39 protein-coding genes are annotated in these 42332 nt (G+C 72.3%); 17 read left to right on the top strand and 22 right to left on the bottom strand.

Annotated features, from left to right (window positions below; genetic code table 11):
• A partial coding sequence (locus ACLF3M_RS25655) for a M10 family metallopeptidase C-terminal domain-containing protein (protein WP_430659834.1) occupies positions 1-316 on the top strand: 316 nt, incomplete at its 5' end.
• A 182-nt stretch (positions 317-498) separates the two neighbouring features.
• On the opposite strand, the gene ACLF3M_RS25650 is transcribed toward ACLF3M_RS25655, so the two are convergent.
• On the bottom strand, positions 499-1437 hold the full coding sequence (locus ACLF3M_RS25650; RefSeq protein ID WP_430659833.1) for a Gfo/Idh/MocA family protein: 939 nt from the start codon (positions 1435-1437) through the stop codon (positions 499-501).
• Between the two features lie 141 nt (positions 1438-1578).
• Between ACLF3M_RS25650 and secD the strand changes: the two genes are divergently transcribed.
• From secD to ACLF3M_RS25635, 3 genes are all read left to right on the top strand, one after another.
• Complete coding sequence (secD, locus tag ACLF3M_RS25645; protein ID WP_430659832.1) at positions 1579-4149, top strand: protein translocase subunit SecD; 2571 nt, start codon at positions 1579-1581, stop codon at positions 4147-4149.
• Positions 4146-5090: a tripartite tricarboxylate transporter substrate-binding protein gene (locus tag ACLF3M_RS25640; protein WP_430659831.1), complete on the top strand. Its 945-nt coding sequence runs from the start codon at positions 4146-4148 to the stop codon at positions 5088-5090. Before secD ends, ACLF3M_RS25640 begins: the two co-directional genes overlap by 4 nt.
• A 189-nt stretch (positions 5091-5279) precedes the next feature.
• On the top strand, positions 5280-6362 hold the full coding sequence (locus ACLF3M_RS25635; RefSeq protein WP_430659830.1) for an EAL domain-containing protein: 1083 nt from the start codon (positions 5280-5282) through the stop codon (positions 6360-6362).
• On the opposite strand, the gene ACLF3M_RS25630 is transcribed toward ACLF3M_RS25635, so the two are convergent.
• The 11 genes from ACLF3M_RS25630 to ACLF3M_RS25580 form a co-directional block, all read right to left on the bottom strand.
• A complete protein-coding gene (locus tag ACLF3M_RS25630; RefSeq protein WP_430659829.1) occupies positions 6359-7528 on the bottom strand; it encodes an iron-containing alcohol dehydrogenase in 1170 nt (389 codons plus the stop codon). The genes ACLF3M_RS25635 and ACLF3M_RS25630 overlap by 4 nt on opposite strands.
• A gap of 31 nt (positions 7529-7559) precedes the next feature.
• Complete coding sequence (locus ACLF3M_RS25625; protein ID WP_430659828.1) at positions 7560-8228, bottom strand: glutathione S-transferase family protein; 669 nt, start codon at positions 8226-8228, stop codon at positions 7560-7562.
• A gap of 107 nt (positions 8229-8335) precedes the next feature.
• Entirely contained in the window at positions 8336-8734 is a 399-nt protein-coding gene (locus ACLF3M_RS25620; protein ID WP_430659827.1) for an META domain-containing protein, read from the bottom strand.
• Entirely contained in the window at positions 8731-9801 is a 1071-nt protein-coding gene (locus ACLF3M_RS25615) for an ABC transporter ATP-binding protein (protein ID WP_430659826.1), read from the bottom strand. Before ACLF3M_RS25615 ends, ACLF3M_RS25620 begins: the two co-directional genes overlap by 4 nt.
• Positions 9798-10739: an ABC transporter ATP-binding protein gene (locus tag ACLF3M_RS25610; protein ID WP_430659837.1), complete on the bottom strand. Its 942-nt coding sequence runs from the start codon at positions 10737-10739 to the stop codon at positions 9798-9800. The genes ACLF3M_RS25615 and ACLF3M_RS25610 overlap by 4 nt, the downstream gene beginning before the upstream one ends.
• Before the next feature lie 229 nt (positions 10740-10968).
• Positions 10969-12399, bottom strand: a complete 1431-nt coding sequence (locus ACLF3M_RS25605; RefSeq protein WP_430659825.1) for an amidohydrolase family protein — start codon at positions 12397-12399, stop codon at positions 10969-10971.
• Positions 12396-12788, bottom strand: coding sequence for a VOC family protein (locus tag ACLF3M_RS25600; protein ID WP_430659824.1), 393 nt, complete (start codon positions 12786-12788; stop codon positions 12396-12398). Before ACLF3M_RS25600 ends, ACLF3M_RS25605 begins: the two co-directional genes overlap by 4 nt.
• Before the next feature lie 3 nt (positions 12789-12791).
• A complete protein-coding gene (locus ACLF3M_RS25595; RefSeq protein ID WP_430659823.1) occupies positions 12792-14396 on the bottom strand; it encodes an ABC transporter substrate-binding protein in 1605 nt (534 codons plus the stop codon).
• Positions 14397-14416: 20 nt separating this feature from the next.
• Positions 14417-15283, bottom strand: a complete 867-nt coding sequence (locus ACLF3M_RS25590) for an ABC transporter permease (RefSeq protein WP_430659822.1) — start codon at positions 15281-15283, stop codon at positions 14417-14419.
• Positions 15280-16221 (bottom strand): ABC transporter permease, encoded by a 942-nt coding sequence (locus ACLF3M_RS25585; RefSeq protein WP_430659821.1) that lies wholly within the window; start codon positions 16219-16221, stop codon positions 15280-15282. The genes ACLF3M_RS25590 and ACLF3M_RS25585 overlap by 4 nt, the downstream gene beginning before the upstream one ends.
• Positions 16221-17837: an amidohydrolase gene (locus tag ACLF3M_RS25580; RefSeq protein WP_430659820.1), complete on the bottom strand. Its 1617-nt coding sequence runs from the start codon at positions 17835-17837 to the stop codon at positions 16221-16223. Before ACLF3M_RS25580 ends, ACLF3M_RS25585 begins: the two co-directional genes overlap by 1 nt.
• A 146-nt stretch (positions 17838-17983) precedes the next feature.
• On the opposite strand from ACLF3M_RS25580, the gene ACLF3M_RS25575 reads away from it, so the two are divergent.
• The gene (locus ACLF3M_RS25575; RefSeq protein WP_430659819.1) at positions 17984-19573 is read left to right on the top strand and encodes an ABC transporter substrate-binding protein; all 1590 of its coding nucleotides are present in this window, start codon (positions 17984-17986) and stop codon (positions 19571-19573) included.
• Positions 19574-19605: 32 nt separating this feature from the next.
• On the opposite strand, the gene ACLF3M_RS25570 is transcribed toward ACLF3M_RS25575, so the two are convergent.
• Positions 19606-20616 carry a dimethylarginine dimethylaminohydrolase family protein gene (locus ACLF3M_RS25570; protein ID WP_430659818.1) on the bottom strand — a complete coding sequence of 337 codons (1011 nt, stop codon included), beginning with the start codon at positions 20614-20616 and terminating at the stop codon, positions 19606-19608.
• Between the two features lie 83 nt (positions 20617-20699).
• On the opposite strand from ACLF3M_RS25570, the gene ACLF3M_RS25565 reads away from it, so the two are divergent.
• A complete protein-coding gene (locus ACLF3M_RS25565; RefSeq protein WP_430659817.1) occupies positions 20700-21290 on the top strand; it encodes a GNAT family N-acetyltransferase in 591 nt (196 codons plus the stop codon).
• Here ACLF3M_RS25565 and ACLF3M_RS25560 read toward each other — a convergent pair.
• Genes ACLF3M_RS25560 through ACLF3M_RS25535 form a run of 6 tightly spaced genes read right to left on the bottom strand, consistent with a single transcriptional unit; the run spans position 21235 to position 26786 of the window.
• Positions 21235-22023, bottom strand: coding sequence for an ABC transporter permease (locus ACLF3M_RS25560; protein WP_430659816.1), 789 nt, complete (start codon positions 22021-22023; stop codon positions 21235-21237). The genes ACLF3M_RS25565 and ACLF3M_RS25560 overlap by 56 nt on opposite strands.
• Complete coding sequence (locus tag ACLF3M_RS25555; protein ID WP_430659815.1) at positions 22023-22856, bottom strand: ABC transporter permease; 834 nt, start codon at positions 22854-22856, stop codon at positions 22023-22025. Before ACLF3M_RS25555 ends, ACLF3M_RS25560 begins: the two co-directional genes overlap by 1 nt.
• Positions 22856-23956, bottom strand: a complete 1101-nt coding sequence (locus ACLF3M_RS25550; RefSeq protein ID WP_430659814.1) for an ABC transporter ATP-binding protein — start codon at positions 23954-23956, stop codon at positions 22856-22858. Before ACLF3M_RS25550 ends, ACLF3M_RS25555 begins: the two co-directional genes overlap by 1 nt.
• The gene (locus ACLF3M_RS25545) at positions 23953-24723 is read right to left on the bottom strand and encodes a class II aldolase/adducin family protein (RefSeq protein ID WP_430659813.1); all 771 of its coding nucleotides are present in this window, start codon (positions 24721-24723) and stop codon (positions 23953-23955) included. The genes ACLF3M_RS25550 and ACLF3M_RS25545 overlap by 4 nt, the downstream gene beginning before the upstream one ends.
• Positions 24724-25671, bottom strand: a complete 948-nt coding sequence (locus ACLF3M_RS25540) for a 2-hydroxyacid dehydrogenase (protein ID WP_430659812.1) — start codon at positions 25669-25671, stop codon at positions 24724-24726.
• A gap of 5 nt (positions 25672-25676) precedes the next feature.
• Positions 25677-26786 carry an extracellular solute-binding protein gene (locus ACLF3M_RS25535; protein ID WP_430659811.1) on the bottom strand — a complete coding sequence of 370 codons (1110 nt, stop codon included), beginning with the start codon at positions 26784-26786 and terminating at the stop codon, positions 25677-25679.
• A gap of 87 nt (positions 26787-26873) precedes the next feature.
• On the opposite strand from ACLF3M_RS25535, the gene ACLF3M_RS25530 reads away from it, so the two are divergent.
• From ACLF3M_RS25530 to ACLF3M_RS25515, 4 genes are read left to right on the top strand one after another with little or no spacing between them, the layout of a single operon-like run.
• Positions 26874-28190, top strand: coding sequence for an NAD(P)/FAD-dependent oxidoreductase (locus ACLF3M_RS25530; protein WP_430659810.1), 1317 nt, complete (start codon positions 26874-26876; stop codon positions 28188-28190).
• Positions 28187-29800: an amidohydrolase gene (locus ACLF3M_RS25525; protein ID WP_430659809.1), complete on the top strand. Its 1614-nt coding sequence runs from the start codon at positions 28187-28189 to the stop codon at positions 29798-29800. Before ACLF3M_RS25530 ends, ACLF3M_RS25525 begins: the two co-directional genes overlap by 4 nt.
• Before the next feature lie 34 nt (positions 29801-29834).
• Positions 29835-30326, top strand: coding sequence for a GlcG/HbpS family heme-binding protein (locus tag ACLF3M_RS25520; RefSeq protein WP_430659808.1), 492 nt, complete (start codon positions 29835-29837; stop codon positions 30324-30326).
• A 25-nt stretch (positions 30327-30351) separates the two neighbouring features.
• Positions 30352-31227 carry a DMT family transporter gene (locus ACLF3M_RS25515; protein ID WP_430659807.1) on the top strand — a complete coding sequence of 292 codons (876 nt, stop codon included), beginning with the start codon at positions 30352-30354 and terminating at the stop codon, positions 31225-31227.
• Here ACLF3M_RS25515 and ACLF3M_RS25510 read toward each other — a convergent pair.
• Genes ACLF3M_RS25510 through ACLF3M_RS25500 form a run of 3 tightly spaced genes read right to left on the bottom strand, consistent with a single transcriptional unit; the run spans position 31224 to position 32768 of the window.
• Positions 31224-31664, bottom strand: coding sequence for an acyl-CoA thioesterase (locus ACLF3M_RS25510; RefSeq protein WP_430659806.1), 441 nt, complete (start codon positions 31662-31664; stop codon positions 31224-31226). The two genes, ACLF3M_RS25515 and ACLF3M_RS25510, sit on opposite strands and share 4 nt — an antisense overlap.
• A 7-nt stretch (positions 31665-31671) precedes the next feature.
• Entirely contained in the window at positions 31672-32064 is a 393-nt protein-coding gene (locus ACLF3M_RS25505) for a hypothetical protein (protein ID WP_430659805.1), read from the bottom strand.
• Entirely contained in the window at positions 32061-32768 is a 708-nt protein-coding gene (locus tag ACLF3M_RS25500; RefSeq protein WP_430659804.1) for an RraA family protein, read from the bottom strand. Before ACLF3M_RS25500 ends, ACLF3M_RS25505 begins: the two co-directional genes overlap by 4 nt.
• A 183-nt stretch (positions 32769-32951) precedes the next feature.
• Here ACLF3M_RS25500 and ACLF3M_RS25495 point away from each other — a divergent pair, with 183 nt between their 5' ends.
• The 7 genes from ACLF3M_RS25495 to ACLF3M_RS25465 all read left to right on the top strand — a co-directional run bounded on the left by ACLF3M_RS25495 (position 32952) and on the right by ACLF3M_RS25465 (position 42264).
• A complete protein-coding gene (locus ACLF3M_RS25495) occupies positions 32952-34580 on the top strand; it encodes a methyl-accepting chemotaxis protein (protein ID WP_430659803.1) in 1629 nt (542 codons plus the stop codon).
• Complete coding sequence (locus tag ACLF3M_RS25490; RefSeq protein ID WP_430659802.1) at positions 34577-35755, top strand: PP2C family protein-serine/threonine phosphatase; 1179 nt, start codon at positions 34577-34579, stop codon at positions 35753-35755. The genes ACLF3M_RS25495 and ACLF3M_RS25490 overlap by 4 nt, the downstream gene beginning before the upstream one ends.
• Before the next feature lie 76 nt (positions 35756-35831).
• Positions 35832-36641 carry a CheR family methyltransferase gene (locus tag ACLF3M_RS25485; RefSeq protein ID WP_430659836.1) on the top strand — a complete coding sequence of 270 codons (810 nt, stop codon included), beginning with the start codon at positions 35832-35834 and terminating at the stop codon, positions 36639-36641.
• A complete protein-coding gene (locus tag ACLF3M_RS25480; protein ID WP_430659801.1) occupies positions 36638-37822 on the top strand; it encodes a chemotaxis protein CheW in 1185 nt (394 codons plus the stop codon). Before ACLF3M_RS25485 ends, ACLF3M_RS25480 begins: the two co-directional genes overlap by 4 nt.
• Complete coding sequence (gene cheB, locus ACLF3M_RS25475) at positions 37819-38853, top strand: chemotaxis-specific protein-glutamate methyltransferase CheB (RefSeq protein WP_430659800.1); 1035 nt, start codon at positions 37819-37821, stop codon at positions 38851-38853. The genes ACLF3M_RS25480 and cheB overlap by 4 nt, the downstream gene beginning before the upstream one ends.
• Before the next feature lie 73 nt (positions 38854-38926).
• Entirely contained in the window at positions 38927-39694 is a 768-nt protein-coding gene (locus ACLF3M_RS25470; protein ID WP_430659799.1) for a response regulator, read from the top strand.
• On the top strand, positions 39691-42264 hold the full coding sequence (locus ACLF3M_RS25465; RefSeq protein WP_430659798.1) for an ATP-binding protein: 2574 nt from the start codon (positions 39691-39693) through the stop codon (positions 42262-42264). The genes ACLF3M_RS25470 and ACLF3M_RS25465 overlap by 4 nt, the downstream gene beginning before the upstream one ends.
• Positions 42265-42332 lie beyond the last annotated feature (68 nt).

Below are 42332 nucleotides of genomic sequence, written 5' to 3'. Positions count from 1 at the left end.
GTCGGGTGCGGACCGGTTCGTCTATCTCTCGGTCGGCGACAGCCCGGTCACGGGCTACGACGTCATCAACGATTTCGAGACCGGGCTCGACATGATCAACTTGGCCGGCATCGACGCCGACCCGGCGCTGGCGGGCGACCAGGCTTTCGCGCTGAGCGGGATGAAGCCCTTTTCGCCGAAGCCAGGCGATCTGTGGCTCGACAAGATCGCGGCGGGAACGCTGGTCTTCGGCGACATCCAGGGCGACGGCGTCGCGGATTTCGTGATCCTGGTGAAGGGCGTGTTCGGCCTGGGTGCGGCGGATTTCGCGCTGTGATCGCGCTGGACTTCACGGGCCAGTAGCGGCACTGTAGGAATACTTGCCGTTCTTTGAACCCGTGAACCCGCTGGCATTACGTGGCCCCCTCCCCCGTGCTACGAGGGCGGGGGCGGCGGCCCGGGTCAGGGACGGCGATTTGTCCGAACGCCGCAGATCCCAAAGCTTAAAAGCCCAAAACCCTAAAGCGCCGCGATGGCCCGCTCCACCGCGAGCGCCGCCTTCAGCGCCCGGATGCCCCCCGCGGCATCCACCACCGGCGTCACCCCGTCCAGGCAGGACGCGGCAAACCCCGCCTGCTCCGCCTCCAGGCTGTCATGATCCGTCCAGCCCGCGCGGTCCACGCCGAAGCCCGGCATGGTCGCCACGGACTCCGCACCCCCCTTCCGCAGCACGCCGAGGCCGCGGGCGAGGAAATCCACCGCCATCTCGCCCTCCCGCCCCAACACCCGAAGCCGGCGCTCCATCGCCAGCGACACGCGGGACGCCGTGATCACCGCCGCCCGGCCGGAGGGGAAGCGGAAGCGGGCTACCGCGAAATCCGGGTGGTCGGAGACCACCCGCGACCCCACCGCTTCGACCTCCTCCGGCTCCTCCCCCGCGAGCGTCAGGACCAGGTCGATGTCGTGGATCATGAGGTCCAGCACCACCGAGACGTCCAGGCTGCGCGGCCGGAAGGGCGCTGCCCGGACCGCGTCCCAGGAGAGCGCGAGGTCCCGCCCGGGCGCCTCCACCACCGCACGGAAGGCCGCGGAGAAGCGCTCGATGTGGCCGACCTGGAGCACCCTGCCCTTCGCCGCCGCCAGCGCGGCCAGCGCCTCGGCCTGGTCGAGCGTCGCCGCGATCGGCTTCTCCATGAGCAGATGCCGCCCGGCCTCCAGCACCGCCCTGCCAAGGTCGAAATGGAAGCGGGTCGGGGCCGCGACGATCACCGCATCCGCGGCCGCGATCGCCTCTGCCAGGCCGAGCGCCGGGACGCCGACCTCCCTGGCGACGGCCGCGGCCCGCCCGGCATCGGCGTCGTGCAGCCCGACCAGTTCGGTCCGCGGCCCCCTGGCGGCCTTCAGCGCGTGGAACCGGCCGAAATGGCCCGCCCCCACGACGGCAACCCGCAGTCGCATCCCGTAACCCTTCCTGAAGCCCGCCTGTCCTAGCCTGGGCTTGCATCGGGGGGCACCCCCGCGCATGTTCCGGCCCCAAATGACACCCCCGCCCCGGGCGGGGCTCAGTGGCAACCCCGTGACCCAGGCTCGGCCGTCCCGATGATGTATTTCGCGCGCTGGAAGGCCCTCGCCATCGTCGGCGTCTGCCTCTTCGGCGTCCTGCTCTCCGTGCCGAACCTGCTGCCGCGCGACAGCCTGCCGAGCTGGGCCCGCCAGATCAGCCTCGGGCTCGACCTCCGCGGCGGCTCCTACCTCCTGCTCGAGGTGGACACCTCCGCCATGGTGCGGGAACGGCTCGAGGCGCTGGTGGACACGGTCCGCCGGGGCACCGCGCAGGCCAATCCGCGCATCCTCTATACCGGCCTCAGCGCCAACCCGGCCGCGCGGAGCGTGTCGCTGCGCGTCTCCGACCCCGCGCGGGCCAACGACGTCGCCCGCATCCTGCGCGACGCCGCCGTCTCGCTGAACCCCGGCACGCGGACCGGCGTCCCGGACATCGAGGTCACCGCCGGGCCCGACGGCCTGGTCACCGCGACGCTGACCGAGGTTGCGCTGCGCGACAAGGCGACGGCGGCGGTCGAGCAATCCATCGAGATCGTGCGCCGCCGCGTGGACGAGACGGGCGTCGCCGAGGCGCTGGTCGCGCGCCAGGGCAGCAACCGCATCCTGGTCCAGCTGCCCGGCGTCGAGGATCCCGCCCGCATCAAGGCCCTTCTCGGCCGCACCGCGCGGATGACCTTCCACCTGCTGGACGAGGGCGCGAACCTCCAGGCGCCGACGCCGCCGCCCGGCACCATGTTCCTGCAGGGCGACCGCGGCCAGGAACGCTACGCCGTGCGCCGCCGCGTGGAGGTGGACGGCGCCAACCTGTCGGACGCCCGCGCCGCGCAGGACGGGCGGACCGGCGAGTGGGTGGTGAACTTCACCTTCGATTCCGTCGGCACGCGCCGCTTCGCCGACGTCACGCGGCAGAACGTCGGCAAGCCCTTCGCCATCGTGCTCGACGAGAAGGTCATCACCGCGCCGGTGATCCGGGAGCCCATCACCGGCGGCCGCGGCCAGATCAGCGGCAATTTCGACGCCCGCGGCGCCACCGACCTCGCGGTCCTACTGCGCGCCGGCGCCCTGCCTGCGCCGCTGACGGTGGTGGAGGAACGCACCGTCGGGCCCGAGCTCGGCGCCGACGCGATCCGGGCCGGCCTGATCAGCCTGGCCGCCGGCACGCTCTTCGTCTTCCTCTACATGGGGCTCGCCTACGGCTTTTTCGGCTGGGTCGCGAACCTCGCGCTGATCGCGAACATCATCATCATGATCGGCATCCTCAGCGTGATGGGCGCCACGCTGACCCTGCCCGGCATCGCCGGCATCGTGCTGACGCTCGGCACCGCGCTGGATGCCAACATCCTCATCAACGAGCGCATCCGCGAGGAAGTGAAGCTCGGGCGAAGCCCGATCAACGCGCTTGAGGCCGGCTTCACCAAGGCCTCCGGGACGATCATGGATTCGAACCTGACGAACCTGATCGCGATGGCGTGCCTCTATGGCTTCGGCAGCGGGCCGATCAAGGGCTTCGCCGTCACGGTGGCCGTCGGCACGGTCGTGCAGATGTGGACGGCGACCGTCGTGACGCGCCTGGTGATCTCGATCTGGTACCGCACGCGCCGGCCGAAGGAGCTGCCGGTAATCGAGAAGCCGGGCGTCGGGCTGTTAGGCCGGCTGTATCGCCCGCTCTTCCGCCTGGTGCCCGACGTAACCCGGATCCGCTTCATGCGCGGGGCGCGGATCGGCCTGATGACCTCGGCCATCCTGTCCACGCTGTCGGTGATCGGCGCCTTCTACCCCGGCCTCGAGAAGGGCATCGACTTCAAGGGCGGCATCGTAATGGAGGTCCGCACGCAGGGCCCCGCCAACCTCGCCCAGCTCCGCTCCACCGTCTCGGGCCTCGGCCTCGGCGATGTCGGCCTGCAGGAATTCGGCGCGCCCGACACCGTGCTGATCAGGCTGCCCGCCCAGGGCGAGGAACAGGCGACCCAGCGCGCGGTGAACCAAGTGCGCAGCGCGCTTGAGCATGTCGCCCCCGGCACGCGCATCCTGCGCACCGAGGCCGTGGGCAACCGCATCTCCGAGGAGCTGTTCCGGGGCGGGCTGATCGCGCTCGCGCTCTCCTTCGGGGCGATGCTGCTCTACATCTGGTTCCGCTTCGAATGGCAGTTCGCGGTCGCCGGCGTGACCACGCTGATGCTCGACACCACCAAGGTCGTCGGCATCATGGTCGTAACCGGAATCGAGTTCAATTTGACGACCGTCGCGGCAATCCTCACCATCATCGGCTTCAACGCCAACGACAAGGTGGTGGTGTTCGACCGGATGCGAGAGAATCTGCGGAAATACAAGCAGATGCCGCTGCGCGACCTCGTGGACCTCTCGATCAACGAGACGCTGAACCGCTCGCTCGGCACCTCGATGACGCTGCTGCTCTCGGCCCTGCCGCTGGCGCTCTTCGGCGGCGACACGCTGTCGGGCTTCGCCTGGCTGATGGTCGCCGGCATCGTGATCGGCGCCTCCTCCTCCACCTTCATTGCGGCGCCGATCGTTCTCTTCACCGGGGCGAAGTCGCTGCGTAAGGGCATGGAGGCCGCGCAGCCCGCGGCACCGCAGCCCGCGGGATGAGCCTCGCCCGCCGCGCGCTGCCGGGCCTTGCTGCAGGGCTTCTCCTGCCGGCGGTCGCGCGCGCGGACCGGCGGGTCGCGGTGGAGCTGCTGATCGCCGCCCCGGTCGGCTCGCTCGCCGATCGCTGGGCGCGCGGCATGGCGCCCTTCCTGGAACGCGCCTGGCCGCGGGTGGCGCTGCTGGTGCGCAACCGCCCCGGCCGCGGCGGGCTGGAGGCGCTGAACGAGTTGGCGCTCGCCGGGCCGGAGCGGAAGATGATCGCCGCCCTGACCACGCCCGTGCTGCTCGCCCGCGCGATCGAGTCGGACGAGGCCTCCCCCCTCACCCGCCTTTCGCCGTTGGCGGCGCTGGTGGAGGAACCCGCCGTGCTGGTCGCCGTGCCGGGCGGCGCGACGGACCTCGATTCGCTGCGTAACGGCACGCGCACCGCCCCGATCGGCACGCCGCCCCCCGGCACCGGCGCGCATGTCACCGCGATGCGGCTGGCCGAGCGTGTGGGGCTGCCTCTGCTGGCCTTCCCCTCGGCCGCGGCGGCCCGGCAGGCGGCGGCGGCGGGCCATGTCACGGCCGCGGTGCTGACCCTGCCCGACACCGCCGCGGCGATCCGCGACGGGCGGCTCGTCGCGCTCGGCGTTGCCTCCTCGCAGCGCTCCCCGCTGCTGCCGGACGCCCCGACGCTGCGCGAAGCCGGGATCGAGCTGCTTGGCGCTACCAGGCGCGGCTTCGCATTGGGCCCCGACGCGCCGGCGGAATGGCGGGCGCGACTCGCGGGCGGGCTGCAGACCCTCGCCGCCGACCCTGACCTCGCGAGCTTCTGCGCGGAGAACGGCCAGGTGCCCCGCTTCCTCGGCCCCGAGGCCTGGACCAGCCTCCTGCAGCGGCAGGAGGAGGAACTGCGCCGCCGCTGGCGGGACGATCCCTGGCTTTCACGCCGAGCGTGACGCGACCGCAGTATTGCGACGGGCAGGGAGGCGCCCTAGGCTTTTTGAGACAGCTGAAAGTTTTCCTGGCCGATGTCCTCCAATGGTGCGACCGTCGCTGACGCACCCGCAGCCCGGCCGACCGGGAGCGAGCAGGACATGGCCCGGCGGAAATGGCGCGGCCCGGCGCCGCAAGCGAGCTTTGTATTGGTGGCCACCGACCCCGCGGTGATTGCGGCGGCGCGCGACGCCGCGCGTCGGCTTGATCCTGCGCATCCCATCCACATCGCCTCCTCGCTGGAGGCGCTGACCCGCCTGGTCGGCCCCGGGGAGCCGCCGCGCCACATGGTCATCCACCACGCCATCGCGCATGGCGCGCTGCTCAGTGCGGCGCGCGACCGCTTCCTCTCGACCGAGATCGTCGTCGTCGCCGCGCCAGGCGAAAGCGTCCCGCAGGGCCTGCGCAGCGTCCCCGCCGAGGGCGCGCGCCTGGCCGAGGCGCTGGCCGGGCCCGCAAGGGGGGTGCCGCTTCCCGCGGTGGACGCCGCCGCGCTGGCCGAAAGCCTCGACCGGGACGAGATCACCGTCCGCTTCCAGCCCGTGGTGCGCCTGGCCGACCGCCGGCCCGTCGGCGTGGAGGCGCTGGCGCGCTGGGAACGGCCCGGCCTTGCGCTCGGCGCCGGCGCCTTCGTCGCCCTGGCGGAGCGCGAGGGCCTGGCGCGCGCGCTGACGCTCGCCGTCGCGCGCCGCGCCATCGCCGATTTCGCCGCCGCGCGCGGGCGCAGCGGCCTGCGGCTCGCCTTCAACGTGCCGCTCGAGGTGATGCTGATGCCGGGGCTGCCGGTCGCGCTGCTGGCGGCGACGCGACGCGCGGGACTGCGGCCGGGCGACCTGCTGCTGGAACTGACGGAGAGCACGGAGGTGCGCGATGCCGGCCTGCTGCGCCGCGCCCTGACGCGGCTGCGCGACGCCGGCTTTGGCGTGCTGCTGGACGACCTCGGCATCGACGATGCGCGGGATGCGCTGCTGAACCTGCCCTTCGCCGGCGTGAAGCTGGACCGCAGCCTGGTGGATGCGCTGCCGCAGGAGCGCCGCGCCCGCGCGCGGGTGGAGCGCCTGGCGCGCCACGCGCGTCGCACGGGCAGCGTGCTGATCGCGGAGGGGGTGTCGGATCCGAGGCTCTGGCGCGCCGCGGCCTCGTCGGGCTGCGACCTCGCCCAGGGCTTCGCCGTCGGCCGCCCGATCCCGCCCGAGGCCCTGCCGGCCTGGGTCTCGGCCTGGAGCGGGAGCTAGCCCGCGTAGGTTTGGCGGTACAGCGCGACGATCTCGTCAGCCGTTGGCACGCGCGGGTTGTTGCCCGGGCTGCCGGAAGCGAGCGCTTGGCTCGCCATCGCCGGCAGCAGGCCGTTCCACTTGTCGGCGTCGATGCCGTAGCGCGCCGGCGTCGGCACCTCGAGCTCGCGGTTCAGGGCGCGGAGTTCGTCGACGAGCTTCGCGCAGGCGGACTGGTCGCCTTCCTGCTCGGTCGCGAGGCCCATGACGCGCGCGGCCTCGGCATAGCGGGCGCGGCCGGCTTCCAGGCCGAAGGCGGTGACGGCGGGCAGCAGCATCGCGTTCGACATGCCGTGCGGGACGTGGAAATGCGCGCCGATCGGCCGCGACATCCCGTGCACCAGCGCGACCGATGAATTGCTGAAGGCGAGGCCGGCGAGCGTCGCGCCGCGCATCATCGCCTCCCGCGCCACGGCGTCCTGCGGGTCGGCCCAGACGCGGCGGAGGTTCGGCGCGATCAGGCGCATCGCGATGCGGGCATAGTCGTCGGCGACGGGGTTGGCGCGCTTGCTGACGAAGGCCTCCAGCGCATGGGTCAGGCTGTCGATGCCGGTGTCCGCCGTGATGCGCTTCGGCAGGCCGAAGGTCAGCTCATGGTCCACCACGGCTGCCAGCGGCAGCGCGCCGAGGCCCGCGATCAGCATCTTCTCGTCGCGTTCGGTGTCGGTGATCACCGTGAAGCGCGTGGCCTCGCTGCCCGTGCCCGCGGTGGTCGGCACTGAGATCACCGGCAGCGCCGCGACATTGGCCGCGGCCGGCACCTTGAAGGCGCGGATATGCGTCCCCGGCTCCGCCGCGGCGAGGATCGTCATCGCCTTGGCCGTGTCCATCGGGCTGCCGCCGCCGAAGCCGATGAGGCAGTCGAAGTTGCCGCGCTTCATCGCGGCGACGCCGGCATCGATCACCGTGTCGGTGGGGTCGGGCACGGTGTCGGAGAAAACATCCACCGCCACACCCGCCGCGCGAAGCGGAGCCAGCGCGCGATCCAGCAGGCCCGAGGACACCATGAAGGGATCGGTGACCACCAGCGGCCGCGTCAGGCCGAGCTGGGCCAGGACCTCCGCGAGCTTCGCGACGGAACCGCCGCCCATCAGCATCAGGCGCGGTGCCACGAGTTGCGCGATCATGGTGCCCTCCCCAGTGATCAAGGGCGGGAAGCTAGCCCCGTCGTGCCCTCTGCGCCATCACTCCGCCCTGCGCCATGACGAAGGCGTGCAGCCTCTCAGCATAGTCCGGCACGACGGCGCCGCGGACCGAGGGACGCTCGGCCAGCGCCGCGCGCCAGGCCGCGACCTTCGGCATCCCGTCCAGGACGCCGAGCGGGACCATGCGGTCGAAGGTGTCGAAGTAGCGGAAGACCGGGGCGAAGGCGGCGTCGGCCAGGTGGAAGCGGTCGCCATCGAGGAGCGGGCCGAGATGCGGCAGCGCCTCCAGCCGCTCGAACTTCGTGCGCAAGGTCTTCACGCGCGCGTAGAAGGCGGCCTCGTCCTTGCTCGTCTCGATCACCCAGGTGTCGTCGAGCATCGAGGAGGCGAACTCGATCCAGGCGCGGTGCCGCGCCCGGCGCAGCGGGTCGGCGGGATGCAGGCGCGGCTCGGTCGTCTCGTCGAGGTATTCCGCGATGACGGCAGATTCGAACAGCACCTCCTCGCCGACGCGCAGCACGGGCACTCGGCCGAGCGGCGAGATCGCGAGGAACCAGGCGGGCTTGTCGCAGAGGTCGATGTTGACGCGTTCGAAGGGCACGCCCTTCTCCGCCAGCACGATCGCGGCGCGCTGGACATAGGGGCAGAGGTCGAAGGAGATCAGGGTGAGCGGCGGCGCCATGCGGGGTTCCCTCGGGCTGCGTTGCGCCGGATCTTGGCGCAGCGCGGGCGCGGCGCGTCGCCCCGGCTGGCGATGATGATCATGCGCGGCGGTGATGACGCGAAGGCTCAGCCCCCACGCGAGGCGCGGAGGACGGTCGCGCCGGCGCCGTCCGTGAGGTGCAGGAAGCCGCGCTCGATCCGCCATCCCCGCACCGCCGCGAGCGCGGCATGGAAGCGCTGTTCCTGCTCCATCAGCGCCGGCGCGCAGGCCATGCGGGTGCCGGCGAGCGCGCTGAAGGAGAGCGCGGCGCCGGCCAGCGTGTAGCCGCCGGCGAAGCGGTTGCAGCCGTCGCTGCCCGCCGCGCGGCCATCCCCGGCGAAGGCGATCGTCACGCGCGATCGGTCGACGATGCCGCGCCCGCCGATATCCTCCACGACCCATTCGGGGCCGATGGGGTCGGGCGGCTGCGCCGCGGCGGGCGTCGCGAGCAGGCTCGCCGCGAGGAGCGTGCGGCGGGTCGTCATGGCGGCGGTCCTCCCGCACGGCGTGCCTTCGCCGCGGCGTAGAGTGCGAGCCGCTGCGCCGCGAGCGGCGCCATCCCCTCCCCAGCCGCCGCGTCGAAGGGCGGCAAATCCTCCGCGAAGTGACACGCGCTGGCGTGGCCGGGCGCGATCTCGCGCAGCGGCGGCGCTCGGTCTCGGCAGGTCGCCTGCGCGATCGGACAGCGCGTATGGAAGCGGCAGCCCGGCGGCGGGTTAATCGGGCTCGGCACGTCGCCGCCGAGGTGCGCGACGCCGCCGCGTCGCCGCGGATCGGGGCGCGGGATCGCGGCGAGCAGCGCGCGCGTATAGGGATGCCGGGGTGCGGCAAACAGCGTCGCCTTCGGCGCGGTCTCCACGATCTCGCCGAGATACATCACGGCGACGCGGTCGGCCATGTGCCGCACCACGGCCAGGTCATGCGCGATGAAGAGGTAGGACAGGCCGAAGCGCTGCTGCAGGTCCTTCAGCAGGTTCACGACCTGCGCCTGGATCGAGACGTCGAGCGCGCTGACGGGCTCGTCGCAGACCACCAGTTCTGGCTGCACGGCCAGCGCGCGCGCGATGCCGATGCGCTGGCGCTGGCCGCCGCTGAACTCGTGCGGGAAGCGCTGGGCGTGGAAGGGCGCGAGGCCGACCAGGCCGAGCAGCTCCTTCACCCGCGCGGCGCGGCTCGCGGCATCGCCGATGCCATGCACCTCCATCGGCTCGGCGACGGTCTCGCCCACGGAGAGCCGCGGGTTGAGGGACGCGTAGGGATCCTGGAAGACGACCTGCACGCGCCGGCGCAGCGCACGGAGTTCCGCGCTGCCGGAGACCTCGACGCCATCGAAGCGCACGGTGCCGGCGGTCGGCTCGATCAGGCGCAGCACCAGCCGCGCCGTGGTGGACTTGCCGCAGCCGGATTCGCCGACCAGGGCCAGCGTCTCGCCGCGCGCAATGGAGAAGGAGACGCCGTCCACCGCGCGCACCACGCCCTGCGCGCGGCCGAGCAGCCCGCGCTTGACGGGGTAGTGCTTGGCGAGCCCTTCGACCTGCAGCAGCTCCCTCATGCCGCGAGGTCCACAGCGTGCTCCACCGGCGCGCGGATGCAGGCGACGAGATGACCGTCGGCGACGGGCTCCAGCGCGGGCTGCGCGAGCTTGCAGGCCTCGATCGCGAAGGGGCAGCGCGGGTGGAAGCGGCAGCCCCTGGGCAGCGCGAAGGGCGGCGGCACGGCGCCCTCGATCGCGAGCAGCCGGTCGCGGTCCTCATCCAGCCGCGGGACGGAGCCGAGCAGGCCGAGCGTGTACGGATGCTGGGGGCTCGCGAAGATCTCCGTCGCCGCAGCGCGTTCGACGATGCGCCCGGCATACATCACCGCGACCTCGTCGGCCATTTCCGCGACGACGCCGAGGTCGTGGGTGATGAGGATGATGGACATACCGGTCTCGGCCTGGAGCTCGCGCAGCAGGTCCAGGATCTGCGCCTGCACCGTGACGTCGAGCGCGGTGGTGGGCTCGTCCGCGATCAGCAGCGCGGGGCTGCAGGCCAGGGCCATCGCGATCATCACGCGCTGACGCATGCCGCCGGAAAGCTGGTGAGGGTAGTCGTCCAGGCGCTTCTCGGGTGCGGGGATGCGCACGCGCTTCAGCGCCGCGATCGCGCGGTCGCGGAGCTCGGCGGCGGAGGCGCGCCCGTCATGGGTTCGCATCGCCTCGATGACCTGACGGCCAATGGTGTGGACCGGGTTCAGCGAGGTCATGGGCTCCTGGAAGATCATCGCGACGCGGCTGCCGCGGATGTCGCGCATCGCGGCGTTGGGGAGCGTGAGCAAGTCCTGCCCGTCGAAGGTCACGCTGCCAGCGGCGATGCGGCCAGGCGGGGGCACCAGGCGCATGACGGAGAGGCTGAGCATGGACTTGCCGCAACCGGACTCACCCACGATGCCCAGCGTGCGGCCGCGCGGGACGGAGAGGTCCACGCCGTCGACGGCCGCGATCTCGCCCATGGAGGTGCGGAAGACCGTGCGGAGGGCGGCGATCTGCAGGAGGGGCGCGGCCCCGCTCGCCACGCTCACCCCTTCCCCCGCTCGAGAGCCTCCCTCTCCCGGAAGCGGGGGAGGGATGGGGTGGGGGCGCTTCGTCCAGGGCGGCCCGCGTTCTCGCACCCCCTCCCTGACCCTCCCCCGCTTGCGGGGGAGGGAAGCGCAAGAGCGGGCGCGATCACGCCAACCAACGTCACGACCACCGGAACGTCGGCGGCGAACTCACCTCCACCGGCCGATGCGCCCAGTCCTGCGCCGGCGCGTTCTGCACGACCCGCTTCTGCGCCTCGTCCAGCGCCGCGGCCGCGGCGCGGTAGTCCATCGTCACGACCTCGCCGTCGCTGACCACCTTGCGCCCGTCCACGAACACGTCCTTCACCGCGCGGTCGCCCGCGGCATAGACCAGGCTGCGCACGGGATCGCGCGCAGGGCGCATCATGGGATGCGTGACGTCCACCAGCACGAAGTCGGCGCGACATCCCGCGGCGAGCCGCCCGATATCCTCGCGCCCCAGCGCCTTGGCGCCGCCGATCGTGGCGGCGTCGAAGAGCTCCGTCGTCGTCATGCTGCGGGGGTCGTTGGCCTGGGTGCGCGCGAGATAGGCGACGAGCCGCATCTCATCGAGCATGTTGTGGGGATAGGTGTCGGTGCCGAGCCCCATGTTCACGCCGGACCGCTTGTAGCGGCCGAAATGCTTCAGCGTGATGCCGCGCCGCGCGAAGACCGTCGGGCAATGCGCGACGGTCGTGCCGGTCTCCGCCAGGCGCTTCATGTCGGTGTCCGTCCACCACTTCGTGGAGGGATGGTCGTCCAGGAAGATGCCGTGGCCGATGATGGAGCGGTCCGACAGCAGCCCCATGTGATCCAGCCAGCCGATCGGCGTCATGCCGTGGCGCCGCGTGATCTCGTGGAACTCGACGACGGATTGCGCGGCGTGGATCTGCCAGGACACACCGCGCTTGCCGGCTTCCTGGAAGCTCTCCTTGAGCAGGGTGTCCGTGCAGGTGTCGATCTGGGCGGGCACGACCATGCCGAAGAGGCGCCCGCACTCGTGCTGCTCGGCGCGTTCGATCAGCTGCAGCGCCTCGCCCATCGCCTTCTCGCCGGCGGCCTCGTCCCATTCGTACTGCACGACATGGCCGTTCTTCGTGTACCAGCGCGCCGACTTGAACATCGGCGCGATGCAGACGCGAAGCCCGGATTCCGCGAGCAGGTCCAGCCAGCCCGGATGCGCCATCGAGAGGTCGGCCACCGTCGTCACGCCGGAAAGCAGCAGCTCCGACAGGGCGACGCGGACGCAATGCGGCACCGCCTCCGCGTCGGCGCGGAAGATCGGCATGAATTCATAGAGCGAGGAATTGTAAAGACCCGGGCTGCCGATCTCATCGATCAGCCCCTTGTTCATCGGCTCGCTCGAGGGGTGCGAGTGGATGTTGACCAGGCCGGGCATGACCATCAGGCCGCGGCCGATGATCTCCTCCTCAGCCGGGCCCTTGTAGCCGCGGCCGACGAAGGTGAGTGCGCCGCCGTCGAAGGCGACGTCGGCGTCGGGCAGGTAAACATGCTGCTTCGTGCCCGCGTCCCAGGCGACGACGAGCTCGGCGTTTCGGATGACGGTTGTCATGTCTGGTCCCTCGCGGTGCCGGGAGCGTGGCAGACCGCTTCGATGTTGTGGCCGTCGGGATCGATGACGAAGGCGGCGTAGTAGTTCGGATGGTACTGCGGCCGGAGGCCCGGCGCGCCGTTGTCGGTACCGCCGGCCGCGACCGCCGCCGCGTGGAAGGCATTCACCGCCGCGCGGTCGGGCGCGGCGAAAGCAAAGTGGATGTGGCCGGGCGGCGGGCCCGCGATATCAGCCCCGCCGATCCAGAGCTGCGGCGCGCCGGCGCCGCCGAACATCGCCCATCCCGGCCCCTCGGAATGCGCGGCCATCCCGAGCGGCGCGAGGGCCGCCGCGTAGAAGGCGCGGCTTCGCCGGAAATCCGCGACGGAGAAGCCGAGATGGTCGAGCATGCGCTACCGCACCACGCGCATGTCGAGACCCTTGTAGATCGCGACGCCGTAGAGGCCATGCGCGCGGAGCCCCGTGATGCGGTTGGTGTGCGCGAGATAGAGCTGTTCCCGCGCGATGGTCAGCCACGGCGCTTCCTGCGCAAGCTGGCGCTGGACGTTGGCCAGCACCGCCGCGCGGATCGCGGGATCGAGCGCCGCGCGGCCCTCGGCCAGCCAGGCGTCGGTCTGCGGGTTGTTCCAGTTCATCCGGTTCGGCGTCGGGCGGTTGAAGCTGTTCCAGTAGAGGTTCAGCGCGTCGCCGGCGGAGAAGTAGGGATAGCTCATGAAGAAGGCGTCGAATTCCTGCGTCGCCAGCCGCCCCCAGCCGATCGTCGCGTCGAAGAGCTGCACGCGCATCTCGATGCCGATGCGGCGGAGCATCTGCTGGATGATCTCGCTCTGCCGCTGATTTTCGAGCGTGGTCAGGCCATAGACGAGGAAGCTGGCGCGCTGGCCTTCCTTCACGCGGATCCCGTCGGGCCCCATCCGCCAGCCCGCCTCGTCGAGCGTTCGCTGCGCGGCGGTAGGATCGTAGCCCGGCACCATCGCGTCGCTCTGGGCGTCGTAGTCCAGCGCGTTCGGGTTGATCAGGTTGCGAGCGGGGTTCGCCGCCCCGAACCAGACGGCGCGCACCAGCGCATCGCGGTCCACGGCCTGGGTGATGGCCCGGCGGATGGCGGGATCGCTGACCACGGGCTTGTCCACCTTGAAGCCCAGCAGGTAGTCCCAGAAGTAGTTGGGCTGGGTCAGGAGGTTGACCGTCGGAATCCGGCGCATCGCGTCGATCGCGACGGGCGGGACGTATTGCGTCGCGTCGGCCTGGCCGGTCTGCAGCGCGGCGATGCGCGCCGTCGGCTCGGGGATCACGCGCCAGACGATGCGCTCGACATGGGCGGGGCCGCGATTCTCGAAGATCGGCGGACCCCAGCGGTAGTTGGGATGGCGCTGCAGCACGAGGTCGCTGCGCGGCGTCCAGCTCACCCAGCAATAGGGGCCCGTGCCGTTGAAGCCCTGCGTGCCGAAATTGTCGCCGAGCCGCTCGGTCGCCGTGCGGTCGACGATCCCCGCGAAGAACAGTGTGAGCTGGGAAAGGAGTTCGGAGAACGGCGCGTTGAGCTCGTATTCCACGGTGTGGGAATCGCGCGCGCGCACTTCCTTGACCGGGCCGGCGCGCCAGGCGACGGGGCTGCGCGTCGCGGGGTTCACCCAGCGCTGGATGGAGAAGACGACGTCGTCCGCCGTCAGCGGCTTGCCGTCGCAGAAGGTGACGTCGCGGCGGAGATGGAAGGTGTAAGTGCGGCCGTCCGGCGAGATCTCCCACCGCTCGGCCAGGCCCGGGCGGATGGTGCGGCCGTCCCAGTCCATGCTGACGAGCGTGTCGGTCATCAGGCTCACGACCTCGCCGGCGCTGCGCGCAGTGGAGCGATGGAGGTCGTAGCGGTCGGCGTCGATCTCGCGCAGCAGGACCACGGTGTTGCGCGGGATCTGCTGGGACTGCGCGGGCAGCGCAGCCAGGCTCGCCAGCGCGGCGGCGCCCATCAGCGTCCTGCGGAGGAAGGTCCAGGTCATCGAAGTCTCTCCCTTGTCGTTCACACGCGAAGCCGGGGATCGAGCGCGTCGCGCATCGCATCGCCGAGCACATTGAAGGCCAGTACGACCACGAAGATCAGTAGGCAGGGCAGCACCGAGATATGCGGTGCGAAGAACAGGAAGGTCCGCCCCTGCGACGCCATGGCGCCGAGTTCGGCGACCGGCGGCTGCGCGCCCAACCCGAGGAAGGACAGCGCCGAGCCCAGCAGGATCACCTGGCCGAAGCGCAGCGTCGCGAAGACCAGGATCGGCGAGAGGCAGTTCGGCGCGAGGTGCCTTCGGATCAGCCGCGCATCGCCCATGCCCTGGGCCCGCGCGGCCTCGATGTAATCCAGGCCGAGGACCGTCAGCGCCGCGCCGCGCGCGATGCGCGCCATCAGCGGCACGGTGGCGACGGCGAGAGCGATGATGACTGAGGCAAGCCCCGGCCCGGCGATGGCGGCGATCGCCAGGCCGAACAGGATGGCGGGGAAGGACAGCATGATGTCCATCAGCCGCATGAGCAGGTTGTCGAGCCGCCGGTAATAGGCCGCGGCGAAGCCGACCGCGACGCCGATGATCGTCCCGAAGGCCAGCGACACCGCGCCCATCCCCAGCGTGACGCGCAACCCGAAGAGCATGCGCGAGAGCATGTCCCGGCCCTGCCCGTCCGTGCCGAGCAGGTAATCCGCGCCACCTGGCGGCTGCATGATGGCGACGAGGTTCGTCTCGAAGGGGTCGTAGGGCGCGAGCCAGGGCGCTAGGACGGCGGCAAGGATGCACGCCGCCACGATTGCCAGCGACAGCGCGGCCAGCGGATCGCGCAGCAGCAGCTTCAGCGTGGAGGGCCGCTTCGGGACGGTGATCTCCGCGGTCGTGGCGCTCATGCCGCGCGCACCCGGGGATCCAGCACGCCGTAGAGCAGGTCCACCACCAGGTTGATCACGATGAAGCCGAGCGAGAGGACGATGATCGTCCCCTGCGCCATCGGCAGGTCGCTCGACGTGATCGCGCCCACCGCCAGCCGCCCGACGCCGGGCCAGGAGAAGACGGTCTCGGTGACCACCGCCCCGCCCAGCAGGAAGCCGATCTGCAGGCCGATCAGCGTGACGATGGGGATCAGCGCGTTGCGCAGCGCGTGGTGGAACACGACCAGCCGCTCCGGCAGGCCCTTGGCGCGCGCGGTGCGCACATGCTCGGCGCCCAGCACGTCCAGCACCGCCGTCCGGGTCATGCGCGCGACGGGCCCGACGAAGACGCCGCCCAGCGTGATGGCGGGCAGCGCGACGGCGCGCAGGCCGTCGATGCTCCAGAGCGGCCCGCCGCGCCCGGTGAAGGGCAACAACTGCCACTTGAAGCCGACATACCAGATCAGAACGAGGCCGAGGAAAAACACCGGCACCGACACGCCTGCGACGCTGATCGCCATCACCACCCGGTCAAGCACCGAGCCCCGCCAATACGCCGCGACGGTGCCGAGGAAGATGCCGAGCGGGATGGACCACACCAGGCTCGCGGCCATCAACTCCAGCGTCGGCCCGATCGTCGCGCCCAATTCCTGCGTGACCGGCACGTTGTTGATGATGGACACGCCGAGGTCGCCATGCGCCAGGCGCCAGAGATAGATGCCGAACTGCACATACAGAGGCTGGTCCAGGCCGAGGTCGCGGCGGATCGCCTCGATGACGTCGGCCGTCGCCGTGGGGCCCGCCCGCACCACCGCGGGATCGGTCGGCACCACCTGCATCAACAGGAAGCCCACCAGCAGCACGCCGAACATCACCGGCACCGTCATCGCCAGGCGCTCGGCAGCGTGCCGCAGCATCAGGCGAGCGCCCGATGGCGATCGAAGATCGGCTCGCCGCCGCGCAGCGTGAGGTCGCAGCGCGTCTCGCGCAGGATCTCCTCGGGCTCTGCGGCGAAGATGTCGCGCGACAGCACCGCGAGGTCAGCCTGCATGCCGGGCTCCAGCGTGCCGCGCCGGCCTTCCGCGAATTGCGTGTAGGCGCCGCACCAGGTCTGGCAGTGCACGGCCTGCTCAACAGTCAGCGCCTCCTCCGCGCCCATCACCGTGCCGCGGTTGGTCTTGCGCGTGACCATGGTGAAGAGGTTGGCGAAGGGGTCCACCGTGGACACCGGGCAGTCCGAACTCGCGGCGGGGTGGTGCCCCTCCTCCAGCCAGGTGCGCATGGGATAGGCGTGCTCGCTGCGAGCGCGGCCGAGGTTGCGGATGTATAGGTCGCCGAACTCGTACATGAAGACGGGTTGCGGCACCGGCAGGATGCCCCGCTGCTTCATCCGGCGCCGCTGGCCCGGCGTGACGAAGCCGCAGTGCTCGATGCGGTGCCGTCGGCCCGCGAAGGGATGCGCGTTGCTGTCCGCGGCCTCCATGCCCGACAGCACCTGCTCGATCGCGGCGTCGCCGATGGCGTGGATATCGAGCTGCCAGCCCTGCTCGTGATACAGCTTCAGCAGCCCGTGGATCTTGTCGTCAGGGAAGGTGAAGACGCCCGTCCCACCCTGGACATAGGGCTCGAAGAAGGCCGCGGTCAGGCCGCCGGCGCTGCCGTCCGCGAAGACCTTCACCGCTCCCCAGCGCATCATGTCGTCGCCGTCCATCGGGCGAAGTCCCGCTTCCCATGCGGCGCCCGCGATGCCCTCGGGGTTGCCGGCCAGCACCTGCCACATGCGCTGCCGCAGCCGGCCCTCGCGATACGCGACCTGATAGGCCTCGACCTCCGCCATGTCGGCGGTCATGCCGATGTTCATGTCGGTCGCACTAGCGAAGCCGAAGCCAGCCAGCGTGTCGCCCGCGCGCTCGATCGCGGCGACCAGCGAGGCCAGGTCGGGTGCCGGGATCGCGTCGCGCACCAGGCGCATCGCGCGTTCCTGGAACAGACCGGTCAGCGCGCCGCCCCTGCGCTCGATCACGCCGCCCTCCGGGTCCGGCGTGTTGTGGCCGACGCCGGCGACCTTCAGCGCGGCGGTGTTGCCCACACCCATATGGCCGCAGGTGCGGACGATGAAGACCGGGTTGTCCGGCGCCGCCGCATCCAGCTCCGCCGCCGTGGGATGGCGGCCGATGTCGAGCTCGGCATGGTCGTAGCCACGACCCAGCACCCAGGCGCCCTTGGGCGCGGCCTGCGCGGCGGCGCGGATGCGCGACAGCATCTCGTCCAGGCTGCGCACTTCCTCCGCGCGCAAATTCACCTGCGCCAGGCCCAGGCCATAGGGCAGCAGATGCATATGCGCCTCGTTGAAGGCGGGAATGACGACGCGGCCATCGAGGTCCACGCGCCGCGCCTCCGGCGCCGCGGCCGCCACCTCCTCCGCCGCACCGACAGCCAGCACCTGGCCGCCCCGCACCGCGATCGCCTCGGCGAAGCCGCCGGCGAGGCCGCGGAACACACGGCCGCCGGCGAAAATCACATCCTGGCCCATCTGCCCGGCCTTGCCCTCGTCAGGATCGTTTTGCGTTGCGAGACTGTCATGCCCGCCGCCGGGAGCGTCAACCCGCCCGAGACCACCGTTGCGCCCCTGCCGCGCCCGCGCCCATCATCGCGCAGGCAAGGAAGGGGAAGGTTGCCATGAGCTTGGGCAGGCGATGGATGACGCTGGCCGCCGCGGCGGCGCTGGCGATCGGGACGGCGGCGCCGCCGGTTGCGGCGCAGGCGCCGGGCGCACTGCGGATCGTGCTGATCAATGACCTCGCCAGCCTCGATCCCGTGCAGTCCACCGCGGCCTTCGTGCGCAACCACGGCTTCATGGTCTACGACCAGCTCTTCGCGCTGGACAGCCAGGGCGCCGCGCGGCCGCAGATGGTGGACCGGCACGAGGTCAGCGCCGACGGCCTGTCGCACCGCTTCACGCTGCGCGATGGCCTGGCTTTCCACGACGGCCAGCCCGTGCGCGCGGCCGATGCCGTCGCCTCCATCCAGCGCTGGGCGCAGCGCGACGTGGTGGGGCGCGCGCTGGCGGCCTCGACCGCGAGCATGCAGGTGGTGGACGAGAAGACCTTCACCATCCAGCTCTCCCGCCCCTTCGCGCTGGTGACGGAGGCGCTGTCCCGCCCGACCGCGAGCGCGCTGTTCGTGATGCCGGAGCGCATCGCGCGCACGCCGGCCGCGACCGCGATCACCGATGCGACGGGCAGCGGGCCCTTCGTCTTCCAGGCAAGCCAGTGGCGCGCCGGCGAGCGCGCGGTCTACACGCGCAACGCCGCCTATCGCCCGAGACCCGAGCCCGCGGATGGCCTTGCCGGCGGCAAGCAGCCCCTCCTCGAGCGGATCGAGTGGGTCTCGATGCCCGATCCCGCGACGGCCGCGGCCGCGCTGCAGGCCGGCGAGATCGACTTCATCGAACAGCCCTCGCCCGACCTGATCCCGACGCTCGAGCGCAACCGCAACATCCGCACCTTCGCGCTGAACCCCGTCGGCTTCATGGTCTGGCTGCGCCTGAACCAGACGCAGCCGCCCTTCGACAACCCGGCCGCGCGCCAGGCGCTGCTGCACCTCATCAACCAGCAGGACGTGCTGCAGGGCATCGGCATCCGCGCCAGCGAACAGGTGCCCTACTGCCCCGCCTTCTTCTTCTGCGGCACGCCGCTGGAATCCAGCGCCGGCGCGCGCGGCCTGCGCACGGTGGACCTCGACGCCGCGCGTGCCGCTTTGCGCCAGGCGGGCTATGCAAACCAGCGCGTGCTGTTCATGGACGCCGCCGACCAGCCCATCAACCACGCCGCGACGCTGGTGATGGCCGAGAGCTTCCGGCGCGGCGGGCTCAACATGGATGTCCCCAGCATGGACTGGGCGACCGTCACCCAGCGCCGCAACCGGCGCGATCCCGTGGAGGCCGGTGGCTGGAGCCTGTTCGTCACGGTCGCCAACGTGCTGGACGGGCAGAACCCGCTCACCAACCTCTATCTCGCCAGCCCCTGCGAGGGCGGCATCGCGGGCTGGCCCTGCGACCAGCAGCTGGAAGACCTGCGTCGGTCCTGGTGGGAGGAGAATGACGCGGCGAAGCGGCAGGAGATCCTGCAGCGCGTGCACGCCCGCGCCTATGAGGTGCTGCCCTACATCAACGCCGGCCAGTTCCGCACGCTGGCGGCGCACCGGACGAACGTCGAAGGGCTGCGCGCGACCACGATCCCGGTCTTCTGGGGCGTGACCAAGCGGTGACGGCCGCAGGGGGGCAAAGCCCCCTGCAGACGTCACAGCATGTCGCGCACCAGAGGACAGGTGGAGCAGTGGATCCCGCCGCCGCCCAGGCCGACCTTGTCGTAGGCGACCAGGCGCACCGTCACGCCGGCGCGGTCGAGTGCTTCCTGCGTGCGCGGGCTGACCTGGTCGCTCATCAGGATGCGGCCCGGCTCGATGGCCAGGCAGTTGATGGCCCAGGACGGGTCCTCGTGGTTCACCGGGATCAGCCTGATGCCCTCCCGCTTCAGCTCCTCCATGAAGACGAAGGGCAGCGTCGAGGGATTCACGATGGCGGTATCGTGGTGGATCATCACGAAGGCGCCGTCGATGTGAAGGCGGTAGCCCGGGATCTGCACGCGGATCAGGCGCGCGCCCTGGACCTTCAGCACTTCCTCGACCTGGCGCGCGCCTTCCTCGTTCACGCGCGACGAGACGCCGACGACCGCCAGGTCCGGCCGGATCCAGGCGAAGCTGCCGCCTTCCATCAGCCCCGTGCCGTGGATGGTGCGCAGGATCGGCATGCCGATACCGGCGAGCGTCTCCGTCACCGGCGCTTCCTCGCCGCGGCGGATCCTCGGGCCCATGCGGGTAACAATGGCGCCGCCCTTCACGGCGAAGGAGGAATCGCGGGTGTAGAGCGACTTGTGGCGCCCCGGCGCGGCGCGACGGAGGTAGACGACCTCTACGCCTTCCTCGCGCAGCGCATTCGCCAGTGCGTCGTGCTGCGCCTGCTGCTCGGCCAGCGTCGGGCGAATCTCGCCGCGCCAATAGGCGCCGGTCGCGGGATCGCCGTAGGCGCCGAGCTCGGGGATCAGGGGCAGGTCGTCCACCACCCGCATCTCCTCGCCCGGGCGGTGCATCAGCACCACGCGCAGCCGGCCGATGTCGGAATTGCACCCCCATTCGCGTCCCCAGACGCGGGTGAGTTCGTCGGACGCCTCGAAGGGCGGCTCGGGCACCGAGGCGAAGCGCTCGATCAGCATGTTGTAGCGATGGTCGAACTCGCTCATCGCGCGTGACATGGCGGTCCTCCTGAAACACACGAAACACTCGAAACGAAACCCGTGAAACACGGGTGAAATCCGCTTGCGATACGAAGGGGAGCATGGAGCCCCGATTTCCCCCGCCGATCCGCCCCGCCAGGCCCGATGACCTGGAGGAGCTGCTGGCGATGCAGCTGCGCAGCCTGCGGGACCTGGCCGGCCCCTGCTACGACGAGGACCTGCTGGAAGCCGCCCTGGCCGAGATGGGCACGATGGACCCACGGATGATCGCGCAGGGCGCCTATCTCGTCGCGGAGGAGCATGGCCGGATCATCGGCGGCGCCGGCTGGACGATGCGCCAGCCCTCCTACGCCGCGCTGCTGAGGGAGCCCCTGCCCGACCAGGACGGCCGCACCGGCATCATCCGCAGCGTCCATGTGGACCCACCCTGTTACGGCCGTGGCGTCGCGCGCGCGCTGATCCGCGTGGCCGAGGCGATGCTGCGCCATGCCGGCGCGACGCGGGTAGAGACGCTGGTCGCCCTGCCCTGCGTCCCCGCCTATGCCGCCATGGGCTATGGGGCCGTCGCGGATCACGCCCTGCTGCTCGCGGGGCGGATGGAATTCACACTGCGCCGCATGGGGCGGGACCTGCCGGTCATGGCGCCCTCCTTCGCCGCAGCGCCAGATCGGCCAGCAGCAGCGCCAGGGTGAAGCCGACCAGCAGGACCGCGACCGCCGCCATGGCGGGATCCAGGTTCTCGTTGATGCCGTCCCACATGCGCTTGGGCAGGGTGAAGACGTCGCGGCTGGCGATGAAGAGCACGATCACCAACTCGTCCCAGGAATGGATGAAGGCGAAGATCGCCCCCGATGCGATGCCCGGCGCGATGCGCGGCAGGATCACCCAGCGCAGCGTCTGGACCAGGGACGCGCCCATCCCCCGCGCCGCCTGCTCCAGCCGCGGATCGAAGGACGCGAGCGCGGTGGACACGGTGATCACGACATAGGGGATGCCGGTAACGCCGTGCGCCAGCACGACACCGGCAAAACTGTCGAGCAGCCCGAGCTTCGCGAAATACCGGAACAGCCCCACGGCATAGACGATGGTCGGGATGATCAGCGGCAGCAGCATCAGCGCGCGCACCAGTTCTGTCGCGCGGCGGGAGATGCGCCAGCAGCCGATGGCGCAGAGCGTCCCCGCGCCGACGGCAAGGAAGGTGGAGGCGACCGCGATCCAGAAGCTCTGCGCGATGGAGCCGAGCCAGGCCTCGGAGGTCAGCACCGTGCCGTAGTGGCGGAGCGAAAGCGCGTCATGCGGCAGTGATAGGAAGCGCTGATCGGTCAGCGAGACCGGTAGGATGATCGTGATCGGCAGCACCAGATAGATCGCGACCGCGACGGCGGTCGAGGACGCGAACCAGCCAGGGCGATGCACGCCTTCCATCAGGCGCCCGACCCGAAGACGCGGCGCAGATCCAGCACGCGGGAGAAGACGACCAGCGTCAGCAGGATCGCGACGACCAGCATGGTCGCCATCATCGTCCCCAGCCCCCAGCGCACGAGGTTGTGGATCTGCAGCGCGATCCACTCCGCCACCATCAGCGTCTTGCCGCCGCCCAGGATCGCCGGCGTGATGTAGAAGCCGAGCGAGAAGATGAAGACCAGCACGGCGGCAGCGATCAGCCCCGGCCGTGACAGCGGCAGGAAGACCCGCGCGAAGACCGTCAGCCGCGACGCGCCGAGCCCCCGCGCGGCCGCCAGCAAACGCGGGTCGATCTCCCGCATGCTCGCGAGCATCGGCAGCACGGCATACGGCACCATGTAGTGCACCATGCCGACCACGATGCCGAACTCGTTCCAGACGAGCTGCAGCGGTTCCTCGATAACGCCGGCCGCCAGCAGCCCTTCGTTCACCAGGCCCTGGCGGCGCAGCAGCGTGACCCAGGCGAAGGCGCGCACCAGCACGCTGATCCAGAGCGGCACGAGCACCGCCATGAACCACCAGCGCCGCGCGCGCTCCTCGGCCAGCGCGATCCGGTAGGCCAGCACATAGCCCAGTGCGAGGGCGAGCACCGTCGTAATGACGCAGATCCTGAGCGTCGTCGCGATCACGCGCTGGACGGACTCGCTGGTGAACAGCCGTTCGTAATTCTGCAGCCCGGGCTCGGGCTCGGTGAAGGAGATCGCGAGGACCTGGACGATAGGCGCGACGTAGAAGGCCGTCATCAGCAGGAAGGCCGGCAGGATCAGCAGCCACCAGCCACCCTGCCGCCCCATCACGCGTCTTCCTCGACCGCCACGCTGGCCGCGGCGTTCCAGCCGAGGCGGACGGTGAGCCCCTCCGCCGGCGCGATCGGCGCGCCCCAGGCCGGCAGCGTGACGCGCAGCGTGCCGAGGTCGCGCGTCTCCACCGCCAGCGCGAAGCCCGCGCCGAGGTAGGACCAGCTCGCCACCCGGCCCTCCACCGTGTTGTCGGCCTCCTCGCCCTCGTTCAGCAGGGCGATCTTCTCGGGCCGCAGCGACAGCAGCATCGGCATGTTGTGCGCGGGCTGTGGCGCGGCGGGATCGAGCGCCTGCACCAGGCGCGTGCCGCCGGTGGCGAGCACCAGGCGGTTGGACCCCATCTCCCGCACCTCGGTTTGCAGGAAGTTCGACTTGCCCAGGAAGTCCGCGACGAAGCGCGTGCGCGGGCGTTCGTACAGCGCGGCGGGCGGGCCTTCCTGCACGAGCCTGCCGTGGTTCAGGATGGCGACGCGGTCCGACATGGACAGCGCTTCCTCCTGGTCATGCGTGACGTTGACGAAGGTGCGGCCGACGCGGCGATGCAGCGCGCGCAGCTCCTCCTGCAGCTCGGCCCGCAGCTTCTTGTCGAGCGCCGAGAGCGGCTCGTCCAACAGCAGCAGGGCGGGGTCGAAGACCAGCGCGCGGGCGAGTGCGACGCGCTGCTGCTGCCCGCCCGAGAGCTGCGCGGGCTTGCGGTCGGCGAAGCGGTCGAGCTGCACCAGATCCAGCGCGGCGCGTACCTTCGCCTCGCGCTCCGCCGCGCCGAGCTTGCGGACGCGCAGGGGGAAGGCGACGTTCTCCGCGACCGTCATGTGCGGGAACAGCGCATAGCCCTGGAACACCATGCCGAAGTCGCGCTTTTCCGGCGGCAGCGCCGTGATGTCGCGCCCGTCCAGCAGGATCGCGCCGGCCGAAGGCTGAACGAAGCCCGCGACGCACATCAGGATCGTGGTCTTGCCGCTGCCGGAGGGGCCGAGCAGCGTCAGAAATTGGCCCCGCTCCACCCGCAGCGAGACGTCGTCCACCGCGGTGAAGGCGCCGTAGCGCTTGGTCAGGCCCTGCAACGCCAGGGCATGGCCGGCGGCGCTGCTCATTCCCGGTAGTCCGGCTGCTCGCGGTCCAGCTTCCGCTTCAGCGCCTGCCAGGGCAGCCAGCCCTTGGTCGGCCCGGTGCCGAATTGCGACCGCGCGCGATCCACAACGGGCTGCGGCGGGATCGCGACCGGCGCGCCGGCGGACTGCACCGCGAGCTGGATGCGGCAGGACTGCTCAAGGTACCACATCCAGTAGAAGGCCTCGGCCACGGTGTGCCCGACGGTCAGCAGCCCGTGATGCCGCAGGATCATGCAGGGCCGGTCGCCGAGGTCGCGCACCAGCCGCTCGCGCTCCGACAAATTGTCGTCGTCCGCCACCCCTTCGTAGTCGTGCAGCGCTACGCGGCCGTCGAACTCCATCATCAGCTGGTTCAGCGGGAGCAGCCCGCCCTGCTGCGCCGCCACCGCCATCCCCGCCACGGTGTGCGTGTGCATCACGCACTGCGCGTCCGCGCGGCCGAGATGCACGGCGGAATGGATGACGAACCCCGCTGGGTTGACCGGCCAGGCGGTGGGCTGCGCGGGCTCGCCCTCGGCGTCCACGACGACCAGGCTGGACGCCGTGATCTCTTCGAAAAGCAGCCCGTAGGGATTGACGAGAAAGCGATGCCCCTCGCCCGGGATTCGGACAGACAGATGCGTGAAGACCAGGTCGGTCATGCCGTACAGCGCGACCAGACGATAGGCGGCCGCAAGGTCTTCGCGCAGCTCGCGCTCGGTCGGAACATGGTTCGGGTCGGGCCGGACAGGAGGCGGCGGCAATGGCATTCAGTAGCCCCGGGCGTGGTCGTAGGTGTTGGGCAGGGCCTCGCCGCGCTCATGCATCGCGATGAGCTGCGCGACATGGGCAGCGCGCTCGCGGCGCGGCGGCAGGCTCGCGACATGCGGCGTGACGGTCAGGCGCGGATGCGACCAGGCGGGATGGCCGTCGGGCAGCGGCTCCTGCTCGAAGACGTCGAGCACGGCGGCGGACAGCTTCCTGGCATCCAGTGCGGCGATGATGTCGTCCAGCTTCTGCTGGCTGCCGCGGCCGACATTCACCAGCGCCGTGCCGTCGCGCAGCCTGTCGAAGAGCGGCTTCGACAGGATGCCGCGCGTCTCCGGCGTCGCGGGCAGCAGGCAGACCAGCACCTGCGCCGCCGCGAGGAAGGCGTCGCGCTCGGCCTCGCCGGCGAAGCTGCGCACGCCTTCGATCTCCTTGCGCGTGCGCGACCATCCGATGACGCGGAAGCCTAGGGCGCGCAGCATGCGCGCGGCCGTCGCGCCCATGTGGCCGAGGCCCATGATGCCGACGGTCGTGGCCGGCGCTGTCGGCTCGAGCTCGAAGTAGTCCCAAGCCGCGGCGGCCTGGGCGATTGCCATGCGGCGCGCGTTCTTGACCAGCGACAGCACGGCCCAGGTCACGTATTCGCCCATCCGCTGCGCGGCGCCCGGCGTCGCCATGCGGACCAGCGGGATGTGGCGCGGCAGGTCGGGGTCGCGGGTGATGAAGTCCACGCCGGCGCCGCTGCCGAAGATCACGCGCAGCTCGGGCAGGCGGCACAGCCGCCCGGGCTCTGGGTCCCAGACCAGGACATAGCGCACGGACGCCGGGTCCACCGCGGGGTCGTCCCACCAGCGGACCTCGACGGCCGCGCCCGCCTCGGCGAAGTGACGCTGCCATTCCGGCAGCGCGGCCTCGCCGCCGGACTTCACCAGCAGGACCGGTCGCGCCAAGACGTTCAGCCCGTCACCGCGTCGAGATACTGCTCGTTCACGGATTGGTAGTTGTCGCCCCACCAGACGCCGTTCACCACGACCTGCTGGCGCTCGTTCGCGGGGTCGGTCGGGTTCACCTCCTTCAACTCGGCCGGCACCTGCGCCGCGGCGCGCGGATTGGTCGGTCCGTTGCCGAGGAACTGCAGGAGCCCGACCTGAGGCTCCGGCTTCGCCAGCATGGAAGCCAGCAGCCGCTGTGCGAGCTCGCCGCCCTGATTGCCGCGCGGGATGACGAAGATGCCGGGCTGCAGAAGGCCCTGATTCCAGATGAACCTGATGCGGCCGTTGGTCTCGCGCTGCAGGACGGTGGCGCGGGTGTGCCAGATATGGCCCATCACGGCCTCGCCGGTGCGCAGGAATTGCTCGGACTCGCTGCCCGAATTCCAGAGCACCATGTTGCGCCGGATCTCCCGCACCTTCGCCAGGCACGCCCGGACGTCGAGCGGATAGAGATTCGCCGGATCCTTCCCCAGCGCCATCTGCACCGCGTCGAGCGTCGCCACCGCGTCGCGGCGCAGCAGGCGCGTGCCGGGGAAGCGGCGCGTGTCGAAGAAGTCCGCCCAGTTCTGCGGCCCGCCATTCGGGAACTTGCTGCTGTCATAGGCGAGCACGGAGCTGAACGAATAGGGCGCCGCGCCGTGTTCCAGCGCGAAGCCCGGCGCGATCACGTTCTCCCGGTTGACGATGGTGTAGTCGATCCGGCTGACCAGGTTCTGCTTGCCCAGCACGACGGAAGACGAGGCCGAGCTGTCGCAGAGGTCCCAGGTCACGCGGCCGCTTTCCACCATGGAGCGGATGCGCCCGGCGGATGGGCCCGTGCTGTCCTGCACCACGCGCACGCCCGCATTCTCGGCCGCGAAGGGGTCGCCGTAGAAGCGGCCGAAGCCGTCATTCGCGATGCCGCCCCAGTTCACCATGACGAGCTGGCGGCCCTGCGCGCCGGCCTCCTTCGGCGATAGGCCCGCGCCCACGCCGAGGGCGGCGAGGCCCGCCATCAGCGTGCGGCGGCTCACCTCGCCGCGGCGGAACCTCCGGAAGGCCAGTTCGACGCAATCCTGCTGGAAGCTTTGCATGCCCCGTCTCCCTGCTGGGTCCCCTTGATCGCGGGCGCCGCCGGCGGGAACCTCGGGACAGTGAAACGCGGGAAGCGCGCGGCGGCAATGACCCAGAACCCCTTCAGCGCCTCTTTCCAGGCGAAACCCTGGTGGTGGGAAGCCGCCGAGCCGCCCGACCGCGACACCCCCCTCCCCGACCGCGCGGCCGTCGCGATCGTGGGCGGCGGCTATGCCGGCCTCTCCGCCGCGCTGACCTTGCGGCGCCTCGGCCACCAGGCCGTTGTGCTGGACGCCGAGCGCATCGGCTGGGGCGCGTCGTCGCGCAACGGCGGGATGGTCTCGGGCGGGCTGAAGGTGGCGGGCGGCGACCTCGAGAAGACCTACGGGAAGGAGGAAGGGCAGCGCATCGCGCTCGCCGCCGCCGCCTCCCTTCCCTTCATCGAGGAGACGATCGCGCGCGAGGCGATCGAGTGCGACTATGTCCGCTGCGGCCGCTTTGTCGGCGCGTGGAGCCCCGCGCATTACGACGCCATGGCCGCCAAGGCCGACTGGATCGCGGAGGTCACGGGCCTGCCGACCGAGATGATCCCCCGCAGCCGTCAGCGCGATTTCCTCGGCAGCGACTTCTACCATGGCGGCATGGCCGCCGCCGCGACGGGCAGCCTGCACCCCGGGAAATACGCCCGCGGCCTGGCCGCTGCAGCGGAGCGCGCCGGCGCGGTGCTGGTGGACGGCGTGCGCGTGCAGGGCATCGCGCCGGCGGGCAGCGGCTTCCGCATCGCGACCGACAAGGGCGAGATGGTCGCCGACGCCGTGCTGGTCGCGACCAACGGCTATTCGCTCGATCCTCGCGGCACGGCGAGCCCGTGGCTGGCGCGCCGCCTGGTCCCGCTCAACTCCTACATCATCGCGACGGAGGAGCTGCCGGAGGAGACGATCGAGCGCCTGTTTCCCGGGCGGCGCATGATCAGCGAGAGCCGGCGCGTGCTGAACTATTTTCGTCCATCACCGGATGGTCGTCGCGTCCTATGGGGTGGCCGCGCGAGCTTCCGCAAGGCGACGGCGGAGGAGTCCGCGCCCACGCTGCACCGGCGCATGGTCGAATGCTTCCCGGAGCTCGCCGGCGTCTCGATCACGCATGCCTGGACCGGCTACGTCGCCTTCACCTTCGATGGGTTGCCACATATCGGTGTGCAGGACGGCGTGCACTACGCCGCGGGCTGCCAGGGCAGCGGCGTCGCCATGGCGACCTGGCTCGGCCACAATGTCGCGCTGAAGATGGCCGGCGCCGCAAACCAGCGCTTCGCGCTGGACGGCCTGCCCTTCCCGACGCGGCCGACCTACACGGGCAATCCGTGGTTCCTGCCCGTGGTAGGCACGTATTACCGCATCCGCGACGCACTGGACCGGAGGGCGGCATGAACGCCGACTTCGTCCTGCTCGGCGGCCGTGTCGCGACGATGGACGCCGCAGGCACGGAATGCAGCGCCGTCGCCGCGCTGAACGGGCGCCTCGTCGCGCTGGGCCGGGACGAGGAGGTGAAGCACCTCATCGGGCCCGACACCACCGTGCTGCACGCAGAGGGCAAGCGCGTCCTGCCCGGCATCGTGGACAGCCACGCGCATCCCGATGCCTACGCCATCCGGCTGTGCACCTGGACGCTGGTCTCGCCGGACCGCGTGCGGTCTCGCAACGAGTTGCTGTCCACGATCCAACAGCGCTGCGCGGAACTCCCGCCCGGCCGCTGGGCCGCCTTCTACCGACTGAACGAGCGCGCCTCCGGCGGCTATCCCACGCTCGACGAACTCGACGCCGCGTCCGGCGGCCGCCCGCTCTTCATCCTGCGCACCGACGGGCATCTCGGCCTCGCGAACCGCGCGGCCTTCGCGGCCTGCGGCATCGACGCGACCACGCCCGACCCGCCCTTCGGCCGCTTCGACAAGGTGGACGGCGCGCTGACCGGCCTGGTGCGGGAGACCGCGGCCCATGTCTTCCTCAACGCCGTGCACGGCCAGGACAGCGAGGCCGACATCGCCGACGGCATGGAGATGGTGCAGGACCAGTGCCTGGCCGCCGGCATCACCTCCGTTGCGAATTCGCTGACGCCGGCCAAGGCGATCCGTGCCTACCAGGACATGTGCCGCGACGGGCGCTGGCGCATGCGCATGGGCATCATCGCCTCGGGGCGCGACGAGCCGCTCATCCCGCACCTCATCGGGGCCGGCATCCGGTCGGGCTTCGGCGATGAATGGCTGCGCCTCATCGGCGTCGAATGGTGCCCGGACTGCTCCACCTCCGGCCGCACCGCGGCGTATTGGCAGCCCTATGTCGGCGCGCCGATCCCCGGCGAGCCCGTGCCCAACACCGGCATGCTGCTCTACGACAAGGACGACCTGACGCAGCGCGCCACCGCCGCGCATCGCGCGGGATTGCAGGTGATGATCGAGGGCGTGGGCGACCGCGGCATCGACTTCGCGCTGGACGTGATGGAAGCCGCGCTCGCCGCCCATCCCGTGGCCGACCACCGCATGCGCGTCGAGCACTGCTGCTACGTCACGCCCCCGGTCCTGGACCGGTTGAAGCGCGGCGGCTTCGTCGATTCCTCCGCCACCGGCTTCATGGACGAGCTCGGCGAGGCCTATGCCGCCAACCGCGGCCAGGCCGCGATGCGCTGGATGTGGCCGCATCGCAGCCTGATCGACGCCGGCGTGCCCGCGCCGGGCCATTCCGACTTCGCGGTCTGCCGCGTCTCGCCCTGGACCGCGATCGCCGCGATGGTCACGCGCCGCACCACCACCGGCGCCGACCTCGACGCGACGGAGGCGGTCACGCCGCGCGAGGCCGTCCGCGCCTACACCTGGCTCGGCGCCTGGGCGCAGCGCGAGGAGCGCGAGAAGGGCTCGCTCGAACCCGGCAAGCTCGCCGACCTGATCGTGCTCGACCGCGACGTGCTGGACGGCGACGCGGCCGCGATCGCCGGCACGCAGGTCGTCGCGACCGTGGTGGGTGGCGCGATCCGCCACCGCCTGTAAGCTGGCCGCGCCCATCACGGGAAGGAAACGCCGAATGAAAAGCCGTCTTCTGATCGCCGTCTTCGTCGCGGGCCTTGTCCCTGCGGCCTCGCAGGCCCAGGGCCTCGTCACCGAACGCAGCATCTCGGCGGCGCTCGCCGTCGAGGCCGCGCAGGCCGCCGTCGCCGCCTGCGCGGAGCGCAACTTCCGCGTCGCCGCCGCCGTCGTGGACCGCAGCGGCCAGGTCAAGGCGCTGGTGCGGGCCGACGGCGCGGGGCCGCACACCGTCGATGGCAGCCGCGCCAAGGCCTTCACCTCGGCCACGCTGCGCGTCCCGACCTCGGGCGCGCAGACCGCCGTGCGGGAGAACCCGGCGGCCTCGACCCTGCCCTTCCTGCCGGGCGTCGTGCCGTTGGCCGGCGGCGTGCCGATCCGCGCGGGCGAGGATGTCGTGGGCGCCATCGGCGTCGGCGGTGCGCCCTCCGGCCTGGTCGACGAGGAATGCGCCAATGCCGGCATCGCGCGCATCCGGGACCGACTGAACTGAGTCTCGCTTCCACCGGGCGGGGCGCGTGAACGGCGCGCTGCCCGCTTCCGCCGCCGCGCTCATGATCCTGCTCTGCGCGGGCTGGGGCGCCGGGCAGATCGCGGTGAAGCTCGGGCTGGATGGCATCTCGCCCATCGTGCAGGTCGGGCTCCGCTCCGCCATCGCGGTGCCGCTGCTGCTGCTCTGGTGCCGGCTGCGCGGGGTCGCGGCCTGGCGGCGCGACGGCACCTTCTGGCCCGGGCTGTTCGCCGGCGCGCTCTTCGCCGCGGAGTTCTGGTCACTCTACGAGGCGCTCGGCCGCACCACGGCGGCGCGCAGCACGGTGCTGCTCTTCACATCGCCCTTCTGGACGGTGATCGGGCTGCACCTGCTGCTGCCGGACGATAGGCTGACCAGGCGCAAGGTGGCGGGGCTGGCGCTTGCCTTCGCGGGGCTGCTGGTCGCCTTTGCCGACCGGCTTGGCGCGCCATCCGACGGAAGTCTCGCGGGCGACCTGCTCGCGCTCTTCGCCGGGATCTGCTGGGGGCTGACGACTGTCGTCATCAAGGCCAGCGCGCTCGCCCGCATCGCGCCGGAGCGCACGCTGCTCTACCAGATCGGCACGGCGCTGGTGCTGGTGCCGCTGGGCTTCGCGCTCGGCGAGCGCGGCATCTTCGCTCCGACGCCGGTGGTGCTGGCCTCGCTCGCCTTCCAGGGCGTGGTGCTGGCCTTCGCGTCCTATGCCGCCTGGTTCTGGCTGGTGGCGCGACACAAGGCCTCGGCGCTCGCGCCCTTCCTCTTCCTGACGCCGGTCTTCGCCGCGGTCTTCGGCGCGATCGTGCTGGGCGAGCCGCTGACGGCGCCGATCGCGGCGTCTGTCGTGCTGGTCGGCGCCGGGATCTGGATCGTGAACAGGGGTTAGGCGCGCTTCAGCGCCAGGCGCTGCGGCGCTTCGTCCACCCGCGCCGCCGCGAAGGCCGCCATCGCCTCCTCCGGCCAGGCCGCGACGCGCCGCGTCGTCAGGTCCACGCAGAGGAACAGCACCTCGTTCTCCGCGCTCAGCCAGCCCTCCTCGGCGTGATACAGCCGGTGGCGCACCAGCAGCCGCTTCGCGTCGAAGGCCAGCACCGCGCTCTCCGCCGTCAGCGGCGCGTCCAGCAGCACCTCACGCCGATAGGCCTGCCAGGATTCGACCGCGAAGGTGCCAAGGCCTCGCGCGCGCAGACCCTCCCCCAGCGCGATGCGCGGCCAGAGCACATCCGTCGCCATGTCGAAGGCGACGAGGTAGTAGGCCAGGTTCATGTGGCCGTAGTGATCGACCCACTCCGGCTTGACCCGGCCGATGAACTCACGCGTCACGCCAGTCTCATCCGCAGGCGGGATAGGCCAGCCAGCCGAGCTCCCGCCCGTCCGGCGCGTCCACCCGGATCGCGTCCACGCAGCGGCGTTCCAGCATGAAGGCGCGCAGCCCCTCGCCGGGCAAGCGGCTGTCCGCCGGCACGGGATCGCGCCGCTCCACGGCGCCGGTGCCGAGATCCGCCACGCAATCCTGGCGCGTCCCGTCGGGCAGTCGCACCCGCGCCAGCGCCAGCCCATGGTTCATGAACCAGGATTCCACGACCATTGCGCCCGGCCGGTCCGCAAGGCACGCCCGCAGCGCCGGCATCAGGTCGCGCAGATGGTCCCACCAGGGCGGACCCTGCTGCTGCGCCGCCACCGGCGTCGCGATCAGCAGCAACCCGGCAAGTGCCGCCCTCAATGGATCTCGTCCGCCTTCGCGATCGCGTCCTTCAGCTTCGCCACGCTGAATTCGGGGTCGCGGCAGATGTCGAGGATCACCTTCTCCCGCCGCGCGCCGAGCTCGATCGCCGCCGGGATCAGCCGCACCACGTCATGCGGGATCACCACGGCGCCGTGGCGGTCGGCATGGATCACGTCCTCATGCGTCACGTGCATGCCGTGCACCGAGACCTCCTGCCCGTAGCCCACCATGTGGACATAGGCGTGGCTCGGGTTCACCACCCCGGCGATCAGCTGGAAGCCCGGCGCGAGCATGTCCAGGTCGCGGATCGAGCCGTTGGTCACCACGCCCTGCGCGCCAAGCGCCTTGTGCACGGCCGAATGCACCTCGCCCCACCAGGCGCCGACGCCCGGCGTGTCATCGAGGTCCTGCAGCACCACGACCGTAGGAAGTGAAGATTTTGCGACATAGTCGTACCAGCCCAGCCGGATCGCCTTGTCCTGTTCCTTCGGCCGGCCGGACGGCGCGGCGGCGCGGATAGTCCCCGTGCGCGCCAGGCCGCAGACCGGCGGCAGGCTGGGATTGGCGCAAACCATGGGGCGGATGGTGAAGCCATGCCCGCGCCGCTGCGGCGCGACCAGCTCGAGCGCGTTGCAGATGGTCGGCGTGTCCCATTGGCGGAGCCTTTCCAGGTCCTCGCCGGTGAACGGATGCTCTGCCATGCGCCCCTCCTCATCTCTGTCCCGGCAGCATCGATCCCCGACCGCCTCCGGTCAAACCGGGCAGGCCGCTATGTCGCGCTTGGCGGAATAAGCCAGGAACGGTAGCCTTGCGCGACAGGAATGGACGCCGCGCACAGTGACGCCCCCCAATGAGGCGCCGCGCTCCCCCGCAGGGAGTGCATGATGCCTGACAGCCTGCCCACAAGGTCGCGCCCGACGGCGGCCGGGCATCCCTCGCCCGCGGTCCAGCGCCTCAGCGCCTGGCTCGGCCGGATCGACGCGCGCGCGGGGCTGATCTCGGTGCTGATGCTGGCCGTCGTGCTCGGGCTGGCCAGCGTCGCGCTCGGCATCGTCTCCCGCCAGGTCGGCATCGTGGAGCAGGTTGGCCAACGCGACCGCGCGGCGGATGCTGCGGTGGACGACCTCTCCGCCCATATCACCGACTTCTCCTCGACCTTCGCCGCCGTGATCGCCGGCAGCATGCAGCCCAACGTCGCGGCGCAGCGCCTGGTGACCAACGGCGACATGCTCGTCGCCTCCTTCGGGCGGCTGCAGGCCATGCTGGCGCGGGAACTCGACCCCATCCTGGTCGCGGGCGGCGCCGACATGGCCCGCCGCCTGCCGGAATTCACCGGCCAGGTCCGCACCGCCTTTACCCAGCGTCAGACCGCGAGCTTCGGCCTCCTGCACGAGGAATGGGCCGATTTCGCCAACACCTTCCAGCGCGTCGCCGCCGCCGCCCGGGCCGAGGTGAAGCGCCGCTCCGACGCCTCGCTGGCGGAGGCCCATGCCCTGGAATCGCAGGCGCAGAACGTGATCCTCATTGCCGGCGTGGCCGGCATGTGCGGCTGCGCGCTGGTCTGGATCATGCTCTCCCGTCTGTTAACCCAACCCATCACCCGGCTCGCCAGCGCGATGGAGAACATCGCCCGCGGCAACGTGGAGACGCCCGTCCCGGAAGCCGCGCGCGCCGACCAGGTCGGCGACATGGCGCGCGCCGTCGTGGTGTTCCGGGAGAACCTCCTGGCCAGCCGCGCGCTCGCCGAGACGGCGGCCGAGAATGCCCGCCGCACCGCGGTCGCCACCACCCAGGCCTCGCATGCCATCGGCCAGGTCTCCGACGGCGCCATGACCCAGCTCGCGGAGCTCCGCCAGGTCGAGGATGCGCTCGGCCAGACCGCGCATGGCGTGCGCGACGTCGTGCGCTCCACCCAGGAAAGCAGCGACCGCGCCGACAACGCCAAGGCCCTTCTGGCGGAGAACCTGGTCAAGCTGCACGCGCTGATCGAGCTGGTGGACGCCGTCGCCGAGGACACCGAACGCGTCACCCGCATCGCCGGCACGATCTCCAAGGTCGCGACCCAGACCAACATCCTCGCCATCAACGCCGCGATCGAGGCCGCGCGCGCCGGCGAATACGGCCGTGGCCTCGGCGTGGTCGCCGAGGAAGTCCGCGCGCTGGCCGCGAATGCCGAGACGCTGGCGCAGGAGATCGCCGACGTCGTCCACGTCGCCGGCCGCCGCACGCGGGAAGGCAGCGGCACCGCGGCCGCAGTGGGCTACGCCATGGACGAGCTCGAGAAGATCGTGACCGACAGCGCGCGCCTCGCCGGCGCCATTGCCGTCGCCATGGAACAGCAGCAGGCCACCGTCGGCTCGGTCAGCGAGCGCGTCAGCACCCTCTCGCGCATAGCCCAGTCAAACGCCACCGCCGCCGAGGAAATCACCGTCACCATGATCGATCTCTCCCGGCTGGCCGCCGAGACCCGCAGCACCGTCGAGGAGATGGCCGAAGGCAGGGGCCGCGCGTGACCGATGCGATGGTGCCGGACGAGGATGTCGCGATCCTCGTCGTGGACGACAGTTCCTTCAACCGCCTGGTGCTGAAGAAGCGCCTCGGCGAGCTCGGCTATACGAACGTCACCATGACGGAGGACGGGCTGCAGGGCCTGGCCGCGCTGGAGCGCGGGCGCTTCGACGTGGTGCTGCTCGACCTCGAGATGCCGAACCTCGACGGCATCGGCGTGCTGGAACAGCTGCACGCGACCCGCGGCGCCGCGCCGCCCGTCATCGTGATCTCGGCGCTCACCGAGATGGAGAAGATCGTCCGCTGCATCGAGCTCGGCGCCGAGGACTACCTGCCGAAATCCTTCGACCCGCCGCTGCTGCGCGCGCGCCTCGGCGCGATCCTGGAGAAGAAGCGGCTGCGCGACCTCGCTGATGCGCGGCTGCATGCGCTCGAAGCGGAGCTGGAGTCCGCGCGCACCGCGCAGCTGTCGCTCGTGCCGCGCGACTTCGGCGCCGCGTCCTGCGGGCAGGTCACCGTGCATGCCGCGATGATCCCGGCGCGGCAGGTCGGCGGCGACCTCTATGACTGCCTGCGGCTCGATCCCAGGCGCATGCTGTTCACGGTGGCCGATGTCTCGGGCAAGGGCGCCTCGGCGGGGCTGACCATGGCGCGCAGCTTCGGCCTGATGCGCGCGGCGGCGAAGAACATTGCCGCCGCCGGCCACATGCCCGATCCCGGCGACATCCTGGCGCTGGCCAACGACGACCTCGCCGCGGAGAACGACGCACAGACCTTCGTCACCGCCGTGCTCGGCATCATCGACGCCGAGACCGGCGAGGGCCGCATCACCGTCGCGGGCCACGACGCGCCCTATGTGCTGGGCGCCGGCGGCCCGCGGCTGCTCGGCCCGTTCGGGCGCCAGCCGCCGCTCGGCACGATCGAGGGCATTCCCTTCCGCTCCGACCCCTTCGTGCTCGCGCCGGGGGAGGCGCTTTTCGTCTTCTCCGACGGCGTGACCGAGGCCGAGAACGGCCAGGGCGGCTTCTTCGGCAAGGACAGGCTGCTGGCCGCTCTCGGGGGCGCGGGCACCGCGCCGGAGCAGGTCGTGGGGGAGGTGCTGCGCGCCGTGGCCAGCTTTGCCGACGGCGCCGCGCAGGCCGACGACATCACCGCGCTCGCTCTCCGCTTCGGGCATTGAGCATGGCGCGCCCCGCGACCGCCGGGCCGACCGACGCCGCGCCGCGGCGCGCGTTCCGGCGCCCGCGGCCTTGACCGTGCCGATCGCGGCCCGCGCCGAGGCCGATCCCCCCCTGGACGCGGTCACCGTGACCGCCCTGGCGGGGCTGGAACGCCTGGCCGGCTTCGCGCCGAACGAGGTGCTAGTCAGCCGCCTGCGCCGCGCCGCCCGCCAGGCCGCGGCCGCCGTGGCACGGGAGCCGCATCTCGACGACCCGCACTGGGCGGCGCTGGTGGACGCCGTCACGGTGCAGGAGACGCGGATGTTCCGCGGCGCCGACCAGATCGAGGCCTTCCGCGCCGGCCCGCTCGGCGGTCTCATCGCTGGCGCGCGCGGCCGGCCGCTCCGCCTGGTCTCGGCGGGCTGCGCGACGGGCGAGGAGGCCTGGACGCTCGCGATTTTGGCCGCCCGCGCCGGCGCGACGCAGTGGCGGGTGCTCGGCCTCGATCTCTGCCGCCCCGCGCTGGACGCGGCGGCCGAGGCGACCTACCGCCGCGGCCCGCCCGACGCGCTGCGCGAGGTGCCGTCCCGCGACCTGGCGATGCTGGCAATGCAGGATGGCGCCTTCCGGCCAGTGGAGGCGTTGCGTCCGCATGTCGGATTCAGGCGCGCCAACCTGCTCGACCCCCTGCCCAGCCGGGCGCGCGCGGATGCGATCCTGTGCCGCAATGTCCTGATCTACCTCACGGCGCCGGCGCGGATCGCGGTGCTGCTGCAACTCGTCGCCGCGCTGAGGCCGGGGGGCGCGCTGCTGCTCGGCCCGACGGATGCGCCCCCGCCCGGCCTCGGCCTGGTGCCGTTCGGGCCCGAGGCCGCCGGCATCTGGCGGAAGGAGGGCGGGGAATGAGCGACGCCCCGCCCCGCGCCCTGCTCGCCGGCGGGCGAGCCTTCGCCCTGCCCGAGGGGGCGCGCGCCATCCTCCCTGGCCCGCTCCGCCCGCTGCCGCTGGCCGCCGATGGCGTGCTCGGCGTCGCGCTGCTGGACGGCATCGCGGTGCCGGTGCTCGCCGCCGCGCCCGGGCTGGGCCACGGCGCGGCCTGGGTGCTGCTGGACAGCACGGCCGGGCGCCTCGTCATCGCGGGAGAGGCGCTGATCGAGGATCTGCCGGCCGAGGCGGGCCCGCTGCCGCTCGCCGCCCTCGGCAGCCGCCCCGCCCCGCGCGCCCTGCCCGACGAAGGCGCCGCGGCGCCCCACGCAGCGCGGGCCGCGCGCAGCCTGCCGGCCGCGCTGATGGCCCGGCTCGGCGGGCTCAGCCTGGCGCTGCCGCTGTCAGAGCTCGAGACCGTGCTCGCCATGCCGCCGCTGCGCCGCACGCCGGGCGTGGGCGGCGCCGCCCTCGGGCTGGCTTCCGCGCCGGGCGGGCCGCTGCTGGTGCTCGACCCCGCCCGCCTGATGGAGGGAGAGGCGACGGGCCAGGCGCCGATCCAGCTCGCGGTCTTCCGCCATGCCGGCCGCCGGCTCGGCCTGCCTTGCGCGCAGCTTGTGCCGACAACGGAGGACGGGTCGGGCTTCGTTGAGCGCGTCCAGGCCCTGCTGCCGGAACTCGGCGCCGCGCCGCTCGGCACAACCGCGCCGCCGCCGCCCGCCGAGCCGATGCGCGCCCTTCTGCTCTGCGAGGCCGCGGGCCAGCCCTTCGCCCTGCGGGTCGAGGACGTCGTCGCCGCCATCGCGCCGCTGTCGCCGAGCCCGGCGCCCGACCGCGCGCGCGGTGCAGGGTCGATGCCGGGGGGAATCGTCGTGCGTGGCGTGGTCGCCCATCGCGGCGAGGTGCTGCCGGTGCTCGATGGCGGCGAGCGCCTCGGATTGCGGCCCGTGCTGCAGGGGCCGGGGAGCGAGGCGCCGATGCTGCGGCTTGCCGGCGCCCGCCCGGTCGCGCTGGCGGTCAGTCAGGTCACGGGCCTGCGCAGCATCCCCGAGCGCCTGATCACGGCCGCGGCCGGGGAGGGCATGGTGGCGGCGATGGCAACGCTCGGCGAGCAGGTCGTCCCGGTCTGCCGCGCCGCCGCGCTGGCGGGGGCGGGACCATGATTCGCGTCCTGGTCGTGGATGACAGCACCTTCATGCGGCTCGCGATGCGCCGCATCATCGAGGCCGAGGGCGACCTGCGGGTGGTCGGCGAGGCCGCCGACGGCGAGGCCGCGATCGAGCAGGCCGCGCGACTGCGCCCCGACGTGGTCGCCATGGACATCGAGATGCCGCGCCTCGACGGGATCGAGGCGACGCGGCGCATCATGGCGCTGCCCGACCCGCCGGCCGTGCTGGTCGTGAGCCACCACACGCGCGACGGCTCCGCCACGGCGCTGGCCGCGCTGGAACGCGGCGCGGTGGACTATGTCTGCAAGGACAGCGACATCGGCGGCGTGGACCTCGGCATGCTCGACAAGGAGCTGCGCCTGCGGCTGCGCCACTGGGCGGGGCAGCGCAGCGCGCGGCGTCCGATCGCGATAACGCCGGCACCGGTGCGCGCGGCGAATGTCGGCGGCGGCTGCGACCTCGTCGTGATCGGCGCATCCACCGGCGGGCCCGATGCGCTGGCGCTGCTGCTGGCCGCGGCCGGCCCGCTGCCGGTGCCCTGCGTGATCGCCCAGCACATGCCGGCAGACCTGGCTCCCGACCTCGCGGCGCACCTCGCGCGGCTTGGCAGCGTGCCGGTCGTGGTGGGGGAGGCCGGGCAGGTCCTACTGCCGGGCGAGGTCGTGCTGATCCCCGGCGGCTGCGACGGCCAGGTCGCGCGGCGGGCCGATGCGCCGGGGCTCGCGCTGCGTCTGCGCGTCTCCGCCACGCCGGTGCAGCCCTCGGTGGACCTGCTGTTCCGCTCCGCCGCCACCGCGGCGCGCCGCGCGCTCGGCGTTGTCATGACGGGGATGGGGCGCGACGGCGAGCTCGGCGCGCAGGCGATGACGGAACGCGGGATGCCGGTGCTGGCGCAGTCGCCGGAAAGCTGCGTCGTCGCGGGGATGCCCGGCGCGCTGATCGAGGCCGGCCTGGCCGCCGAGACCCACGACCCCGCTGCCATGGGCCGCCGCATCGCGCGGCTCGCGACGGAGAAGCCGCAGTGACGCCTCGGGGGATCGCCGCCGCCTTGCGCTTGTCAGGTGGCCGGCCCGGCCGGCGCCCGACGGGCATGTCGGCATGACCGCCTTCGACCGCGACATGCTGGAGGCCTTCGTGCCGGAGTTCGAGGCGGCGGCCGCGCGCCTCGCCGCCGCCGACGACGCCGGCGCCGCGACCCGCGCGATCGGCCAGCTCCGCGCCATGGCGGAGGCCATGGAGGCGCGGAGCCTGCGCGGCATGCTCGACGCCGCCGCCCTCGCGCTCGATCCGCTCGACCTGCCGGCGCTGCGCAACGCCGCCGCGGCGCTGGCGGCCCAAGCGCGCGCGATCGGCGAGGTCGGCGGCGATCTCGACCCGCCCGCCGCGCCGGCGGCGCCGGAGGCTTCTCCGCCGGCGGCGGCAGCGCCGACGCCCGCCCCTGACGGCCCGCGCCGCCGCGTGCTCGTCGTGGACGACAGCCCGATGATGCGCCGCCTGGTGAGGGAGATCATCGGCGCCGACCCCGCCTTCGAGCTGGTGGGCGAGGCCGCCGACGGCCGCGCCGGGCTGGCGGCGATCGCGGCACTCCGCCCCGACCTCATCCTGCTCGACATCGAGATGCCGGAGCTCGACGGCATCGGCGTGCTGCGCCACTGGACGCTGCGCGGCGTCGGCGCCGTTGTCGTCGTCTCCTCCGCCGTCACGCCGGGCAGCGCGACCGCGGTCGAGGCGCGGCGGCTCGGCGCGGCGGGCATCGTCGCCAAGCCCTCGGGCGCGCTCAGCCCCGACCTGCGGGAGCGCCAGGGGGCGACGCTCCGCCGCGCCGCGCGCCGCGCGGCCGGCCTGCCGGAACAGGTGGGCGCATGATCGACGACGCCGCGCTCTGGCAGGAATTCGCCGCCGAGTCCGAGGAACACCTCGACGCGATCGAGCGCGTGCTGACCGTCGGCGCCGCCGACCGACCCGCGGTGGACCGCCTGTTCCGCGCCTTCCATTCGCTGAAGGGCATGTCGGACGCGCTCGGCGCCCGCGGCATGAAGACTGTCGCGCACCGCGCGGAGGACCTCCTGGGCCTGGCGCGCAACAGCAAGGTGATCGTGGACGGCGCCGTGGCCGATGCGCTGCTGGCGTCCGTGGACGTGCTGCGGGCGCAGCGCGCGGCGATGCTGGATGCGCAGCGCGACAGCCCCGCGCCGGGCGAGCTGCTGGACCGCCTCGCCGCGCTGATCGCGGGAGAGGTGCCGGCCACGCCGGCCGTCGGCACCCCTGCCCCCGGCGCGGAGGCGGCCCCGCCCGGCCGGCCGCTGGCCGCGCTCGCGCAGCGCATCGCGCTCGCCGTGCCGGTGCTGGCGGTGCCCGGTCCTTCCACCCTCGCCACCGCGGCGACGCTGTCGGCCGAGGCGCGCGCCATCGGGCTCGAACGCCTGGCCGATGCGCTCGACGCCGTCGCCTCCCCCGGCGGCCTGGCGCCACTCGGCCGGCTGCGGCGGATGCTGCTGCTGCTGGAGGGCGAGGCGGGCCGCCCCGCCGGCGCCGTCGCCTGCGCCGGCCCGCCGGAGCGCGAAGCCGCGACGCTTGGCCCCGCGCTGGCGGCCGTCGCCGTGCTGGTGGAGACGGTGCTGGCCGGCGCCGATCCCGCGCCGCTGTTTGCCGCCGCGACCGAGGCCGCAGACATCGCCTCCGCCTTCGGCCGCGACGCGATGGAGGCCTCGCTCTGGCTCGTCGCCGACCTCGCCGCGCGGGTCGGCGATCCCGATGCCGCCGCGCTCTTCGCCGCGCAGGGCCCGCATATCGCGGAGCGCCTGCGCAGCGCGGCGGAGGGCGGCGCGATCGCGCTCCGCAGCGGCGTCGAGCCCGCGGCCGAGGCGGTGGATCCGCGCATCCCCGCCGCCTTCGTGGACCAGCTCGGCGCGGAGGCGCGCAGGCGCGTCATCGCCGCGCTGGAATCCGGCCGCGTGCTGTACCGGCTGCGCCTCGCCACCGGGCTCGACCCAGATCTCGAGGCCGCGCTGGCCGCCGCGCTGGCCGCGGAAGGCGAGCCGCTGACCAGCCGCACCCTGCTGGAGCGCAACCCGCCGCAGCTCGACATGCTGCTGGCCGGCCCGCCCGACCCCGCGCCGCTGCTGCGCGCGCTGGAAGCCGCCGATCCCGGCCGCGTCGCGGTGCAGGAATTCGCCTCGATCGCCGCCGCCCCCGACGCGCCGGCCGAGCCCGCGCGGTCGAGTTCCGCCCCGGTCACGCTGCGCGTCCGCCAGGACACGGTGGACCGCATCATCAACCTCGAGGCAGAGGTGCGCGCCGCCGCGCTCGCGCTCGCGGAAGCGCTGGACGAGGGCGGCGGGGCGGAGGCGCTGACGGCACTGGAATCCCTCCATCGCCGGCTGCCCATGGGACCGGCGCGGGAGCTCGGCAACGCCATCAACCGCCTGCGCACCGTGCAGGAGGCGCTGGAGCGCGCGGAGGGGCGGCTGGCCGTCGGTATGCGGCGGCTCGACGACGCCGTGATGGAGATGCGCGTCGTGGCCGTCGGCGGGCTACTCGGCCGCCTGCCCCGCCTGGTGCGCGCGCTCGCGCAATCCACGGGCAAGGAGATCGAGCTGACGGTCGAGGGCGAGGAAGTCACGATCGATCGCAGCCTGGTGGAGCTGCTGGCCGACCCGCTGCTGCACCTCGTCCGCAACGCCGTGGACCATGGCGTGGAGCCGCCGGCCGATCGCCTGGCCGCGGGCAAGCCGCCGCGCGCGAGCTTGCGGATCTCCGCCGCGCGGCGCACCGGCCAGGTCGTGGTGCGCGTCGCCGATGACGGGCGGGGGATCGACCGGGAGCGCGTGCTGAAGCGCGCGGTGGAACGCGGGCTCGTGCCGGTGGGCCTGGCCGGCCGGCTGAGTGAGGAGGAGGTCTTCGCCCTGCTCTTCCGCCCGGGCTTCTCGACCGCCGAGACGATCACCGAGACCTCGGGCCGCGGCGTGGGCCTGGACGTGGTGCAGGACGCGGTGCGCCGGGCTGGCGGCACGCTGGAGGTCGCGAGCCAGCCCGGCGCCGGCACCGCCTTCACGCTGCGCCTGCCGCTGACGGCCGCGGTGCAGCCCGTGCTGCTGGTGGAATCCTCGGGCCACCCCTATGCGCTGCCGGCCGCGCGGGTGGAGGCGGTGCTGGAAGCCGGCCAGGCCGCGGGCTGCGAGGTGGTGGCGCTGTCGGAGGTTCTGGGTCTGCCGGGCGGCCTCGGGCCCTCCGGAGGCGCGACGGTGCTGCTGAAGTCGAACGGCCGGCCCTTCGGCCTGCGGGTGGACCGCGTGCAGCGGCGGACCGACCTGCTGCTGCGCCCGATCCATCCGTCGCTGGCCGCCCTGCCCGCGGTCGGCGGCGTCGGCGTGCTGGGCAATGGCGAGCCCGTGGTCGTGCTGGAGCCCGACGGCCTGGCGCCCGCGGGGCTGTGACGCCCGGCAGGGGGCCGCAGCAACTGGAGACGTAACACCCGGCCCGCGGCCCTGGACGGGGGCCGGGG

The organism is Falsiroseomonas sp. HW251 (assembly GCF_050563545.1).
Classification (GTDB): Bacteria; Pseudomonadota; Alphaproteobacteria; order Acetobacterales; family Acetobacteraceae; genus Falsiroseomonas.
Note: the sequence above shows the minus strand (reverse complement) of the source record. Positions and strands in the feature narration are given on the sequence as shown.

What these genes read in the sequence shown, in the direction of transcription:
- ACLF3M_RS25650 (WP_430659833.1), bottom strand. Translation starts at nt 1,437, where the DNA reads ATGCGACTGCGGGTTGCCGTCGTGGGGGCGGGCCATTTCGGCCGGTTC.
- ACLF3M_RS25620 (WP_430659827.1), bottom strand. Translation starts at nt 8,734, where the DNA reads ATGACGACCCGCCGCACGCTCCTCGCGGCGAGCCTGCTCGCGACGCCC.
- ACLF3M_RS25640 (WP_430659831.1), top strand. Translation starts at nt 4,146, where the DNA reads ATGAGCCTCGCCCGCCGCGCGCTGCCGGGCCTTGCTGCAGGGCTTCTC.
- ACLF3M_RS25520 (WP_430659808.1), top strand. Translation starts at nt 29,835, where the DNA reads ATGAAAAGCCGTCTTCTGATCGCCGTCTTCGTCGCGGGCCTTGTCCCT.
- ACLF3M_RS25595 (WP_430659823.1), bottom strand. Translation starts at nt 14,396, where the DNA reads ATGACCTGGACCTTCCTCCGCAGGACGCTGATGGGCGCCGCCGCGCTG.
- ACLF3M_RS25570 (WP_430659818.1), bottom strand. Translation starts at nt 20,616, where the DNA reads ATGTCACGCGCGATGAGCGAGTTCGACCATCGCTACAACATGCTGATC.
- ACLF3M_RS25565 (WP_430659817.1), top strand. Translation starts at nt 20,700, where the DNA reads ATGGAGCCCCGATTTCCCCCGCCGATCCGCCCCGCCAGGCCCGATGAC.
- ACLF3M_RS25500 (WP_430659804.1), bottom strand. Translation starts at nt 32,768, where the DNA reads ATGGCAGAGCATCCGTTCACCGGCGAGGACCTGGAAAGGCTCCGCCAA.
- secD (WP_430659832.1), top strand. Translation starts at nt 1,579, where the DNA reads ATGATGTATTTCGCGCGCTGGAAGGCCCTCGCCATCGTCGGCGTCTGC.
- ACLF3M_RS25575 (WP_430659819.1), top strand. Translation starts at nt 17,984, where the DNA reads ATGAGCTTGGGCAGGCGATGGATGACGCTGGCCGCCGCGGCGGCGCTG.
- ACLF3M_RS25550 (WP_430659814.1), bottom strand. Translation starts at nt 23,956, where the DNA reads ATGAGCAGCGCCGCCGGCCATGCCCTGGCGTTGCAGGGCCTGACCAAG.
- ACLF3M_RS25630 (WP_430659829.1), bottom strand. Translation starts at nt 7,528, where the DNA reads ATGATCGCGCAACTCGTGGCACCGCGCCTGATGCTGATGGGCGGCGGT.
- ACLF3M_RS25525 (WP_430659809.1), top strand. Translation starts at nt 28,187, where the DNA reads ATGAACGCCGACTTCGTCCTGCTCGGCGGCCGTGTCGCGACGATGGAC.
- ACLF3M_RS25530 (WP_430659810.1), top strand. Translation starts at nt 26,874, where the DNA reads ATGACCCAGAACCCCTTCAGCGCCTCTTTCCAGGCGAAACCCTGGTGG.
- ACLF3M_RS25585 (WP_430659821.1), bottom strand. Translation starts at nt 16,221, where the DNA reads ATGCTGCGGCACGCTGCCGAGCGCCTGGCGATGACGGTGCCGGTGATG.
- ACLF3M_RS25535 (WP_430659811.1), bottom strand. Translation starts at nt 26,786, where the DNA reads ATGCAAAGCTTCCAGCAGGATTGCGTCGAACTGGCCTTCCGGAGGTTC.
- ACLF3M_RS25545 (WP_430659813.1), bottom strand. Translation starts at nt 24,723, where the DNA reads ATGCCATTGCCGCCGCCTCCTGTCCGGCCCGACCCGAACCATGTTCCG.
- ACLF3M_RS25600 (WP_430659824.1), bottom strand. Translation starts at nt 12,788, where the DNA reads ATGCTCGACCATCTCGGCTTCTCCGTCGCGGATTTCCGGCGAAGCCGC.
- ACLF3M_RS25615 (WP_430659826.1), bottom strand. Translation starts at nt 9,801, where the DNA reads ATGAGGGAGCTGCTGCAGGTCGAAGGGCTCGCCAAGCACTACCCCGTC.
- ACLF3M_RS25465 (WP_430659798.1), top strand. Translation starts at nt 39,691, where the DNA reads ATGATCGACGACGCCGCGCTCTGGCAGGAATTCGCCGCCGAGTCCGAG.
- ACLF3M_RS25625 (WP_430659828.1), bottom strand. Translation starts at nt 8,228, where the DNA reads ATGGCGCCGCCGCTCACCCTGATCTCCTTCGACCTCTGCCCCTATGTC.
- ACLF3M_RS25495 (WP_430659803.1), top strand. Translation starts at nt 32,952, where the DNA reads ATGCCTGACAGCCTGCCCACAAGGTCGCGCCCGACGGCGGCCGGGCAT.
- ACLF3M_RS25480 (WP_430659801.1), top strand. Translation starts at nt 36,638, where the DNA reads ATGAGCGACGCCCCGCCCCGCGCCCTGCTCGCCGGCGGGCGAGCCTTC.
- ACLF3M_RS25580 (WP_430659820.1), bottom strand. Translation starts at nt 17,837, where the DNA reads ATGGGCCAGGATGTGATTTTCGCCGGCGGCCGTGTGTTCCGCGGCCTC.
- ACLF3M_RS25555 (WP_430659815.1), bottom strand. Translation starts at nt 22,856, where the DNA reads ATGGGGCGGCAGGGTGGCTGGTGGCTGCTGATCCTGCCGGCCTTCCTG.
- ACLF3M_RS25470 (WP_430659799.1), top strand. Translation starts at nt 38,927, where the DNA reads ATGACCGCCTTCGACCGCGACATGCTGGAGGCCTTCGTGCCGGAGTTC.
- ACLF3M_RS25560 (WP_430659816.1), bottom strand. Translation starts at nt 22,023, where the DNA reads ATGGAAGGCGTGCATCGCCCTGGCTGGTTCGCGTCCTCGACCGCCGTC.
- ACLF3M_RS25610 (WP_430659837.1), bottom strand. Translation starts at nt 10,739, where the DNA reads ATGGGCGAGATCGCGGCCGTCGACGGCGTGGACCTCTCCGTCCCGCGC.
- cheB (WP_430659800.1), top strand. Translation starts at nt 37,819, where the DNA reads ATGATTCGCGTCCTGGTCGTGGATGACAGCACCTTCATGCGGCTCGCG.
- ACLF3M_RS25590 (WP_430659822.1), bottom strand. Translation starts at nt 15,283, where the DNA reads ATGAGCGCCACGACCGCGGAGATCACCGTCCCGAAGCGGCCCTCCACG.
- ACLF3M_RS25605 (WP_430659825.1), bottom strand. Translation starts at nt 12,399, where the DNA reads ATGACAACCGTCATCCGAAACGCCGAGCTCGTCGTCGCCTGGGACGCG.